At 38.4% G+C, this 57,671-nt stretch carries 51 protein-coding genes, 2 tRNA genes, 1 pseudogene and 1 riboswitch (1 of these 55 running past the window's edge); of the genes and pseudogenes, 31 read left to right on the top strand and 23 right to left on the bottom strand.

The genetic code is table 11. The annotated features are described in order from the left end of the window. The 8 genes from tatC to mdoH all read left to right on the top strand — a co-directional run. A protein-coding gene (gene tatC / locus I6F48_RS18035) for a twin-arginine translocase subunit TatC (protein WP_165729105.1) crosses the window boundary here: on the top strand, positions 1–731 show its 3' portion. The gene continues 10 nt to the left of window position 1, outside the view; 731 of the gene's 741 nt are visible here — the last part of the coding sequence; its start codon lies beyond the left edge, outside the window; the stop codon is at positions 729–731. Between the two features lies 1 nt (position 732). Continuing rightward, on the top strand, positions 733–1,248 hold the full coding sequence (locus tag I6F48_RS18030) for a hypothetical protein (protein WP_024593820.1): 516 nt from the start codon (positions 733–735) through the stop codon (positions 1,246–1,248). Next, the gene (locus I6F48_RS18025; RefSeq protein WP_197119991.1) at positions 1,248–2,033 is read left to right on the top strand and encodes a TatD family hydrolase; all 786 of its coding nucleotides are present in this window, start codon (positions 1,248–1,250) and stop codon (positions 2,031–2,033) included. Before I6F48_RS18030 ends, I6F48_RS18025 begins: the two co-directional genes overlap by 1 nt. Beyond that, positions 2,033–3,886, top strand: coding sequence for a sensor domain-containing diguanylate cyclase (locus I6F48_RS18020; RefSeq protein WP_165740309.1), 1,854 nt, complete (start codon positions 2,033–2,035; stop codon positions 3,884–3,886). The genes I6F48_RS18025 and I6F48_RS18020 overlap by 1 nt, the downstream gene beginning before the upstream one ends. A gap of 12 nt (positions 3,887–3,898) precedes the next feature. After that, a complete protein-coding gene (gene hemB, locus I6F48_RS18015; protein ID WP_024609387.1) occupies positions 3,899–4,909 on the top strand; it encodes a porphobilinogen synthase in 1,011 nt (336 codons plus the stop codon). Positions 4,910–5,037: 128 nt separating this feature from the next. Then, complete coding sequence (locus I6F48_RS18010) at positions 5,038–7,770, top strand: ExeM/NucH family extracellular endonuclease (RefSeq protein ID WP_197119990.1); 2,733 nt, start codon at positions 5,038–5,040, stop codon at positions 7,768–7,770. 329 nt (positions 7,771–8,099) lie between these two features. Then, positions 8,100–9,719, top strand: coding sequence for a glucan biosynthesis protein (locus tag I6F48_RS18005; protein WP_197119989.1), 1,620 nt, complete (start codon positions 8,100–8,102; stop codon positions 9,717–9,719). After that, a complete protein-coding gene (gene mdoH, locus I6F48_RS18000) occupies positions 9,691–11,652 on the top strand; it encodes a glucans biosynthesis glucosyltransferase MdoH (RefSeq protein ID WP_197119988.1) in 1,962 nt (653 codons plus the stop codon). The genes I6F48_RS18005 and mdoH overlap by 29 nt, the downstream gene beginning before the upstream one ends. An 854-nt stretch (positions 11,653–12,506) precedes the next feature. Here the strand turns inward: mdoH and fusA are convergent. Together fusA and I6F48_RS21405 are read right to left on the bottom strand one after the other, a co-directional pair. Beyond that, positions 12,507–14,591 carry an elongation factor G gene (fusA, locus tag I6F48_RS17995; RefSeq protein WP_024593825.1) on the bottom strand — a complete coding sequence of 695 codons (2,085 nt, stop codon included), beginning with the start codon at positions 14,589–14,591 and terminating at the stop codon, positions 12,507–12,509. A 206-nt stretch (positions 14,592–14,797) separates the two neighbouring features. Further along, positions 14,798–15,000, bottom strand: a pseudogene (locus I6F48_RS21405) (two-component system response regulator); the annotation flags it as partial. Between the two features lie 245 nt (positions 15,001–15,245). Between I6F48_RS21405 and I6F48_RS17990 the strand changes: the two are divergent. Beyond that, positions 15,246–18,221 carry a DUF3857 domain-containing transglutaminase family protein gene (locus I6F48_RS17990; RefSeq protein WP_197119987.1) on the top strand — a complete coding sequence of 992 codons (2,976 nt, stop codon included), beginning with the start codon at positions 15,246–15,248 and terminating at the stop codon, positions 18,219–18,221. A gap of 664 nt (positions 18,222–18,885) precedes the next feature. On the opposite strand, the gene ylqF is transcribed toward I6F48_RS17990, so the two are convergent. After that, positions 18,886–19,830, bottom strand: a complete 945-nt coding sequence (gene ylqF, locus I6F48_RS17985) for a ribosome biogenesis GTPase YlqF (protein ID WP_024589485.1) — start codon at positions 19,828–19,830, stop codon at positions 18,886–18,888. Between the two features lie 91 nt (positions 19,831–19,921). On the opposite strand from ylqF, the gene I6F48_RS17980 reads away from it, so the two are divergent. Together I6F48_RS17980 and I6F48_RS17975 are read left to right on the top strand one after the other, a co-directional pair. Continuing rightward, positions 19,922–20,458, top strand: a complete 537-nt coding sequence (locus tag I6F48_RS17980; protein ID WP_165729128.1) for a YaeQ family protein — start codon at positions 19,922–19,924, stop codon at positions 20,456–20,458. A 184-nt stretch (positions 20,459–20,642) separates the two neighbouring features. Beyond that, positions 20,643–21,248: an alpha/beta fold hydrolase gene (locus tag I6F48_RS17975; protein WP_004334986.1), complete on the top strand. Its 606-nt coding sequence runs from the start codon at positions 20,643–20,645 to the stop codon at positions 21,246–21,248. Here the strand turns inward: I6F48_RS17975 and I6F48_RS17970 are convergent. Then, a complete protein-coding gene (locus I6F48_RS17970; RefSeq protein WP_197119986.1) occupies positions 21,245–21,454 on the bottom strand; it encodes a hypothetical protein in 210 nt (69 codons plus the stop codon). The genes I6F48_RS17975 and I6F48_RS17970 overlap by 4 nt on opposite strands. 334 nt (positions 21,455–21,788) lie before the next feature. Between I6F48_RS17970 and I6F48_RS17965 the strand changes: the two genes are divergently transcribed. Continuing rightward, positions 21,789–22,271, top strand: a complete 483-nt coding sequence (locus I6F48_RS17965; RefSeq protein ID WP_197119985.1) for a Dps family protein — start codon at positions 21,789–21,791, stop codon at positions 22,269–22,271. A gap of 284 nt (positions 22,272–22,555) precedes the next feature. Here the strand turns inward: I6F48_RS17965 and I6F48_RS17960 are convergent, their stop codons facing one another. Continuing rightward, positions 22,556–25,498, bottom strand: coding sequence for a TonB-dependent receptor domain-containing protein (locus I6F48_RS17960; protein ID WP_007579812.1), 2,943 nt, complete (start codon positions 25,496–25,498; stop codon positions 22,556–22,558). 238 nt (positions 25,499–25,736) lie between these two features. Between I6F48_RS17960 and I6F48_RS17955 the strand changes: the two genes are divergently transcribed. Beyond that, the gene (locus tag I6F48_RS17955) at positions 25,737–26,489 is read left to right on the top strand and encodes a LytR/AlgR family response regulator transcription factor (RefSeq protein ID WP_165741075.1); all 753 of its coding nucleotides are present in this window, start codon (positions 25,737–25,739) and stop codon (positions 26,487–26,489) included. Between the two features lie 22 nt (positions 26,490–26,511). On the opposite strand, the gene I6F48_RS17950 is transcribed toward I6F48_RS17955, so the two are convergent. The 4 genes from I6F48_RS17950 to I6F48_RS17935 form a co-directional block, all read right to left on the bottom strand. Beyond that, positions 26,512–26,910 (bottom strand): hypothetical protein, encoded by a 399-nt coding sequence (locus I6F48_RS17950; protein ID WP_007579808.1) that lies wholly within the window; start codon positions 26,908–26,910, stop codon positions 26,512–26,514. Positions 26,911–26,970: 60 nt separating this feature from the next. Then, positions 26,971–29,046: a S9 family peptidase gene (locus I6F48_RS17945; RefSeq protein WP_197119984.1), complete on the bottom strand. Its 2,076-nt coding sequence runs from the start codon at positions 29,044–29,046 to the stop codon at positions 26,971–26,973. Positions 29,047–29,187: 141 nt separating this feature from the next. Next, a complete protein-coding gene (locus tag I6F48_RS17940) occupies positions 29,188–29,751 on the bottom strand; it encodes a chitin-binding protein (protein ID WP_197119983.1) in 564 nt (187 codons plus the stop codon). A gap of 96 nt (positions 29,752–29,847) precedes the next feature. Continuing rightward, a riboswitch (cyclic di-GMP riboswitch) is annotated at positions 29,848–29,936 on the bottom strand. A gap of 88 nt (positions 29,937–30,024) precedes the next feature. Continuing rightward, positions 30,025–30,681: a cytochrome b/b6 domain-containing protein gene (locus tag I6F48_RS17935; protein WP_197119982.1), complete on the bottom strand. Its 657-nt coding sequence runs from the start codon at positions 30,679–30,681 to the stop codon at positions 30,025–30,027. Between the two features lie 107 nt (positions 30,682–30,788). On the opposite strand from I6F48_RS17935, the gene I6F48_RS17930 reads away from it, so the two are divergent. The 3 genes from I6F48_RS17930 (at position 30,789) to I6F48_RS17920 (ending at position 32,359) form a co-directional block, all read left to right on the top strand. Beyond that, the gene (locus tag I6F48_RS17930; RefSeq protein ID WP_024589490.1) at positions 30,789–31,493 is read left to right on the top strand and encodes an AzlC family ABC transporter permease; all 705 of its coding nucleotides are present in this window, start codon (positions 30,789–30,791) and stop codon (positions 31,491–31,493) included. Continuing rightward, complete coding sequence (locus I6F48_RS17925) at positions 31,490–31,789, top strand: AzlD domain-containing protein (RefSeq protein ID WP_004335020.1); 300 nt, start codon at positions 31,490–31,492, stop codon at positions 31,787–31,789. Before I6F48_RS17930 ends, I6F48_RS17925 begins: the two co-directional genes overlap by 4 nt. Positions 31,790–31,861: 72 nt before the next feature. Next, the gene (locus I6F48_RS17920) at positions 31,862–32,359 is read left to right on the top strand and encodes a glutathione peroxidase (RefSeq protein ID WP_197119981.1); all 498 of its coding nucleotides are present in this window, start codon (positions 31,862–31,864) and stop codon (positions 32,357–32,359) included. 118 nt (positions 32,360–32,477) lie between these two features. Here the strand turns inward: I6F48_RS17920 and I6F48_RS17915 are convergent, their stop codons facing one another. Then, a complete protein-coding gene (locus I6F48_RS17915) occupies positions 32,478–32,663 on the bottom strand; it encodes a PA3496 family putative envelope integrity protein (protein ID WP_007579801.1) in 186 nt (61 codons plus the stop codon). Between the two features lie 388 nt (positions 32,664–33,051). Between I6F48_RS17915 and I6F48_RS17910 the strand changes: the two genes are divergently transcribed. After that, a complete protein-coding gene (locus tag I6F48_RS17910; protein ID WP_165729135.1) occupies positions 33,052–33,846 on the top strand; it encodes a YggN family protein in 795 nt (264 codons plus the stop codon). A 76-nt stretch (positions 33,847–33,922) separates the two neighbouring features. Here the strand turns inward: I6F48_RS17910 and I6F48_RS17905 are convergent, their stop codons facing one another. After that, positions 33,923–35,365 carry an aminotransferase-like domain-containing protein gene (locus I6F48_RS17905; RefSeq protein WP_197119980.1) on the bottom strand — a complete coding sequence of 481 codons (1,443 nt, stop codon included), beginning with the start codon at positions 35,363–35,365 and terminating at the stop codon, positions 33,923–33,925. A gap of 102 nt (positions 35,366–35,467) precedes the next feature. Here I6F48_RS17905 and I6F48_RS17900 point away from each other — a divergent pair, with 102 nt between their 5' ends. Further along, on the top strand, positions 35,468–36,397 hold the full coding sequence (locus I6F48_RS17900) for a DMT family transporter (protein ID WP_197119979.1): 930 nt from the start codon (positions 35,468–35,470) through the stop codon (positions 36,395–36,397). Positions 36,398–36,434: 37 nt separating this feature from the next. Here I6F48_RS17900 and I6F48_RS17895 read toward each other — a convergent pair whose 3' ends face one another. Further along, positions 36,435–37,304, bottom strand: coding sequence for a diacylglycerol/lipid kinase family protein (locus tag I6F48_RS17895; protein WP_197119978.1), 870 nt, complete (start codon positions 37,302–37,304; stop codon positions 36,435–36,437). Between the two features lie 327 nt (positions 37,305–37,631). Between I6F48_RS17895 and I6F48_RS17890 the strand changes: the two genes are divergently transcribed. The 4 genes from I6F48_RS17890 to I6F48_RS17875 all read left to right on the top strand — a co-directional run bounded on the left by I6F48_RS17890 (position 37,632) and on the right by I6F48_RS17875 (position 39,023). Then, positions 37,632–37,772: a hypothetical protein gene (locus I6F48_RS17890; protein WP_010554841.1), complete on the top strand. Its 141-nt coding sequence runs from the start codon at positions 37,632–37,634 to the stop codon at positions 37,770–37,772. A 219-nt stretch (positions 37,773–37,991) separates the two neighbouring features. Beyond that, positions 37,992–38,082, top strand: a tRNA-Ser gene (locus I6F48_RS17885). A 52-nt stretch (positions 38,083–38,134) separates the two neighbouring features. Next, positions 38,135–38,227: transfer RNA gene (locus I6F48_RS17880), tRNA-Ser, on the top strand. 307 nt (positions 38,228–38,534) lie between these two features. Beyond that, complete coding sequence (locus I6F48_RS17875; protein ID WP_165739696.1) at positions 38,535–39,023, top strand: DUF4124 domain-containing protein; 489 nt, start codon at positions 38,535–38,537, stop codon at positions 39,021–39,023. Here I6F48_RS17875 and I6F48_RS17870 read toward each other — a convergent pair. Together I6F48_RS17870 and I6F48_RS17865 are read right to left on the bottom strand one after the other, a co-directional pair. After that, positions 39,007–40,131: an aminotransferase class V-fold PLP-dependent enzyme gene (locus tag I6F48_RS17870; RefSeq protein WP_165739694.1), complete on the bottom strand. Its 1,125-nt coding sequence runs from the start codon at positions 40,129–40,131 to the stop codon at positions 39,007–39,009. The genes I6F48_RS17875 and I6F48_RS17870 overlap by 17 nt on opposite strands. Position 40,132: 1 nt before the next feature. Next, positions 40,133–41,302 (bottom strand): PrnB family protein, encoded by a 1,170-nt coding sequence (locus I6F48_RS17865; protein WP_165739692.1) that lies wholly within the window; start codon positions 41,300–41,302, stop codon positions 40,133–40,135. A gap of 136 nt (positions 41,303–41,438) precedes the next feature. Here I6F48_RS17865 and I6F48_RS17860 point away from each other — a divergent pair, with 136 nt between their 5' ends. From I6F48_RS17860 to I6F48_RS17845, 4 genes are all read left to right on the top strand, one after another. Then, positions 41,439–41,894 (top strand): Lrp/AsnC family transcriptional regulator, encoded by a 456-nt coding sequence (locus tag I6F48_RS17860; protein ID WP_165739690.1) that lies wholly within the window; start codon positions 41,439–41,441, stop codon positions 41,892–41,894. A 72-nt stretch (positions 41,895–41,966) separates the two neighbouring features. Next, positions 41,967–44,687 carry an ATP-binding protein gene (locus I6F48_RS17855; protein WP_197119977.1) on the top strand — a complete coding sequence of 907 codons (2,721 nt, stop codon included), beginning with the start codon at positions 41,967–41,969 and terminating at the stop codon, positions 44,685–44,687. Then, entirely contained in the window at positions 44,677–46,077 is a 1,401-nt protein-coding gene (locus I6F48_RS17850) for an alpha/beta hydrolase (RefSeq protein WP_197119976.1), read from the top strand. Before I6F48_RS17855 ends, I6F48_RS17850 begins: the two co-directional genes overlap by 11 nt. A gap of 6 nt (positions 46,078–46,083) precedes the next feature. Next, positions 46,084–47,223 (top strand): GNAT family N-acetyltransferase, encoded by a 1,140-nt coding sequence (locus I6F48_RS17845; RefSeq protein WP_165739684.1) that lies wholly within the window; start codon positions 46,084–46,086, stop codon positions 47,221–47,223. On the opposite strand, the gene I6F48_RS17840 is transcribed toward I6F48_RS17845, so the two are convergent. Continuing rightward, complete coding sequence (locus tag I6F48_RS17840) at positions 47,200–47,790, bottom strand: DUF938 domain-containing protein (RefSeq protein WP_197119975.1); 591 nt, start codon at positions 47,788–47,790, stop codon at positions 47,200–47,202. The genes I6F48_RS17845 and I6F48_RS17840 overlap by 24 nt on opposite strands. A 200-nt stretch (positions 47,791–47,990) precedes the next feature. On the opposite strand from I6F48_RS17840, the gene I6F48_RS17835 reads away from it, so the two are divergent. The 5 genes from I6F48_RS17835 (at position 47,991) to I6F48_RS17815 (ending at position 51,089) form a co-directional block, all read left to right on the top strand. Further along, positions 47,991–48,176 (top strand): hypothetical protein, encoded by a 186-nt coding sequence (locus tag I6F48_RS17835; protein WP_165739680.1) that lies wholly within the window; start codon positions 47,991–47,993, stop codon positions 48,174–48,176. 101 nt (positions 48,177–48,277) lie between these two features. Further along, positions 48,278–48,643, top strand: a complete 366-nt coding sequence (locus I6F48_RS17830) for a hypothetical protein (RefSeq protein WP_231613042.1) — start codon at positions 48,278–48,280, stop codon at positions 48,641–48,643. An 11-nt stretch (positions 48,644–48,654) separates the two neighbouring features. Next, positions 48,655–50,031: a class II fumarate hydratase gene (locus tag I6F48_RS17825; protein WP_197119974.1), complete on the top strand. Its 1,377-nt coding sequence runs from the start codon at positions 48,655–48,657 to the stop codon at positions 50,029–50,031. Between the two features lie 109 nt (positions 50,032–50,140). Next, a complete protein-coding gene (locus I6F48_RS17820; protein WP_165739677.1) occupies positions 50,141–50,674 on the top strand; it encodes a hypothetical protein in 534 nt (177 codons plus the stop codon). A gap of 10 nt (positions 50,675–50,684) precedes the next feature. Beyond that, positions 50,685–51,089, top strand: a complete 405-nt coding sequence (locus I6F48_RS17815; RefSeq protein WP_165739675.1) for a hypothetical protein — start codon at positions 50,685–50,687, stop codon at positions 51,087–51,089. Positions 51,090–51,108: 19 nt separating this feature from the next. On the opposite strand, the gene I6F48_RS17810 is transcribed toward I6F48_RS17815, so the two are convergent. The 8 genes from I6F48_RS17810 to I6F48_RS17775 form a co-directional block, all read right to left on the bottom strand. Continuing rightward, complete coding sequence (locus tag I6F48_RS17810; protein WP_010554829.1) at positions 51,109–51,294, bottom strand: hypothetical protein; 186 nt, start codon at positions 51,292–51,294, stop codon at positions 51,109–51,111. A 15-nt stretch (positions 51,295–51,309) separates the two neighbouring features. After that, positions 51,310–51,636: a hypothetical protein gene (locus tag I6F48_RS17805; protein WP_010554828.1), complete on the bottom strand. Its 327-nt coding sequence runs from the start codon at positions 51,634–51,636 to the stop codon at positions 51,310–51,312. Beyond that, a complete protein-coding gene (locus tag I6F48_RS17800; RefSeq protein WP_010554827.1) occupies positions 51,633–52,271 on the bottom strand; it encodes a DUF4178 domain-containing protein in 639 nt (212 codons plus the stop codon). Before I6F48_RS17800 ends, I6F48_RS17805 begins: the two co-directional genes overlap by 4 nt. 74 nt (positions 52,272–52,345) lie before the next feature. Next, complete coding sequence (locus I6F48_RS17795) at positions 52,346–53,038, bottom strand: PspA/IM30 family protein (protein ID WP_004335088.1); 693 nt, start codon at positions 53,036–53,038, stop codon at positions 52,346–52,348. A 24-nt stretch (positions 53,039–53,062) separates the two neighbouring features. After that, positions 53,063–53,476, bottom strand: coding sequence for a YjfI family protein (locus tag I6F48_RS17790; RefSeq protein ID WP_024592233.1), 414 nt, complete (start codon positions 53,474–53,476; stop codon positions 53,063–53,065). Between the two features lie 79 nt (positions 53,477–53,555). Continuing rightward, entirely contained in the window at positions 53,556–55,277 is a 1,722-nt protein-coding gene (locus I6F48_RS17785; protein ID WP_197119973.1) for a polyamine aminopropyltransferase, read from the bottom strand. Positions 55,278–55,280: 3 nt separating this feature from the next. Next, on the bottom strand, positions 55,281–56,180 hold the full coding sequence (locus I6F48_RS17780) for a DUF350 domain-containing protein (RefSeq protein WP_197119972.1): 900 nt from the start codon (positions 56,178–56,180) through the stop codon (positions 55,281–55,283). 26 nt (positions 56,181–56,206) lie between these two features. Next, positions 56,207–57,139, bottom strand: a complete 933-nt coding sequence (locus I6F48_RS17775) for a hypothetical protein (RefSeq protein WP_007579759.1) — start codon at positions 57,137–57,139, stop codon at positions 56,207–56,209. Positions 57,140–57,671 lie beyond the last annotated feature (532 nt).

Here is a 57,671-nt window from a genome sequence, read left to right as displayed (position 1 = left end):
AAGTAAAATCGGGGTTTGTATCTCATTTAATTGAGTTACGTGATCGACTAATAAAAGCACTATTGAGCATTTTATTATTTTTTATCGCACTGTTTTATTTTAAAGATGATATTTACGAACTTATAGCTGCACCATTAGTGGTTCATTTACCTAATGGCGCGACCATGATAGCTATAAATGTGAGTGACCCTTTTATAGTCCCTATGATGCTTACTTTTTTTGTTGCAGCTTTATTATCTACTCCATGGATACTTCATCAAATTTGGGGGTTTATAGCTCCTGGCTTGTACCAAAATGAAAAAAAAATGCTAATACCTATACTAATCTCAAGCGTTGTCTTGTTTTATGGTGGTATCGCTTTTTGTTATTTTGCAGTACTACCAATTATATTAGGTTTTTTTACAAGCACAGGTCCTGAGATGATGACTCTCGCACCCGATATCGCTAGCTATCTAGGGTTCGTATTAAAACTATTTTTTGCATTTGGTGTCGCTTTCGAAATTCCAGTAGCTATTATGCTGCTATGCTGGAGTGGCGCAACAACAACAAAAAGCTTAAAAGAAAAGCGCCCTTATATCGTGGTGGGTGTATTTGTAGTGGCAATGTTTTTAACACCGCCTGATGTTTTATCACAAACATTATTAGCATTTCCGATGCTTCTTTTGTTTGAACTAGGTTTAATTTTAGCAAAATTTTATACCGCCAAACCACAAAAAGAATCTGAGGAATAAAATGAAAAAACAACTACTCTCACTATTGGTTTTATTAAGTGCCCCAACTTTTGCTGCGCAAACTGAATTTAATACTCAGGCCCTGCAAGCATGTAGCTTTATTGAAAATGACTTTAACCGATTACTTTGCTATGACAATACAATTGCTGGTAAATCACTAACAAAGCCAACAATAACAAAAACACTCACTCCACCAACGGCTAACAATGTACCTCAAGCCGTAGCTGCTGCACCAATGCAAGCAAAGGCAAAAACTGACGATTTTGGCTTAGAGCACAAAGAATCACAGGTAGAAAAAGAGACTGAAATTAAAGCTATGGTTACTTCAGTGAAAGAAGCAGCTTATGGCGAGTTAATTATTTCGCTAGATAACGGCCAACAATGGCGTCAAATTGGCTCTGACAGCATGCGTTTAAAAGAAAACGATACAATTGTAATCAGCCGCGGTGCATTCAACTCCTTTTTACTGAAACAAGACGGTAAAAACCGCTCTATTCGCGTTAAACGTACTAAATAATGTCATATACGTTAATTGATGCTGGAGTTAACTTAACTAATCATCAATTTGATGACCAGCATTATGATGTAATTACCCGTGCAAGCGAAGCCGGTGTTACAAATATGCTTATTATAGGTTGTGATATTGCGAGTAGTCAGCAATCACTTGAACTTGCGATAAAATATCTCCAATATTCTACGGCGGGTGTCCACCCACATGATGCTAAATCGGCGACGAATGAATTAGAAGCACAATTAACTGCACTTGCAAACAATAAGCAAGTCATAGCGATTGGTGAATGCGGCCTTGATTATAACCGTGACTTTTCGCCTCGCGATGTACAGCGTAGTGTTTTTAGACGCCACCTAGCACTTGCCGAAAAATTAGATTTACCTGTTTACTTACATGAACGTGATGCAAGTGACGACATGCTAAGTATTTTAAAAGAGTTTAATATTCGCGGTGTACTCCACTGCTTTACGGGTAACTCAGCAGCTCTAAAGCAATATTTAGATTTAGGTCTGTATATTGGTATAACGGGTTGGGTATGTGATGAAAGGCGTGGTAAAGATTTACAACAACTAGTGCCTAGCATTCCTCTAGATCGATTATTAATAGAAACTGATGCACCATTTTTAATTCCACGAACAGTTAAGCCAAAACCTAAATCGCGTAAAAATGAACCCGCTCTGCTTCCTTATATCTGTCAAACGGTTGCACAACTTTATCAAATAGATGAAGAAGTTGTGGCCCACAAAACTACAGAAAACTTTTACAATGTTTTTGGTTTAAAGAGCTGCTAATGGCGTGCGCAAAAGCATTACTAAGTTTATTGATGCTTCTTTGCACTTTTTGCTCTTTCGCAAGCCCTGTAATAATAAAACATGATTTTAACTCCCAAGACATTAATAACCTGCATTACTCTTTTGAACCAACTTCGCTATTAGATGCACAACAAAGTAGCCATATACAGTGGCAAAAAAACACAGGTAAACCTCTTAACCTAGGTCTTGAGCAGCGTTCTGTATGGATGAAATTTAAAATAAAAAACACGCTTAGTTATGATACCGAACAACTGTTGTCACTAAACAACCCTCTGCTAAACGACGTTCAAGTATATCAGTTACATAACTCGCAATTAATTTCTCACACCCAAATTGGCGATGGATACCCCCTTAATAAACGTGCGATTAAGAGTGAATCTTTATTAGTTAAACTAATTAGCCCTGCAAATAGCGAAACCATTATTATTATGAGAGTGACGAATAGCTCCGGCTTGCGAGTCCCTTTAACGCTGTGGCAACCAGAAGCTTATTTGGCACATAAAGGTAAACTTAATTTACTCTATGGCTTATTGATTGGTTTTATATTTTCTTTAGGCGTGAGTTGCTTAGTTTTATATAGTTTTTCACGTAAACGTTATTTTGTTTATGCTGGTTTAATTACCCTCACATTAGGTAGCTTATTAGCCTACATTTGTGGCTTTGGCCTGAAATATATTCACCCTAATTTGCCAGTGTTACAGCAAGTTATGATCCCTATATTACTTATGCTTATTGCTTTAATGTTTTTGCCTTTACAAAAGCAAATTTGCCATCCAAAGCCCTCTTTTTTACTAACGGTTCAAAAAGTGATAGTTAATGCATTAGGTGTCTCGTTATTGTTTATTTGGCTATTTCCAACCCATATAGTGACACTATTTTGCTTAACTACTATCCCAATCGTTTTAGGCTTTTATATTGCAACTACACTTATGTGCATACGTTTATCACCTTCTAAACCTAATAAAGCGCTACTGCTCGTATTAGTTTTTTTCTTGGTGGTGATGCTTTATTTTATTGTTGCAGTAATAGGGTTATACGCCTTTGACAGAAGTACATTAGCATTTGTATTTACATGCTTTTTTAGCTGCACATTTTGTCTATGCTACAGTGTAATGAAGTTATTTATTTTGCAACGTGATGAAGAAGTAATTGCTCAGCAAACCTTGATTGCTGAAAATGCAGCTCAAGATACGCTACTTAAAGAGCGCTTAAAGTTACAAGAAAAAACACGCCAAGAACTCGAATCACAAGTCGACGAACGCACCTTTGAATTACAAGTTACACTCAGAGAACTTGAAGAAAAAAACCGCTCACTTGAGTTACTCAATACCGAAGACGCTTTAACCGGAATAAAAAACAGACGCTTTTTTGATAAAAAGCTAATAATGGAGATTCGTCGGTCTCGCCGAGAACAAACGCCGCTTAGTATTGTTATGCTTGATATAGACCGATTCAAAAGCATTAACGATACATACGGACACATAATTGGCGATCAAGTTATTAAAGCTGTATCTGACCTTATAAAAGATCATTTAAAGCGACCACTCGATGAAGTTGCTCGTTATGGCGGTGAAGAGTTTGTGGTGCTATTACCTAATACCCCCAGCGAAGGTGCACAAGACATAGCTGAAAAAATACGAGCAGCTATCTCAGCCAGTACAGTAACGGTTGCCAATAATGATATTCAATTTACAATTAGCGCTGGTGTATACACCAGCATTGCTGATGATGTTAGCAGCCCTCAAATTTTTACTGAGTGCGCCGACAAAGCACTTTATTACGCAAAGCAACATGGCCGTAATCAAGTAATCACTTTTCCATTACCACAGTAGGAGCATATTAATATGGCCCAATCAGGATTAGACCTTTTCCCGTATACTCGCATGCGCAGAATGCGCCGCAGCGACTTTTCTCGCCGCTTAATGGCCGAAAACCAACTTAGCGTAAACGATTTAATTTACCCTGTATTTGTACTAGAAGGTAAAAATCGTCGCGAAGCAATTGAATCAATGCCTGGTATTGAACGTCTATCGATAGATTTACTATTACTTGAGGCAAAAGAACTTGTTGATCTTGGCGTACCTGCCGTTGCTATTTTTCCGGTAACCCCTGCGGACAAAAAATCACTATTTGCCGAAGAAGCATATAATGACGATGGCTTAGTGCAACGCACTGTTCGCGCTTTAAAAGAAGCCTTTCCTGAGTTGGGTGTAATTACTGATGGTGCACTTGATCCATTCACGACGCACGGTCAAGACGGCATTATTGATGACACAGGCTATGTAATAAACGACGTAACCACCGAAATTTTAGTTAAACAAGCACTCTCGCATGCAGAAGCGGGCGCTGATGTAATTGCCCCTTCGGACATGATGGATGGCCGTATTGCTGCAATTCGTGAAGCACTTGAAGCTGATGGGTTTGTACATACCCGTATTATGGCCTACTCAGCTAAATATGCATCTAGCTACTATGGCCCATTTAGAGACGCAATAGGTTCTGCTGGGAACTTAAAAGGTGCCGATAAAAAAACCTACCAAATGGACCCAGCAAACTCTGATGAAGCAATACGTGAAGTCGCATTAGACTTACAAGAAGGCGCTGATATGGTCATGGTTAAGCCTGGCATGCCTTATTTAGATATTGTACGTCGTGTTAAAGACGAGTTTGGTGTACCTACTTTCGCATATCAGGTAAGTGGCGAGTATGCAATGCACAAAGCAGCTATTGATAACGGTTGGTTAAGTGAGGAAGCTACTATAATGGAGTCTTTACTTGCATTTAAGCGTGCAGGCGCTGATGGAATATTGACCTATTTTGCTAAGCAAGCCGCACAATACCTAGCTAAAAAGTAAGGTTTTTATAAAAAGGCGGCTAAACCGCCTTTTATTTACATCTGTTTACATTTTTGTATTATTTTCGTCATATTTATTCTCTAAACTGGTGTCCCATTTTGGGATTAATACACGGGAATAATAAAAAAATGTTTAAAACAAAAATAACACCACTCGCACTTGTTATAGCAAGTCTCAGTGCACCAGCATCCGCTGCTCTAATCATTTCTGAATATATTGAAGGAAGCAGTAATAATAAAGCAATTGAGCTTTATAATAACTCGTCATCTCCACTAACTCTTGATCAATACTCATTAAATTTATATGTAAATGGCAAAACTACAATTCAATCAACTCTTGATTTGTCTGGTACTTTAGCAGCTAACAGCACCTTTGTTATTGTTAATTCAAGTTCAAATGATGCACTAAAAGAAAAAGCAGATTTAGAACATGGTGTTGCTAATTTTAATGGTGATGATGCATTAGTCCTAATGCAAGGTAGTTCTGTAGTAGATAGCTTTGGACAACGCGGTGTAGATCCCGGTTCTTTTTGGTCTGAAGGCGCAGTACAAACACAAGATAAAACACTTCGTCGTAAAGACAGCATTACTGCAGGTAGAACAACACCAGATGCAGCATTTAACCCAAGTGAAGAATGGGTACAGTTTGAAAAAGATGATTTTGATGGCTTAGGTTCGCACGCAGGTAATGGTGGAACAACACCTGAACCAGAGCCTGAGCCAGAACCACTTGTTCCACTTGTTTGTGGCGCAGAAAAAGTACTAATTAACGCTATTCAAGGTGATGGCTCTGCAAGCCCGCTTGTTGATACTTTAGTAGAATTTGAGGGTATTGTAACCGCAGACTTCCAAGATGATGATCAATTAAAAGGCTTTTTTGTTAGCTCACTTGCTGCTGACATAGATGCCAACCCACTAACCTCTGAAGGTGTATTTGTTTATTTTGCAGATACTGATGTAAATGTTGGTGACCATGTGCGCGTACAAGGTACTGTTGAAGAGTATTTTGATGCAACACAAATTGGCAGCGTAAGCCAAGTAGCAGTTTGTAATACAGGTTTAGCTGTAGCAGCTACAAAAATCACTTTACCTTTAGCTGATGCAACTGATTTAGAAGCTTTTGAAGGTATGTTAGTTACATTAGAACAACCATTAGTAGTAACTAATAACTTTGGCCTTGGTCGATATGGTGAAGTTGAATTAGCAACAGAACGCTTGTATCAAGGTACCCAAGTTGCATTACCTGGAGATGCAGCTAATGCAGTTGAAACTGAAAATCTACTTAAAAAGATTTTACTAGATGATGGCTCTACAGTACAAAACTTAGACCCTACAGCCTACCCAACTCCAGGTTTATCAGCAGAAAATACATTACGTACTGGCGATACAGTTAATACGGTTACGGGGGCACTTGCTTATAGCTTTAGCCTTTACAGAATCCACCCAACTGTAGCACCTTCGTTTATTGCAACAAATGCACGTGAAAATGCGCCTGAACTTAATGCTGAAGCAGATTTACGTGTAGCTAGCTTTAACGTACTTAATTACTTTAATGGTGATGGCCAAGGCGGAGGGTTCCCTACAGCCCGAGGTGCAGATTCAGAAGCTGAATTTACTCGCCAAGAAGCTAAAATTGTAAGTGCCATTAGCGCTATCCAGGCCGATGTTGTTGGTTTAATGGAAATTGAAAATGATGGTTTTGGCGAATTTAGTGCAATTGCAAGCTTAGTAGATGCATTAAATGACGCTGATAGTGCTAACAACTATGCATTTGTTGATTTTAACGTAGATCAAATTGGTACCGATGCAATTACTACCGCACTTATCTATCGTGCTAACAAAGTAGAAGAAGTAGGTACTGCTGCTATTACGACTGAGGCTCCATTTGATTTTAGTAACCGTGCTCCAATTGCACAAAGCTTTAAATCATTAGAAACTGATGAAGTATTTACTGTTGCTGTGTCACACCTTAAATCTAAAAGCTGTGGTAGTGCTTCTGGAAACAATGCAGATTCAGGTGATGGACAAGGCTGTTGGAATGAAATACGCACAGAAGGTGCTAATGCATTCGCAAATTGGCTTGATAGCAAACCAACCGGTGTTGACGACGAAGATACTATTTTAGTCGGCGATATGAATGCTTACGCAATGGAAGATCCTATACGTGCATTTGCTGATAAAGGCTACAAAAATGTAGTTGCAGAAATTGATGGTGATACGCTTGGTTATTCTTACAGTTTTTCTGGTCGCGCAGGTAGTTTAGATCATGCAGTAGCTACCCAATCACTACTTAGCAAAATTGTCGCAGCAACAGATTGGCACATCAACGCAGATGAACCTATTTCTCTTGATTACAATGTAGAGTTTAAAAGCGAAGGTCAACAATCTAGTTTGTACTCTGAAAGTGCATACCGCGCATCAGATCACGACCCTGTAATTATTGATATTAAATCTGAAATCACTTTAACACCTGAAGAACAAACGCCAGTTATTAAAGCTGATCAAGTTTTTGCAGTCGATGAAAACAGCGCAATTGGAACAATTATCGGCACACTCGATTTTAGTGATCCAAATGCCGATGAATCACCAGTTGTTAAATTTATTACATCAGATAATGACAGCGTTTCTATTAACAATCAGGGGCAGCTAATTGTTGCTGGAGAGATTGATTACGAATTTGAAAATCGTATTACTTTAACAGTGCAAGCTCAGGATAGCGTGGGTAACTTATCTAACGTTGAAAAAGTAGCCGTGAAAGTAAATAACTTACGCTCAGATGATGATAATGATGCAGGTTCATTATTATGGTTATCACTTCTTTTAGCACCACTATCAATAGTGCGTCGATTTAAAAAGAAATAACTAAGTTAGATCTAAACATTTAAAAGCCGCTCTTGCGGCTTTTTTATTTTATACAAATGTAATTCAGACAAGCTTCATTAAACCCCCCGTAATATGTTTAGACGATCTGTGAATCTTCTAGTAATTAATCAGTAACAACTACATACATTTGAGTGAATTTTACACAACAAAACCTCAGTGAATTATGTATATAAATATTACCTATTGAAAAATATGAATTTTTATTAAGGTTTAAATTTTGCTCTAAGTTATTTAGAAGATACTTACAAAATAAAATCAATATTTACCCTGAACGTAAAAATAAGTCGTGTTTTTATAAAGGAATGAGAATGAAACAATTAACCCAAAACCTGCCTAAATGGCAAAAAAAGTCAGCACCACTACTGGGTCTACTTATTATTTTTTCGACTTGGGGCAATAGCAACCAAGCGATTGCTGCAACAGTTGATGTAGCAATCCCACAAAGTAGCTTATTTGACGTAATTAGCGCTCGCGCTAAAAAGTTAGCAAGTGAAGAATACGTGGCGCCTAAAAACATCGAGCTTGAAGCATTAAATAATATTGATTATCAAGATTACCGTTCAATTCGCTTTAAAAAGGACAAAGCGGTTTGGAAAGATGAAGGTCTTTACGAACTGCAATTATTCCATCCGGGGTTTTTATACAAAACACCTGTCACTATAAATACAGTTGATAGCGATTCTAAACGTAGTCGCTTGCCTTTTAGCACCGATTTTTATCAATACGATGGAACTGCAGCGCCACTTCAAGAAGAAATAGCTAAAAGTGTAGCGGGCACTCAATTAGGCCATGCAGGATTTCGTTTACATTACCCGTTAAATACTAATGAATATAAAGATGAAGTAATGGTATTTCAGGGGGCATCGTACTTTAGAGTAGTCGGTCCTAATCAAGTTTATGGTTTGTCTGCCCGTGGTTTAGCAATAGATACCGCTGAAAATTCAGGTGAAGAGTTCCCAGTGTTTAAAGAATTTTGGTTAGTTAAGCCAAAAGCTGAGCAAACAAGTATTACTATTTTTGCATTACTTGATAGCCCATCTATATCTGGTGCCTATAAGTTTAATGTTGATCCAACAACAAACATGCTTGTTGATGTAGATATGCAAATTTTTGCGCGTAAAGATATTAAAAAGCTCGGCGTAGCGCCACTAACAAGTATGTTTTATCACGGCGAAAACAGCACCAAATTTTTTGACGATTACCGCCCTGAAGTTCATGACTCAGATGGCTTACTAACGCAATCTGCCGATGATAAATGGGTATGGCGTCCGCTTAACAATCCTTCACAACTGAGTGTTACATCATTTTCATATAATAACCCTAAAGGTTTTGGTTTAGCACAGCGCGACCGAGATTTTAATAATTATCTAGATACCGAAGCACATTATCACAACCGCCCTAGCCTATGGATTGAACCACAAGGTGAATGGGGAAATGGCCGTGTAGAGCTTGTAGAAATACCTACTGATACAGAAACTAACGACAATATCGTAAGTTACTGGGTACCAGAAAAGCCAATGAAAGCCGGTGATTCGCTAAAGCTAAGCTACAAAATGACGACCTTTAATGCAGTTTTAACTCAGCACGAGAAAGCGAGAGTACTGCGCACAAGGATCGGTAGCGCCGCTTTACCAGGTGAAGACAACCCACCACCAAAAAGTCATCGTCAATTTACTGTTGATTTTACAGGTCCAGAAATAAATCAACTTTCTGATCAATTAAAACTCGATGCCGACATTCAACTTACAACGGGCGAAGTAACCGATGTAAACGTACAAAAACTACCTGATTCACGTGGATGGCGTGTCGCCTTTAAAATTGCACCACAGGACGATCAACCCGTTGATATGCGTTTATCGTTAAAACTACGTGATAAAGAAATTAGCGAGGTATGGAGTTATGTTTGGTACCCAAATGACATCAAGTAATAAAGGTAAGGGCACTCCAATGCCATTCAAAACACTAAGAGTATGGCTATTTGCTATTGCGGCACTTGGCACATCAGGTTACGGCATATCTATCATGTTTGAAATTTTAAACTCAAACGGTATGACATTGCTTGAGTATGCTTTACTTGTATTATTTTCAATCACCTTTGCGTGGATTGTAACGGCTTTTTGTAGTGGAACAATCGGCTTTGTATTACAGCTATTGCGAATTGACCCACTTACGCTAAAGCGTATTAAACCCATTGAGTTTAATAACGAGGCAATTAACGCCCAAAAAACCGCCGTTGTAATGCCTATTTATAACGAAGACACTCACCGTGTTATCGCGGGCTTTGAAGTAAGTCTGCAATCGTTAAAAGAAACAGGTCAACTTGCAAACTTTGATTTTTACTTATTAAGTGACACGCAAGACCCAGAAATAGCTAAAAATGAGCTAAGTGCATGGCATGCATTGTGTGAACGTTTAGGTGATACAGCAAAAAACGTTTTTTATCGTCGCCGAGAAGATAACAAACATCGTAAAGTTGGTAACCTAACCGACTTTTGTGAACGCTGGGGCAGCCAGTACGACCATATGATTGTGCTTGATGCAGACAGCGTAATGACGGGTAAATGTATGCTTGAGCTCACTACAAGTATGCTTAACAACCCACAAGCCGGTCTTATTCAAACAATTCCGATCCCTGTTCGTCAAGATACCTTTTTTGGCCGTTTTTTACAGTTTGCGTCAGTGCTATATAGCCCAATGCTCGCTACTGGCTCAGCTTTTTGGCAAACTGATAAAGCCAACTACTGGGGTCATAATGCAATCATTAGAGTTGAAGCATTTATAACGTGCTGTGGCTTGCCAACACTAAAAGGTAATGCACCTTTTGGCGGCGAAATTTTAAGTCATGACTTTGTAGAAGCTTCACTACTTCACAGTGCTGGTTGGGATGTATTGTTGCTATCAGATATTGAAGGTAGCTATGAAGAAGTACCAAGTAACATTCTAGACTACGCTGTACGCGATAGACGCTGGGTGCAAGGTAATATTCAGCACTTAGGTTTACTATCATCATCAAAATTAAAATTAATGAGTAAGCTACACTTTTTACTCGGTGCGACAGCCTATATTTCATCACTAATTTGGCTCTCAATGCTAGCGCTAAGTACTATTGATGCAGTAACGCGCGCATTAAATAGTGATGTGTACTTTAACCGTGTTTATCAATTATTCCCTACATGGCAAATAGCTAAAACCGATCTGATTGATTCACTCTTGTATTTAACTATTGTTATTTTATTAATGCCTAAACTAATGGGCATAATAGTAACCTTAATACATAGAAACAAACGCTTTGGTGGTTCATTTAAGCTCATACTAGGTTCAATCATTGAAACCGTATTCGCTATTATTGTTGCCCCATTAATGATGGTATTTCATGCTTACTTTGTACTTTGTGTGTTTTTAGGTAAAAAAGTGAAGTGGGATGCACAACCGCGCGAAGGTCGTATGGTTCCGTGGAAAGAGGCGTTTGGTTATACGTTATTCTCAACTATTGTGGCTATTGCATGGGGTTGTACGGCTTACTACTTCACGCCAGTATTCTTTTGGTGGTTATCACCTATATTGCTGGGCTTAGTATTAGGCGCTCCGATTATCCGTTATACCAGTAGCATTAAACTCGGTGTACAACTAAGAAAGTTAGGTATATTTATTTGCCCTAGTGAAGTTGATAACGACTCAACTCTAGAAGCACTTAAAATACATCTAAAAGAAATTTCGGTACCAAAGGAAGGTGCTTATCCACAAACAATACCGGCACTACCACAAGAGCAGTTGGTAACAATGCCTATCCAGTCTTTTAAGAAGCCACGCAGGCTAAAGATGAAAGCGCTAAAAGCTAAGGCTATAAAAAAGTTTAATTAGCGCGTTATAAAATACAAAAACAAAAAAGGAGCGATTAATCGCTCCTTTTTGCTATCTAAATTAAAGATCAAGCATTGCATTTATCGCTAATATTTTCAATTTTGTTAGCTAACTTATTGCAGTACATTTTAGAAATAGCTGATTGCGTTTCATCATCAAGTTGCCAGTTATAAAAATGGAACGTTTTACCATTATCTAACTCCACCTTAAAAATGGTGAAAAGAAAAAACGAACTAAATGATACGCAACTAATTTCCTCGCTATTGATATAACGCTTTGTGCATAAACGCGTATAACAAATGCCTGCTTTATAACAATGTAAAAAACGAAGATGAAGAATATTAAAAGTAGTAATAATCAGTAGAGCTGGCATTACAGTGAGAAAAACAATTTTTAGGTTCACAGAAAATATAATATGAATTAAAAATATTAAGCTGAATGCTAAAACGCATTTTGTAAATTGTAGCCACCAGTTTGGTGCTAATTTAATAGATTTCATGATTGTTACGTCTTATATAGAATTAATAGCAAACGTCTCTGCTGCGGAGACTTCCTTATCTGACTTTAGAGCTCTAGTCTAAAAGTGCTAGCATTCTACATTACGTATATAGATGCATCAATAGAAGTTCTTAAAATTCATACAGTTACATTTACTTTACAATTAACCTCTTATAAACCAACCAATTAAGTAATTGAGGTAAATAAATTGCTTTCTAGTACCTTTTTATTAATTAGTAACATAGGACTAATTAATAATAAAAAGTAGTTATAAACAACTAAAAAAATAAAACCAAATTATAGGCAATAAAAAACCCGCAACATGTGCGGGTTTTTTTAAAGAGTTAAAGAGCTAATTACTTAGCAGCTTTTTTCTCTTTTTCTGCAGCGATTACTGTATCAGCAACGTTTTGCGGACATGCAGCGTAGTGTGAGAACTCCATAGAGAACTGACCACGACCAGATGTCATTGTACGTAGTGTACCGATGTAACCGAACATTTCTGATAACGGTACGTCAGCTTTAATACGGCTGCCTGTTAAACCAGCTTCTTGGTCTTTCATCATACCACGACGACGGTTAAGGTCACCGATTACGTCACCAACGTGATCTTCTGGAGTGAACACGTCAACATTCATGATTGGCTCAAGAAGTTGTGCGCCCGCTTTAGGGATCGATTGACGGAAAGCGCCTTTAGCAGCGATTTCGAACGCGATTGCAGATGAATCCACGGCATGGAAACCACCGTCGAAAAGTTCAATTTCAACGTCAAGTACAGGGAAGCCAGCTAGAACACCAGTACCCATCATTGACTTGAAGCCTTTCTCAACTGCAGGCCAGAATTCTTTAGGTACGTTACCACCAACAACTGATGATTTAAACGTGAAACCTGAAGCAACTTCGCCTGGCTTGATGCGGTAGTCGATTTTACCGAACTGACCAGAACCACCAGATTGTTTCTTATGCGTGTAGCTATCTTCAATTTCTTTAGTGATAGTTTCACGGTAAGCAACTTGTGGTTGACCAACAATAAGGTCTACGCCGTAAGTACGCTTAAGAATATCTACTTTGATATCTAAGTGAAGCTCACCCATACCTTTAAGGATAGTCTCGCCTGAATCTTCATCAGTCTCAACTTGGAAAGATGGATCTTCTGCAACCATTTTACCGATAGCAACACCCATTTTCTCATTACCGCCTTTATCTTTAGGCTGTACAGCAATCGAGATTACTGGAGTTGGGAATACCATTGGCTCAAGTGTTACTGGGTGCTTAGGATCACATAATGTGTGACCAGTTTGCACGTTTTTCATGCCTACGATAGCAATGATGTCACCAGCTTGTGCGCTAGTTAATTCGTTACGATCATCTGCTTGCATCTCAACCATACGGCCAACACGCTCAGTTTTACCAGTAAACGAGTTAAGGATAGTGTCACCCTTGTTTAGTTTACCTGAGTAAATACGTACGAATGTTAATGCACCAAAACGGTCATCCATTATTTTGAATGCTAACGCTTTGAAAGGCTCGTCAGTAGATACTACTGCGAACTCGCCATTTTCGTTACCTTCTTCATCCATAAGAGGTTGAGGATCAACTTCTGTAGGACATGGTAAGTAATCAACAACAGCGTCAAGAATAAGCTGCATACCTTTGTTCTTAAACGCAGAACCACAGTATGTTGGGAAGAAAGCAAGGTCACGAGTACCTTTACGGATACAACGTTTGATGTCTTCTAAAGAAGGTGCTTCACCTTCCATGTAAGCTTCAAGTAGTGCATCGTCTTGCTCAAGGGCAGTTTCAACAAGCATTTCATAATACTCGTCAGTTTTATCTACCATGTCTGCAGGAACGTCTGTGATTTCGTAGTTTTCAGGAAGACCAGTGTCATCCCAAACGTATGCTTTTTTAGTTAAAACATCTACAACACCAACAAACTCATCTTCAATACCAATTGGTAAAGTCATGATTAGTGGAGTTGCGCCAAGTACTTTACGTACTTGCTCAGTTACACGGTAAAAATCAGCACCCATACGGTCTAATTTATTTACGAAGATAATACGTGCAACTTCTGAATCATTAGCATAACGCCAGTTAGTTTCTGATTGTGGTTCAACACCACCAGAACCACAGAACACACCGATGCCGCCATCTAGTACTTTAAGTGAACGGTAAACTTCAACTGTGAAGTCAACGTGTCCAGGAGTATCGATAACGTTAAAGCGGTGATCTTTCCAGAAACAGCTTACAGCCGCAGACTGAATAGTAATACCGCGCTCAGCTTCTTGTTCCATGAAGTCAGTAGTAGATTCACCATCATGAACCTCACCAGTTTTATGGATTTGACCAGTAAGCTTTAGGATACGCTCAGTAGTCGTGGTCTTACCCGCATCAACGTGCGCGAAAATACCAATGTTTCTGTACTTCGATAAATCTGCCATTAATTTTGCTCTTAATAAAGTCGATAAATTATTCCGCAGGAGTATAACATCACTTAAAGCGAACATCACCATACAAGCCGCTTAAAATGCAATCAATTCAACATATTTTTTTTATCGTCAGTATCTATTAAATATCAAACATAACAAAAAAAACGTAAGGCATTGAAATATATGGAATTTAACATTTAAGCCTTAGGTACAAAAAGTTACTTCGCTATTTTATAGCAACGTTCAGGGCGGCCAATACTGCCATAACTTTGATCCGCTGTTAACTTACTGATTCAAGCAAATACTCCGAGTAACGGCGTGCTGTAGAGCGACTAACACCGACCAAGTCACCCATTTGCTGAGCGGTAAATGCGGTGGTTGCGTGCTTTATAAAAGCATAGTGTATTTTGCAAAGTAAAATGTGTGCCGAGCAATAAGACAAATAGCAAAGCTATTTTTAGAGATAATTAAATACCTTTATGCTTTCATTGTATTTATAACCTATGCATATAAATAATAAGCTAAATTGAGCTGAACTTATTCATTATCATAATTATAGATATAAATATGTGGATGGATTCAATTAACATCTCATTGTCAAAAAAGCCTAAATTTGGTACATTATTCCTTCAATAGTATTTATAAAAACAACTATAAGACCCTACAATGAAATGGAACTTCCTTCGACTCAGCTCTTGGCTAATTGCACTTACCTTATTAATTTCCTCTCATAGTATTTTTGCGCAGCAATATAAAATAGATAAACCAGCTAATTGGGTTAATACACATATTATTGAGCAACCCAAGCATTCCGACATAACCAAGGTACGTGACGGCACACTTTATTTGTTACTCGATAACCAATCCTATATACCGAGCAGACAAAAACAGCAACGCTATACGCGTTTGGTTATGAAAGCTTTAAATCAAAGTGGTGTTGATTATATAAGCCAGCTTAATCTTGATTTTGATCCAAGTTATGAGTCGCTAACACTAAACAGCTTAACGATTATTAGAAATAATGAGCGTATTGATAAGCTTGGCAGCGCGAGAATGACGGTTATACAAGGTGAATCTGAGTTAGCTGATCGTATTTATAATGGTAGCTTATCACTCAACATTATTATTGATGATATGCGCAGTGGCGACATACTTGATTACAGCTACACAGTGGCAGGTAGCAACCCTATATATGCTAATAAATTTAGTACAAGACGCACGCTAAACTGGTCGGTACCCGTAGTGCAACAAAATATGCGTGTACTTTGGGGTAAACAAACGCCTTTACATATTAATACAATAAACGGCACAGCAGATATTCAAGAAACGCTTAACAAATATGGCAAAGATTATTCTATAACTCTTTTTGAAGAACCCTTACTCGAGCAGAATTCTCAAACCCCAACGTGGTACGACCCATATACACAAGTTTACTTTTCTGAGTTTGACGATTGGGGTCAGGTAGTTAACTGGGCATATCCACTTTATCAATCAGCCATAGAAACCCCAAACAGCATTTTGGATGTAGCTGAAGAAATAAAAGCAAAACACACAAAAACATCAGACAAAATTGCAGCAGCACTGCGCTTTAGCCAAGACGAAGTTCGATATTTAGGGCTTGAAATGGGCACTAACTCGCATCAACCAACGTCAGCTTCAGAAACGCTTTCGCTACGATATGGCGATTGCAAAGATAAAACAGTACTGCTTATCTCGTTATTAAAAGCGATGGATATAGAGGCCTTCCCTGCGCTAGTTGATACAGAGGAAACCAAACGTTTAAAAGAACTTCCACCTTCTGCAAGTGTATTTAATCACGTAATTGTTACGCTTAAACAAAACGGAAAACGCTACTGGCTCGATCCTACGGTTAGCTACCAACGAGGTACTCTCGAATATTTAGCACAGCCTAATTATGGCTATGCCCTAATTATTGATAAAGGTGAAACCACTTTAACTTCAATGGCGCAAAAACCTGTACATACAAATGTATCTGTAGAAGATAACTTTTTTATTGCTGAAAAAGTATCTGAGCCATCACGTTTTGAAACCCAGTACACTTATGCTGAATTTGAAGCTATTAACCGAAGAAGCAATATAGCCAGCAGTGGTCTAAATAGCGTTGCTAAATCTTACTTCGAGTATTACCAAGGCTTTTTAAAGGATCTATCAATCAATGAAGCAATGACTATTAGTGAACAAGAACAAAAGGGTAAACTAATAACCAAAGAATCGTATTTAATTAGTGAATTTTGGGAAAAAACAGACGAAGGCTACGAAGCTAGTTTTTACGCGAATGAAATACAAAATAGCGTTTACGAACCAAAGCAGGTAAATCGCACCGACCCACTCTACTTTGGCTACCCCAATATAATTAACACCACAATAAAACTACATTTTGCAGAAAAAGGTTGGGGATTTGATAGCGATCAACAAGAAATTGATAACGACTACTTCAACCTAAAAACAACTACTGAATTTAATGATAATGTTTTAACACTGAGTTATGACTATTACGCAAAACAAGATCATATTAAAGCCGCTCAAATAGATGATTATTTAGCACAGCGTAAAAAGTTAATATCAGCAACCCATTACCCTATTCTAAAATACGCGGAAACGACCGAAACGCCTCAAACAACAGCTGATGTGCTAGATAGCTTTGGTTATAGCTGGCTTAAGTATGTGTTGGCTGGCTATATTTTAGTACTCATATTCTTTTTCGCCGATTGGCGATTAGAGTCAGCAAAAAAAGTGAAATTTGAAGATAGTCCATTTTATGCAGTATCTGTAAGTAAGTTTATTATTTACAGTATTTTAAGTTTAGGCATATTTGTTAATTATTGGAGTTATCGTAACTTTAAAGCCATTAAAGAACGCGACAACTCAAGTATTATGCCTATTGCTCGAGGTATATTTGCGTTTTTATGGTATTACCCTTTGTATCTCGCACTTGCAGAGCACAGCCAACAACAGTTAAACAAAAATAGAGTAATGCCTAACTGGACTGCCTTAACACTCTGGCTAATGGTACTTGCCAGCGCCTTTGCTTATCGAATGGACGAATACGCAACCATAGTGATTTGTATAATGCCATTTTTATGGTTGCCTCTAGTTAGTTACATTGAACAAACCGATACAAGTAAAGCCCTACATTACAACTCGTACTGGCGAATTAGACAGTATTTAATCTCGCTTGCGTTTGCACCTCTATTATTTTTAGGCGTACTTCAAGAAGTAAATATTTTACCCAATGCCGCAATTATAAAAGGCGATAGTTTATGGTCTTACCAAGTACACTTTTTAAAACGTAATCGCCTAACACCTGAAAACGAAGAAATACTTTATTTTTATAGCGATGCAGTATTTGATTACCGAGAAGACGGTAACGGAATAACCGAGAACTATATTTTTAGTTACTACAAAAACGATGACGGCAGGCTTGAATCGGATCTTAGTCACTTTAAAGACATAGAAAAAATAGAAACCACCTACGGTAAAACCAAACTTGATAACACAAGCATTAAAGTAATAAAAACTGACGGTAGTGATTTCTTGCTCATTGTAGGGCGTCTAAACAAGCAGGATAAAGTACTAGTGGAGCAGATTAATTTACGTATAACAGCAAATAAAGTGCGTTAGTGGCTTAAAATATCCAATTAAGTACGAATATTTTTAGCTACTAATTAAAGGCTGTTGATCTTTGGGGGTTAAGATTTTATAAGAGACTATTTTATTTGATATCAAAGCAGTCGCTGTCTTGGAAGGCGATAAAATCATTCCTAGCTTGAATTTATTTTAACTTTGAAAGATCAATACTTTTATAATAAAAATTCATATCAAATTATTCAATAAGTATTAAACATCTATTTTTTATTCTTAATTGTTCAGCCAAGATAAGCATTTTTATGAAATGGCAGTGCTAACTAGCCGATTTATATATGAATAAAAAACAAGCGCCACAATAATAAGAATTATTTGCATTTAGGTGTTGACAGATAGTTAGATCTAACTGATAATCAATATCAACAAGACGGATTGCATACCACTTGTTAAGGAATGAATTGATTTGTTTCTCGACCCTGAAACAACGTGTGGCGCACGTAAACAGCTATGGTTACTTGTTATGAACCGCAACGCCCCTTGATGTTGATGATGAGTAACCGCCCTACTATTTTACTTGCTACATTGCTCATATCGGTGACGGTAGATATGAAACTAAAAAAGCCCTTACGGGCTTTTTTTATGTCTGTAATTTAATAAAACTAAATCACTTTAATTAAATAACCTGAACTCTGGTTAAATATTAACGACGGTTTTTACGAGCTCTTGCCCGGCGTTGAAGCTTCTCTTCTTCTTTAGCTGCTTTTTTAGCTTCTGCAGCGGCGCGTAAACCAGCAACCATTACTTCTTCTTCCTCACGCATCTGCGGAGTTTCCATAGTAATACGGCCAATAATACCGTCGCGTAATTCGTTGATTAGTATTTCAGACATTTTATACGTGTCTATTTGGTTACCACCACGAATACAGCCGCGTTTTTTACCCGCCATTTCAACAAATTCCCAATCACTTTCTGGTAATTCGTCTATTTTATAACGCGCTTTTAAAAGCTCAGGGTATGCACGCAATAAGTACTCAGCGGTGTAACTTGCTACTTCTTCATACTCAAGCGCCGTATCACGAATGGCACCGGTAGCGCCTAAGCGATAACCTGAGTTTTCGTTTTCTACTTTTGGCCACAACATACCTGGCGTATCGTAAAGCATAATACCGTCTTCAAGCTTAATGCGTTGTTGTGCTTTGGTTACCGCAGGTTCATTACCTGTTTTTGCAACTATACGTCCAGCCAGTACATTAATTAACGTAGATTTACCCACGTTAGGAATACCCATTATCATGGCTTTAATTTGCTTATCGGCACCCACTTTATGCGGCACTAACTTTTTACAAAGCTCATTTATACGACTTACTTCAGCTGCTTTATCATGTCCAAAAGAAATCGCTTTAACACCATTTTCTTGCTCAAAATAATCTTTCCAGATTTGAGTCATTTTAGGATCAGCTAAATCAGCTTTGTTCAAAATTTTGATGACCGGCTTACCTTCACGCAAGGTTGCCACCATCGGGTTTTCACTACTGTAGGGAATGCGCGCATCAAGCACTTCAATGATCACATCCATTTGTGGCATTATTTCTTTAATTTCATTGCGGGCTTTATTCATATGCCCAGGGAACCACTGGATAGCCATTTTTAACTCCTAACGTATAATTAACCGCTATTTTAACTGGCAATTCATTTAATTGCGCTATACTGACGCAAATTTTTTCAGATTAGTTGTTATGGCTCTTAAATCCACCATTATGAAAGTGCAGTTATCGCTTAGCGATATGGACCGCCACGTTTATCAAGATTTTAATTTAACCTTGGCTCAACACCCATCAGAAACCGATCAGCGGTTGATGATTCGCTTACTCGCTTTTGCGCTAAATAGCTGTGATGGTTTAGAATTTACTAAAGGATTAAGCGCTGATGATGAACCTGAACTTTGGCATGTAAGCTATAGTGAAGAGATAGAGCTGTGGGTTGAGCTTGGCTTACCAGATGAAAAACGCCTTAAAAAAGCCTGTAATAAATCTAAAAAAGTGGTGCTATATACTTACGGTGAAAACAATCAAGCAATTTGGTGGCAAAAACACCAACCTAAATTGTATGAATTTAAAAATCTAAGTATTTTTAGCCTTGATTATGCAGCAACACAAGCACTTGCTGCTTTAGTTGATCGTGGAATTAAGCTCGCCATTACCATTCAAGATGGTGAAGTATGGGTAAATACCGATACAACAAACATTGAAATAAAACCACAGCAATTAATGTAACTAAGATAGATTATACCAATTGCATTAAATTAGTTATCTATTATAGCGACAAGGAAATAAGTCGATAGCAAGGCGAAAATTATGACATATAGTTGTTCTATATAAATAATTTTTAACGCAGGTAGCGGGTTATTTAATACGCTAGAATGATCATGTTTTTAATAAAATTGGTATTAGGGAGCATATGAAAGTTAAACACGTTATTGTTTTACATGGCTTGTATATGTCTGGCTTTGTTATGCGCCCACTTTGTTCGCGCCTTGAAGAGTCGGGGATGACGGTATTAAACATTACCTATAATACGCTCGACCCTCATCGCGACACTATATTTGCACAAATTGATGAGTGTATTTCTAACGAACCTGCAGCGCTTGTATGTCATTCTATGGGAGGGCTTATTGCACGTGCTTACCTAGAGGCAAACTCTCCTGCTAGCCAGAATATTACGAAGGTAATTACACTGGGTACTCCACATAAAGGCAGCCATATTGCGCAAAAAATGAAGCAAAAAGGGTTTGAATCATTTTTAAAAAATAGCGTGGAATTTTTATTAACTAAAAATGGTAACTGGCCTTTTAAAGCTAAGCTTTACAGTATTGCGGGCGATTTACCTATTGGGCTTATGCCTTTAATAGTTAAGGGTAGTCAATCAGATGGCACTGTACTACTCGATGAAACCAAACTTAAAGGTATGGCCGAACACAAAGTGTTTCATTTAAGCCATACCAGTATGATTTACTCGCGCCAAGTACTCGATTACATTTTAAAGTGCTTAAACGAGAAAGATTAATCCTCAGCTTTGGCTGCTATTTTATAACTAATTAAAAATATCACAGCCAGTATCAGCGGAATGGGCGCCGCAATGTAACCAAAAAAATCTGAGTTCGCAAAGCTTGCTCCTGCTAAGTGCGCTACTAGCCCAAGCACAAATGCGATGACTGCAATTCCTACCACGATTAACTCTGCTTTATTTTGTTTCGCTGTTTTTGCATGCATGTTATCTCTCCTAATTATTTCGACAACATTATTATGCGCCGTTAGGGTGGATGATTTTTGACCTGCATCAATAAAAAAATAGCTAAGTTATTACCTTGAATAAAGTTTGTTTTAGATCATGATTTATATACTTCTGGGTTTTATTTATTTTTGAGGGGTAGTATTTTTATTAATCAGTCCCATTTCTATTAATAGTCTAAAGTGAATACAGGTATCAAAAACAGCTAATAGGTTAAAACTATTAACTAGATATATTTAAACGATTTTACTAATTTATCGAAATTAGTAATACTTATCACAAGTTCACAAACAAACGGTTATTCAGGAGCAAGTTATGTCACATGTAAACGCAATTGGTCTAAACAGCGCAAAAAGCGCAAAAAGCGAAGACATCATAAAGTCACTCAATACATTATTGAGTAGCTACCAGATTCAATACATGAACGCGCGTGGCTTTCACTGGAATATTAAAGGCCGTAACTTTTTTGAACTACACGTTAAGTTTGAAGAAATTTATAACTTACTACTTCTAAAAGTAGATGAAGTTGCAGAACGTATTTTAACGTTAGATGGCGCACCTCTACATGCATTTTCTGATTACCTTGAAGTAAGTAAAATTAAAGAAGCTAAAGGTATTAGTGATGGCGTTACAGCCGTAGAAAACCTACTTGCTGGTTACAGCACATTAATTCACATGCAGCGTGATATTTTAAGCCAAGCTGGTGATGCAGACGATGAAGGTACAGCCTCACTAATGAGCGATTACATCTCAGAGCAAGAAAAATTGGTTTGGATGCTAAAGGCTTACTTAGACTAAACCAGCAAAAAAAAAGCCCTCAATGAAGAGGGCCACAAATAGGGATAAATCGTTAAATAATCAAGCGATTCGGTTACTATATTAGTCTCCCCCCAATACTAAACAACGCCCCTGTTACCAGTGGCGTTGTTTTTGGTTTAAGTGGGCACAATGCTCATATATTGGGATAAACAATGTATAAGCATTACTGCTCTTATTATTTTTTCCAATAAAAAAGCCCCAGCGATACTGAGGCTTTGTGAACGTAACTAATTAAGTAACTATATTAGTGTCGTTATTGTTGGTTAGAATTTACTTCTAAAACCTATGTAGAATGATTGACCAATTGGGTCGTACGTACCAGCATCAGTTTCAGTACCAGTACTTGAACCGCTCACACCCGATAAAATGCGTGGTGGCTCTTTATCAAATAAGTTACTTGCACCAGCGTAAAGCTCTGTTGAATCGCTGATATGGTAACTTGCTTGAACATCATGATACGTTACTGAACCAATCCCTACTCCACCTGGAGCAATACCAAAACCACTTAAGAATTGATCATCAAAGTCTGCAGCGCCAATGTAAGTTAAGCTCCAGTTAAAATCAAAGTCGTTAAGTTTATAACCAAAGTTCCAGTTAGCTTTATGCTCTGATGCACCAATTTCTCCAGCAAACTCATCTTTATCAGCGCCTGGAAGTGGGATGCTATAACCATCGATTAGGTAAGTATAAGCAAGGCGAGTTCTAAACGCACCAGGACCAATATCAGCAGAGTACGTTAGTGTTAAATCAACACCTTCTGTACCTAAACCACCACTGTTAGATACACCACTGTCGATAAATTCTAGTGAACCAGCACTATTATTACCTGATGGCGCACTACGACGAGTTACAAAGTCACAAAAGCTTGTATCGCCGCCGCCATAACATTGGTCAAGAATAAACTGACGAGGTGTTGATACGATTGCATCTGTAATTTCGATATCAAAGTAATCAAGCGTAATATCTAGTCCTGATATTAGGTTTTCTGGTGTAAATACTAAACCTACTGTTACAGAGTCACCAACTTCTTCTTTTAAATCTTGGTTACCACGGTTAAAGCCACTAATGCCTTGTAAGTCAGACTGGTTAAGCGTGAACTCACCATTTGAAGCGATATTAGTTGTAACACCACCATCTGTTCGACAAGCATCACCAGCAGCACCACCGCCACTATTAGTAACACCTAAACATGGATCGTTTAAGCCACTTGGGAAAGTTTGTGAAGGCGGAGAAAATAGTTCATCGATATTTGGAGCCCGTGTTGAACGAGCACGAGTAGCACGTAAACGTAAGCTATCCATTACTTCCCAATCAACACCCACATTCCAACTTTCAGTGCTACCTACAGTTGAATAATCAGATAAACGAACTGCTGCATTCATCGTTACAGAATCAAGCACTGGGATATTTGCTTCTACATAATACTCAGTTACATCAAACGAGCCTTCTGTTGCTGGGATTGCATTACCCGCATTAAGACCTGCTTGCTGTAGTGCATCAAATTCACTGCGTGAAAATTCTTCGCGGTATTCAAAACCAGCTGCAATACCTACCGTACCTGCTGGTAAATCAAATAAATCACCTGAAATATTACCACCAATGATTTCTTGCTCAACCGACGTTGAAAGCGAACTAGGTGCACTTACAAAATCAATAGCACCTTGCGATAACGAATTAAAACCATAAATGTCTACTGGTGCACAATTAAAGCCACGTGCTGTCGCATCGATACAGATAGCCTCATCAGTAATACCATCACCATCTAAATCTTGGCTATCGATCACAGCTTCTAAACCTTGACGGAAGCTTTGTACATTAACTAGACCGCCTGAAACTTGTTGCTCTTTTGTTTTACCGTATACATAGTAAGTATCGTAAAACCAACCATCGGCTATTTCACCTTGAAAACCAAGTGCTAAACGGAATGTATCACGCTCTGCTCGTGCTCCACGATTACCGATATCACTTAAACGTTTTGCAAAGAAGATATCTCGTGCGCCATCACCGTCGGTATCGGTTGCTGCGTTATATATATCGTCTGGAACAAACGCGTTACGTAAAAGCTCACCGTTTACATTAAATTCAATTGGTACCTGGCCATTTGCATAAATGTCGTCAGAGGCAAAAGGAAATGGCTCTAATTCAGAAACGGTTGTTGTTGCAGCGTAAGTGCCTTCATAAAAAAAGCTATGCTTGTCGCTTAACTCGTAGCTACCATTTGAGGCAAATAAGTAACGTTCTGTAGGTATTGCTATTGTACGTACACCGCTTCGGTTAAAACCATTTGCAGCTACGCCATCGCCGCCATTAGTACTAAATGAGTTTTGTAGGTTGTTTGCATCATTAAACGTAAATGTTTCATCTCCAGCGCTAAAACGACCTTGTGGTGGAAATGAAGATAAAAACGGGCTTACTGCATCAAATACAGAACCTGGATTTGCTACTGGATCATCTTCGAAGAAAATACCTGAAAATTGGTCTACCGCTGAGCGATCACGGTCACGTGAGAAAACAGCGCCTTGATCAGAGTAACCAAGGTGAAACATTGCGTGTCCTTTACCATCTGAGCTTGATAAGCCTGAGGTAAAGTTAAATTGGCGTGACTCATCATCACCTTCACTCGATTCACCGTACTGACCATCAAACTCAACGCCTTCAAAGTCATCTTTTAAAACAAAGTTAACTACACCAGCAACAGCGTCAGAGCCATAAACAGATGAAGCACCACCTGTCATAATTTCAACACGTTCAATAAATTGGCTCGGAATAGTGTTTAAATCGACAGCAGAGCTACCTGGTACACCTGATACATAACGACGACCGTTAACTAATACCAATGTACGGTTAGAACCTAAATTACGTAAATCAACAGTAGCAACACCTGCACTAGCTGTACTAAAGTTTGAGTTAGTACGACTGATTGCCGGTGAACCAAATGCTGGATTATCTAGTAGTAAATCTTGAATATTTAATGAACCAGATGCGTCGATTGCTGTGCTATCTACAACTTGAATAGGCGCTGATGACATCGCCTCAGCTGAACGAATGCGAGAGCCTGTAACTTGTACACGTTCTATTTTAGTAATTTCGTCATCTTCTGCAGCCACACCTTGAAATGAAATGCTTGCAAGTATCGCGCTGCTTAGCGCAACTGTTAACGACGATTTTTTAAATAATCGCGCGCTACCTTTGTTAGTTAATGTCATATAATTCCCCTGAATTGTTATTTTTGTAACTAAATAGTTACTTCGCGGATTACAGTAAGGGGATTTATTTAAACACTCTACGTACGTTATTTATTAGGCGTAATCTTTGGTATGAATAGCTAGTTTGATGGGATGAATCAGTACGTCACAATTATTTTATAAATATATTGTACTTTTCATAACAGTTTTTCCGCTAAGCACGGTCTTTATTATTATATACAGCAAGAGATATAAAATAATGGTCGCTTCTTTTCATGCATTAACTTTTGTTAGTAACACTAAGTTTGCAACATTTTTAACAAAGCGCGTGCAAGAGCACCGACACTTTGAATCTCAATCTTTTATTCAGGCAAACAGGTTAGATCAGATAGATACAGATCAATACAACGTACTGTTTTACGAACTAACTAATCTGGCTGACCCTATGCAAATAGTGCATTTAACGGAGCTCGCTAAAAAGCTTAAGTTAGTCATTATTGCCCAGTCGGGTCATTTTGCGAGTTTTGCTTTTGAAGTTGGCGCTGTTGATTTTTTAATAGTAGATTCAACTGCACCACGTATTGATAAATGCTTTGATAAACTGATTCACCTTTGCCCGATTGCAAGCGCGGCCGAGCGTAAATATCAACAAAGCACACAAACCGAAAAACCATCATCACATATCGTAGTTAAAGATGTAGGTAAGGTAAGGCTAATTGATATAAAAGATATTATTTGGATTAATGGTGCTGGCAATTATGTAGAGCTACATTTTACACAAGGTAGTACACCGGTATTACACCGCGAAACCATGAAAAATATTGAACAGCAGCTAGAGCCAGAAGGGTTTATTCGTATTCATCGCTCAACGCTGGTAAGAAAACAAGCTATCTGCGAACTGATGCCTACTGACAGTGGCGATTATAAAGTCAGACTTAAAAACGATATGTGCTTAAACCTTTCAAGGCGCTATAAAGGGTGTTTAGAGAGTATTATAAGCCCTCTTCAGTAGCGGTTTATAATACTCATATTAATTACCAGTTCTGTTTTATATAACTATCACTTGGATGCACTAATAAATAGCTTTCAGTATCTTTGTAAAAATTAACTTCTACATCGCTATTTTTCCATACTTTTTCAAACATGTTTTTAGCTATGATATTAATGTTTATATAGTCAACTCGTTGATAGCCACGTTCTTTTACACCCGCAAAATAGGCCTCTAACGAATCAAGACTATCTAAAGTTAACAGTTCAAACTCTTTTAAGTTAACAATCACAAACTTAATTGTATTTTCAGGGTGAGTGCTCAATTCTTGAATAACACCATTAGTTAATGATGTTATACCTTCATTGTTAAAGCTCCCCTTCAATTTTAAATACATATGAGGGGGCTGTGAACAAATCTGAAATTCGCCATGTGCTCCAAACATAAATTACCTTATATATATCAACTTCTATATATAGAGTAATACAATTTTCCGATTTTGCAGTTAATTTAACAGCGCAATAAAAAAGGCCATTTCGAGGGCTTTTTCTTCTAAGCTTTTAAAACGACCTGATGCACCGCCATGACCTGCATCCATATCGGTTTTAAATACTAAAATATTACTGTCTGTTTTAAGTTCACGCATTTTTGCAACCCACTTCATAGGCTCCCAATACTGCACTTGTGAGTCATGAAGACCAGTAGTAACGAGTATGTTCGGGTAGTTTTGTGCGCTAATATTGTCATAAGGCGAGTAAGCTTCTATCACATCATAAAATTGAGGCTCATTTGGATTACCCCATTCATCGTATTCATTTGTTGTGAGTGGAATACTTTCATCAAGCATTGTGGTTAATACGTCTAAAAATGGTACATGACAGCCAACACCGCAATATAACTCTGGTGCCTGGTTTACAACCGCCCCCATTAATAGGCCACCGGCACTGCCGCCTGAGGCAAACACCTTATTGCTATCACAATAACCTTGATCAACAAGCGCTTTTGTCACATCAATAAAGTCACTAAAGCTATTTTGTTTATGCTCTTTTTTACCTTGCTCATACCATTCGCGACCTAGCATTTCAGAGCCCCGAACATGCGCAATAACATAAACAAAGCCACGATCGAGTAAGCTCAGTGACGAACTAGAAAAGCTAGGATCAATCGTATAACCATAGGCGCCATAGCCGTATTGAAATAACGGATTTGTGCTATCTTTTTTAAAGCTGTCTTTTCGATAAACAACAGATACAGGTACTTTAACTCCGTCGCGAGCAGTTACCATTAATCGCTCTGACTGATAGTCATCGGCATTAAAACTACCTAGTACTTTTTGCTGTTTAAGCAGTGTTTTTTCGCCAGTTGCTAAATCAACATCATATAAAGAGCCTGGTGTTGTTAAACTTGAGTAATAAATACGCGCAGTCCGTGTGTCTGGCTCTGGGTTCATTGCTATTGCAGCATAATAACAAGGATCGGCAAACTCAAGTGCCATACGATTCCCTTGCCTATTAACAACTACGAATCGAGCTTGCCCTTGCTCGCGTTCACTCAATACTAAAAAGTCATTAAATAACTCTACACCTTCAAGCAGTACATTTTCTCTGTGAGCTGTATGCTCAAACCATTGTGTTTTATCAGCAATCGTTTCGTTTGTTGCTGTCATTAATCTAAAGTTTTTAGCTTGCCAGTTAGTCACAATATAAAATGTGTCACCTAGCTTATCTACGTCAAACTCGTGGCCATCTTCACGCGGCATTAATGCTTTAAATTCGTCAGTGGGCTTATTAGCATCAAGCACCCATGTATCGTTGGTCTCTGTCGATGCTAAATCAATAATAATTAAGCCTTCGTCGCGGCTTTTACCAAGCCCCATAAAAAAGCTGCTGTCTTGCTCTTCGTAAACCATTACATCTTGGCTTTGCTCGCTACCAAGCTCATGCCTAAATACTTGGTATCCTAATAACGTTTTTAAATCTTTTTTTACATAAAAAACTGTTTTGTTATCGTTCGCCCAAACAACTTGTCCTTCTGTATTTTCAAGTACGTCGGGTAGCATTTCATCTGCCGCTAAGCTTTTAAAGCGAACATTATAAATACGACGGCCTTCAGTATCTTCAGAGTAAGCCATAAGCTGCTCGCATGGGCTTAGTGCGACTTCTCCTAGCTCAAAAAACTCAAATCCCTCAGCTAATATATTCACATCGAGTAAAAGCTCTTTATTATCAGCCTTTATGCTCGTGCTTCTATAATGGCGAGAGTACTCATCATCACCACGAACTTCTGAGTGATACCAGTATTTCCCGTCTTTAACGGGTACCGAGTTATCGTCTTTTACAATGCGTGCTTTTAACTCTTCAAAAAGTGTATTTTGGAGTGGCTTCATTGCAGCTAACTGTTCATCGCAATATGCATTTTCAGCATGTAAATGTGCAAGTACTTGCTCATCCTGACGATCGTCATCACGCATCCAATAGTAATTATCAGTGCGTATTTTATTATGAGTACTTAATGTATGGGCTTGCTGTTTAGCAATCGGGAAATTAGGTAATAAACTTAAAGAGTAGTCAGGACGAGACACAACAAAACCAATTAAAAAAATAATGTGATTTGCAGTTTATCATAAAAATAAAAAAGCCCATCCAATAGTTGGATGGGCTAAAACGGTAAACGCTTCATTACTAAAACAGCTATACCTTTGGGAAGATAATTCACTTAAGCCTTATATTTGCTGCCAAGCCATAGCCCAACTTTGTCCAACACCGGGCTCGAACATAAACTTTTTATCGTCACTCGCGCGGCAAAACTCATTAAATGGCCAAGGCTTACATTGATAAACATGCCCTGTTTTTGGCTGCAATACCTTTGTACCCGCATTATAGTTTTCACAATTTTCAGGGTACACGTAATCATAAGTATCAAGGTTATTAACAACACGCTCATCGCATTTTGCAATACAATGAAAATCGACATGCGCTTTACATATCCCACTGCTTTGCAAAGCAAAAATTTCATTGTTTCTATAGGCAACAATTAAACCTTGTTCGGTCATTTTACCTGCGCTAACAAGGGGTACATGCACGTTAATATGCTCGGCAACTAAACGTGGCCATGCGTGAGGTTCACCTTGTTCAAGCGAGGTGATTTTGTAATCAAATGATAAACTAACTAGCTCTCCTTGCATGTCATAAAAGGTTACACTCACCACATCGCCAATAAACAATTGGGTATGATGATTTAAGCAACCTATTGTTGACCACTTTCCACAGGCCAACGACGTATGCATAAACACGGCAACACCTTAAGAGTTACAAAATCTTATCCATACACTATGGATACACAAAAAATACACTGAGGGCAAGTGATACATAACAACACGTTATGCAGTAGTCCCGCTACCATAGCTTTATAAAAAGCCTTAGACCGGAAACTTTGCGCCCTAATCTTTCGATTAGTTTGCCAGCAATACGGCGATTATAATTCGGCTCCGCATAACAATCAAACAAAAGGATGTAACCAAAAATAAAAACCAACCCTTTAAGATTGGTTTAATGTGTTTTTAACTAAATAAATAAGTTAAAGGTTCTTTTGCCCACGTAAATATCAGCAACACCAATAAAGATATAAATATTAGCCACGCAGGCCAAGACGCTTTTGTTACTTTAGCCTCAGAGTCATCCGCTTTTAACTCTTTTGAGCCTGTGATCATCGCCTTAACTAGCGGCTTACCTTTTATTCTATAAACAATAATAGCTAATACATGTAAACCAATAGCATAAAGTAAAATGTCAAAATTCAGCTCATGTAGCCAATTTGCAAAATCAATCGTATCGCTAGACACATATTGAGCAAGCGGGCCGTCAGTTAAAATGCCATCACTACTCATTAACCCGGTAATAAGCTGCGTAATTATAATTATAAAAAATACCATTACCATACAACTGCCAGGTACTGAATGACCTAGCGAGTCGCTTGGTGTCTTTAGTGCCTTTAAAATAGCACGAGGAGAGTGCAGCAACCCACTTAATCTCGCGGTTTTACTTCCGATAATACCCCATATTAAACGCGTTACGATGAGTGCTAAAGTAAAGAACCCAGCAACAAAATGAAGCTCAATCATGCCCTCTTCAATACTAAAATAAAGCACCGCAATACTTACAACCAAAAACCAATGAAAGCATCTAATAAACCCATCCCACACTTTTAACGTCGTCATTGCGCCTATCCTTAAAAAAACAGTATTATCTAATTCGTTAACTACTTTAACATCATAATATTAAGGTATCCTTATGAGCCATTCTACAAGCCGTGCGAGTAAATATCATGCAACCAGTTAAAAAAGCTATTTTAAAAGGCTTTTTAGATATGCTACCACTGTGTTTAGCTGTTGTTCCTTGGGGCATTTTATGTGGTTCTTTAGCGATTCAAAATGGCTTTAGTGCACTAGAAACCCAAGCAATGTCGTTATTAGTCTTTGCAGGCTCTGCACAGCTTGTTGCGATTGAACTTATGGCGGGCAACACACCATTGCTCACAATTTTATTCACAACATTTATTATTAGCTCTCGGCACTTTTTATACGGTTTAGCTGTGCGTCATAAGGTAATTGACCAACCTATGCGTTGGCGCTTACCAGTAAGTTTTGTATTAACCGATGAGCTATTTGCATTTTCTCACCATAGAAAAGCGTACAGAACAAAAACACGTTTAATATACGCATTGAGCGCTGGTTTTAGCTTTTATATTGCATGGAATATTTGGACGTTAATTGGCATTGTAGCAGGCACAATGCTGCCCGACTTAACTAATTTAGGGCTCGACTTTGCCATTGCTGCCACGTTTATAGCTTTGGTTATTCCGGGCATTAAAAACCTAGCCTCACTCGTTACGGTAATTGTAGCAGGCATTAGCGCAACGCTTTTAAAAAGCACAGGATTTGAGTTATGGCTTGTTTGCTCAGCGCTGCTGGCAATGGCCGCAGGTTACAGCACAGCAAGACTAACCACTAAAAAGGAAGTAACGCCATGATGACGACTATTTTACTCATGGCGTGCATTACATTTTTTACGCGTTATTTGTTTTTACACCGTGCTTTACCGTTTAAAGTAGGCCCTAAAATGCAGCAATTTTTAAGCTTTAGCGCACCTGCAGTGCTTACAGCAATTTGGGTGCCTATCGTGTTTTTGAATGAAGATGGCATTAACTTAAACTGGCAAAACCCTTATTTAAGCGCAGCAATAGTCGCCATTATTGTTGCCTACAAAACACATAATATTTATTACACTACGCTTGCCGGTATGGGGCTATTTCTAATTTTAAATTAGTGCGATCTTTATACTTTATGAAATACTGCACTCAGGTTAAAATGCGGCTAACAAAAATAAAAAGACGCCAATATGCACGAATTTCATCAGCTAAGCGCAACAAGCTTACAGGGTCAGCCTATCAACTTTAATGATTTTGAAGGGAAGGTTGTGCTTATTGTTAATACCGCAAGTAAATGTGGATTTACCTACCAATACGAGTCACTGCAAGCTTTGCACAATAAGTATGCCAGCCAAGGTTTAGTTATTCTGGGATTTCCGTGCAATCAATTTGGTCAGCAAGAACCCGGCGACGCAACACAAATAGAGCAAGGGTGCTTAATTAATTTTGGTGTGAGCTTTTTAATGGCGGCCAAAGTAGATGTAAACGGTGAGCATGCACATCCTGTATTTCGTCACTTGAAATCGGCTTTACCTGGTTTTTTAACACGTAAAATAAAGTGGAATTTTACTAAATTTTTAATTGCCGCAGATGGTACACCAATTAAACGTTATGCACCTTTTATTAAACCCGAAAAGCTAGAACTTACAATTCAAAAAGCATTAGCACAGGCTAAAAGTACGCTTTAAAAAGTAATAAAGAGGCGCAAGGCCTCTTTATTGCCAATACTATTGAAACTTAAACATACGCATAACTGCACATTTAAACTCTCAATATTAATTGGTATTTTATTTATACTAGTGAAATTTAATCGGTGTAATCGCTTAAATCGTCTTCGCCTAGATTTTTACGCAAGCGTTTTTGCTCAAGGTAGTCTTCCAACTTCTTTTTAACCTTTTGCTTGTTCTTATCGTGTTGATTACGTCCGAGCATTTCGTACTCGTCTTCAACAAAATCGTCATCTAGCGCATCGTAACTAAATGTCTTACCCACAACCCACTCCATAAAGTGTTTGAGACCAACCAAGGATTTTATTATCGCAATAGCCGGTAAAATTAAAAATGTTTAATGCCAAAATGCACTGCAAATTAACATCAAAATAAAGCCACGCGACTACTGTAAATAGTCTTCATGTCAGTAATGTGAATAAATAGCGCTAAATTTGAATTGAGGAAAGTGAGAGTTTTTTATCGTATCGATAAATAAAATTTATTAATTTTTATTAGTTAGCCAATTTGACTAAAAAATAGTTATTTATTAATTATTTTGACTTGCTAAAAAACAAAGAAAAACACTTAATCAATTGTTTTTTATAGAAAAATAAAACTGGCATCAAACTTGTTATTAATTAATCGTCATCAACAAAAAGTAGAGAACAAACATGAAAAAATTACTATTAGTTAGCGCATTAATTTGTACGCCAGCCGCTATGGCTCATAACGACAACGATTCTGCAATTTCATTTAGTAATGATGAATGTAACGTCGAATTTAAAAATGATGTACGTATTAAACCAAACGAATTGGAAATTTTTACTGCCAATAATAAAACTATGCAATTTAATACCCATGGTGACTTAACCGTAAATGGCGAGCTTGTAGCGCTTAATAGCTCACAACGCGAAGCACTGAATAAGTACTCTGACAGCTTACGCACTCAATTACCTGAAGTAGCTAATATAGCGTTAGAGGGTGTTAAAATTGCCGGTGTGGCATTAGAAGAAGTAGGCAATGCATTTAATATTGACGGTCTTGATAATATGTCTGAGCTTATGGACGACATTAAAATTGAGGTAGAAAATACATTTTACCAGCAAGGTACATTTGTAATGGGCCAACAAAGTTTTAATCAATTTGGCGAAAACTTTGAACAACAATTTGAGCAGCAGATAGAAACAGCGGTTGAATCAGCAGTAATGCAATCAATGGGCAGTATTTTAGTGGCTTTAGGTTCTGAGTTACTTGGTTCAGGCGGCGATATGGATGCCTTTGAACAACGCATGGAAAATATGGGTGCACAAATAGAAGAAAAAGTAGAGCTACATGCAAGCGCACTTGAAGAGAGAGCTAACTCTTTATGTGAAAACTTTGCTGATATTGCAAAACAAGAAGAGCAATTAGTAATGCAAGTGCCAGAACTTAAAGGTTACCAGTTATTTAGCTTTAAACTCAATTAATACAGCAAACGTTATTTAACATCCCTTTGGCAGCACTTAAGTTTACTTAAATGCTGCTTTTTTGTGTTTCACGAACTTACTTTTTAGCTAATAAAGTAAGCTTACCCAGAGTAATAATTGCTTGCTCTATCTGCTCGCTCCACTGCACACCATAACTTAATCTTACACAGCTTTTATATTTATTAGAGGCTGAAAAAATAAGCCCCGGGGTTATGCTAATACCCACTTCAAGCGCAAGTAAAAATAACTTTTGGCTATCGTATTCGCCTCCTAAATCAAGCCACATTACGCAGCCTCCCTTAGGGTCGCTTATACGTGTATTTTTTGGCATAGCTTGTTGTAAACACCATCGCATACGCTCTTTGTTATCGCGCAGGCGCTGCCTGAGTACCTTTAAGTTACGGTCGTACTCGCCGCTGGCAATAAATTCTGATAACGCCCATTGGTTTATTAACGAAGCGGAGCAACTTAGTGCTCGTTTATATCGCCGCGCTTGTGTTGCAAATTTACCGGCAACTAACCAACCTACACGATAGCTCGGCGCTGCCGTTTTAGAAAAAGATGAGCAACTGATCACTAATCCTTTTTTAGAATACGCTAAAGCAGGAGTGCCTCGTTTTGCCGTAAAGTATAAATCGCCGTATACGTCATCTTCAATAAGCACTACGTCGTGGCTTTCAAGTAGTTCCACCAGCTGCTGTCTGTTTGTATCAGGCATAAAACTGCCCACGGGGTTACTAATAGCAGTTGAGAATAAACAGGCTTTTATATCATGCTCGTTTAAAGCACGTTCTAAATCGTTTAGCCAAATGCCGTTATCTGGACACAGTGGTATTTCGAGCGCTTTGAGGCCTAAGCTCTCTATTAGCTCTATAATACCGTGATAACAGGGCGTTTCTATGGCCACTATATCGCCTGGCTTTGTTACACATTTAAGCGCAATAGCCATGGCTTCCTGTGCACCATTGGTGATCACAAGCTCGTCCATATCAATACCAATGCCAAAATCTAGATAGCGATGCACTAGTTGCTTTTTTAGCGGTACAAATCCATCTGTTGGCCCATAGTTAATGGCTTTACTGCCGGCAATTGTCATTACGCGGCGCATATTTCTGGCGAGTGCTTTATCGGTAGGTGCAGCGGCTATCGGGTTAGCGATACCAAAAGGGACTACGTTAGCTTGATGAATGGCGCTGTATACCTGCTCTATTAAGGCTTGTTTATTTACCACAACAGGCTCTCGACTTAACTTAACTCGCTTAGGTAAGTTATGCGCGGCGTTAACCGCTTTTAAAAAGTAGCCTGATTTTTCGCGTGCCTCTACTAGCCCTTGATCCTCAAGTGCTTGATACGCTTGTTTTACAGTGGGAATACTTATATTTAAGTTATCTGCCATTTTACGCAGTGATGGAAGTTTTTCGCCGGGGAGTAAAACTTGTTGAGCACTCATATCTCTAATTAACTGAATAACTTGTTGATATAAAAACTCATGCCCTTGGCTATTTTTTTGTCTTATCATCACACACCGAATCTGTATAGGTTACATTTTTACTTTTCTGTATATGGTAAGTATACAGATAGGTCTTAAAATAGCCATTCAATCGGGCTTTGAGGACTAACCATGAAAAGTGCAGCGTTATACATTACAACCGTTTTAATTTGGGGTTCTACTTGGTTAGCCATAGAATTTCAGTTAGGCGATATTGCAGTCGAGTTATCGTTATTTTATCGCTTTGCTATTGCAGCACTTTTAATGTGGTTGTATGTAGCGTACAAAAAACCCGACATGCGTTTCTCATTAGTCGATCATGGCTTTTTTGCTTTATTAGCTCTGTTTAACTTTGGTTTAAATTACTTAATGCTTTACTGGGCACAAAATCACCTCACCTCAGCCATGAGCTCTATTGCCTTTTCAATGCTGCTGGTTATGAACATAGTTAACACCCGATTATTTTTTGGTAAGCCAATCTCAAAGCGAATTTATACAGGTGCAGTACTCGCTGTATTAGGTATTACGTGTCTGTTTTGGCCACAGTTACAGCAGTTCGACTTGAGTAATGGTGCATTGGTCGGGTTACTACTTGCCCTTGGTGGCACCTTTGTGGCTTCATTAGGAAATATGGTAAGCGTTCGTAATTCTCGTAAACAAATTGGTGTATTGCAAGGCAATGCATGGGGCATGTTATACAGCGCTATAGGCTTGGCTTTATATGTATTAATGAACGATGTGCAATTTAGTTTAAACGCTCCACCAAGTTACTGGCTATCACTACTTTATCTATCAATATTTGGCACTGTAATCGCTTTTGGTTGCTACTTTGCTCTACTTAGAAATATAGGCCCTGAAAAAGCCAGCTACGTTATTGTTTTATTCCCACTAGTGGCAGTAACACTGAGTAGCTTTTTTGAAGGCTTTGAATGGCACGCAAATACCTTTGCAGGATTTAGCCTAGTGCTATTAGGTAACGCCATTGTGCTTACCCCAACAAAACGAATTAACGCCTTTTCAGCTAATAGAGCAATGGCTAAAAGTGGCTCCGTCCCCAGTTAGACGCGTTATTAACGCAACTAACGTAAAAGCGCCTACCCTACTGTAGGCGCTTTTTTATTGGCATATGAAAAAGTAAAGCCTGCCCATGTACACTAATAACGGCAGGAGTTTTATCTACCAGTTCACCATCTGCTTCAATCAATAACCCTTCAGTTTTTATGGAAGCTGTATTTAAGCGACTGTAGTTAAGGTTTTTTATATGCTGATGGCGCTTAAAAAACAACTTCATAAAGCTTATTACGTTATAAAAAAGCCCACCCGATCGCATTTGATAACACTCAAGCTTTCCATCTGTTAAATCAGCATTTGGCGCTATTTCTAAACCACCACCAAAAAATTTATGATTAGCAAATACGGTAATTAAATTTTGATACTGCCTAGCATTGTTATTAAATGTGCCGTGTAACTGCTGAGCTTGATAGTAAAATAACTCTTTTACGCTCACCCAACTGTAATCAAAAGATGAAAAACTAGCTTTAGCCTCAATTGCTTTAACTACATGGGCATCAAACCCTACCCCTGCAATATTAATAAAATAGCGGCTATTAATTTTTCCTATATCAATTGCTGTCGGTGTATTAAATAATGCCTTTCGCCAATCATCTTCTTTGCAGCCAAATCCCCTAGAGAAATCGTTACCTGTGCCGCAGGGCAACAACGCTAGCGAACAATTGCTCCCTATTAATGCATTAACCGCTAAGTTTAATGTGCCGTCTCCACCTAGTACGACTGCTTTGGTAAATTTACTCAGTAATAAGCTTATTTGAGCACAGTCATTCTCAAAGTTTCCTGTTGTAGTAAATATACAATAAGAGAAACTACGTTTTTTACAGATGCTTTTAAGCCACATTAGTGATTTTTCATTCTGTTTTTTTGTACTTGGTTTAATAATTATTAGTAGTGACAAGCTTTTGTTTCCAACAATGTATTTGAGAACGAATAAAAAAGAGTTTAATTGAGTTTTTTTAATCTGAATAACTAGTCAAAAAAGGTTGTGTAAAATGCATATAAATAAATAAAAACACACACAAATACCAGTATTGGTGAGAGTAACGCCGATTTTATTTTAACTATTTATGCAAAAACCATAATAAAAAACACTGAACCGCACGTTAATAAAATAAATAAGGATTAGTTTAACTAATCCGTCAGGCTCAATTTTTATCGTTGTCTTTTTAATCAAACAACGTGCAAAATGCACGCGATTTCAACATATACAACCCGGAGCAAAATAATGAAACCAATTAACACATTAAATCAAACAGCAGCAGCTCAAGTAGCAGTTAAACCAACTAACCGTAAAGCAAGAATGTTAGCTAGACTTAACACTATTGGTAAAAGACTAGCACTTAGCGGCGCAGCTCAATATAAATAATCACCCAACCATGATTATTTTTCGGTGCAGCGAACACTCAACCACTAAATGAAGTCACTTATTTAGCTCCCCCTTGTTTGCTGCAACCTATTTATTTTATTAAAAATTGCCTTAATTTCCCCTTATTTACAAAAAAAACCTCATTTACGTACGTTTTTTAGGCAAACAGTCATTTTGCTATTTACACAGCGGTATCACCTAAGTATTATTCTGCGTCACGGAGAGATGGCAGAGTGGTCGAATGCACCGGTCTTGAAAACCGGCATGGGTTTATAGCCCATCTAGGGTTCAAATCCCTATCTCTCCACCATATTTTAATTGGTGGCTTTTTTTACTTCCATCAATACAAACGGTTATGCGTTGGAGAGGTGTCCGAGTGGCCGAAGGAGCTCCCCTGCTAAGGGAGTATAGAGTTTGTAGCTCTATCGAGGGTTCGAATCCCTCCCTCTCCACCATACTTAATTTAAACCACTTGATTGTGGTTTTTTTGTGCCTAAAATTTAACACCAATACTAAATTGGGAGGGTGAGAACCCTCGACAGGGTTCGACAAAATGTCTGGAACATTTTGGGCCGCTGCAAGCGTCGCGCAGCGATTGATTACATGCAAGCAAGCAAGTCTATCCCTCCCTCTGGACCATACTTAATTTAAACCACTTAATTGTGGTTTTTTTGTGCCTAAAATTTATAAAAACTAAACAAATTGTGCCTAGTAATAACTTAGGGCATTATTAACACAACTTTAGCCACTTTAGGTTTAGCTATGATCCGGTTCATATTGCTATCAGTTTGCGCGGCAGCACCATTTTTTACCTTGGCACAAAGTACAACAGTGTATAAGTGTGTCATTAAGGGCGTTCCTACCTTTAGCCAAACGCCTTGCGCTAAAGATGCACAAGTTATTACTCTCAAAGATATAAACGTAATTGAAGCGTACAAAAGCTCTACGCCCGGTAAAGGTATTACCGACTCCTCTGTGGATGATTACTTAGAGGTTCAACAAATAGATCGTGAAATAAAACGCCTTGAGCTATCTATTGCACAAAGCCAAAAAGAATACGCTGCTAAAAAACAGCAGATAGATTACATGACTCAAGATAAAGCCAATCGTTTAGGCGCTTCGTCTATTGCTGATGCTATCGCAACTAAAACAAATGCGTTAAAGCAAACTTACGACGCATCAATCAATCAAACGCAGCAAAAAATAGAGTCATTAAAACAAAGAAAGCAGCAGCTTAGCCAAAATCCTTAAGCGCTTGTTTTACTATCGATATAAACCGCTCAACGTCTTCTCGGGTATTATAAATATGTGGCGATACTCGTATTCCAAATTTACGAAAATCTACACTGACTTTCGCTTTATCAAGCTCTGTAAGTACATATTCTTGCAGCCCGGCAAAAAACAAAATAACAGTCCCGCTGCATTTATCACTACTCATAGGTGATACAACATATTCGCTTAGCTGCTCATGAATAAGCGTAAGCATCGCTAAGTTATGCTCCCTTACCTTGTGAGCAGTTAGCTCTGCAAAGTAAGCAATGCTATTGGCGGCAATAATATAAGGCGCTACAGAAGGAGTGCCCCCCCAAAATTTGAGCGCACTGGCGTTATATTCAAAATGGTTAATATCGAACTCAAATGGATTTTGATGCGAAAACCAACCCACATCTTTAGGTTCACAATATGCTATTTGGTGTTTGTTAACCCACAAATATGCTGCACCTGGCCCCCCACATAGCCACTTAACGCTCGAGCCAATCATAAAGTCAGCATCGAGTATGCTTAAATCAAGCGGTATAACACCCGCAGACTGAGCAACGTCAACTATTGATAAACTCTTGGTTAATTTACTTATAGCTACAATATCGTATACAGGTGCCTGCACACCTGTATTTGAATATACGTGGCTTATAAAAACTAAATCGATATCGGCGGTTATATAACGCTGCCAAACACTAATATCACTTAGATTTTCGTGCTCAGGTATAAACATGACTTGCGCGCACTCTGGTAATGCTTTTTGCATTGCAAAACCCATACTCGGAAAATCACTTTGCGCCATAAGCACTTTACAATTTTTTTGCTGTAACCGTGGATGCGACATAAGCAGCTTTGTTAAGCCGCTTGATAAGTTAACCTGCGGGCAAAACTGCGAACCAGGCGTATTAAATAACTTACCAAGTGCGGTAGTAAACTGCTCAACTGCCGGCAGCCATTGCTGCCAAGGCTCTTTATTTGAGCTCTCCCACGGTAAAAAGTAGTGCTGGGCTAAATATTGCTGTGTATTTTTAAGAGGACGGCCAACTGAGTGATTTAATAAATAACAGCCATCGGCCATACAAAAATCATTTTTAAGCATACTATTTAACCCATTTTTTAAGTGTATTTAGATCGTCAAAACGTGTTTTTATATCGTCGCGTTTTGCACTGGCTCGCCTATCTCTTAATTTTTCGAGCGAATCAAGTAACACATGAAGCGGCGGACCGCTTGCTGTTACCTTGCTCATATGCTGCTGTTGCATATTCTTTGAGGGCTGAGCAATAAATTTTTCAACTAGTTGATTATGATGACCGACTGCGGTGTCGCCATGTAATTTGCACACTTGGATAAATAGCTTTGCGTGACTTTTAAACCAATTTGTATTTTTATATTGCTTCGCTTGTAAAAAGTCATCCATAAAGCTTTGCATACGCATGGCTTCTCGTAGTATTTGTTGATCCTCTGGCATCATATATAAAAACTTATCCACCAGCATTTGCGAGTAACTAGGCTCATTTGCACTACAAAGCCCTAGTAACATATCAATCACGTTAATACCTGCAAAGTCACCGGCATTAGCGCCTCTGTAAACCTCTTTACCTACACGATACGGTTTATAGTAAGGGCGAACACAGTTAAAAAAGCGATCTGTATCGAGCTCAGTATAAAGTGCATTATTTGAATCAATAACATCTATAAGCGCCTGTTTAGCTACTTTTAGTAACTCACCGCATAAAGGGTGTGAAATACCTAACGGCAATATTTTTAGTAAAGCATCACTTGCGCGTTTATAGGCCAAAATACCTTGGGTGTTGTAATCTATAAATAGCTTTTCATCGGGTAAATTAGTAAATCGTTTATAAATACCGTTAAGTGCTTTGTTATGAGTAGTTAAGTGGGCGGTAGCAAAACGAGGGGTTACGCCAATAGATGCGCCTATATGCATAGCAAGCGCTGAGGCTTCTATTAGTGGAGACGTGGTTTCTCTGCTTGGTTCGGTAATTTCATGGCGACGGCATGCAGCCATAAATAATCCGACGTTGCCAAGTAGGTCAAAAGCACTATCAAAGCCTTGATCTGTGTTTCCCTCGGCTAATAAATTACTAATTAATGCGTTGCCTTCTTTTTCTAATTGTTGCTTTAAGGCCTCGCCTATTCCTTCTACATTTGCTTTATCGGTTTGCTGCCAATAAAGCTGCTCTAATTCACTGTTTAAAGTGACAAACTCAGTTCGAATCCAGTGATCAAAAATAGCGGTATGTGTGTTCATTGTTGTGCTCTATTATTTTTATAGTTAAATGCTAACAGAGTTCAATGAGGGTAAAACGCCAAAAAAATTAGTAAAAACTGTAATACTTAGCAATAATCACTACAAATATAAAAATAATTAATAAAAGCCGACAACTATGTTAGATAAAAAAGATCAGCAATTACTTATCGCACTACAAAGCCAAGCTCGTATGTCGGTTTCAGATTTAGCCAGCAGCATTAACCTGTCAGATACACCTTGCCTAAGACGTATAAAAAAGTTAGAGCAAGAAAACATTATTACCGGCTACCACGCCGCCATAAACCCAAAAGCACTTAACCTTAATGTGTTGGTGTATGCGTTTGTACGATTAAGCCAAAACTCGGTAAGTGCTGCAGAGCAATTTGAGCAACATGTAGAAAAATTACCACATGTATTAGAGTGTTGTGTAATATCAGGAAGCTATGATTATTTATTAAAAATAATTGCACATGATCTTGAGAGCTACGAAACGTTTGTAAAACATCAACTAGGTGGTTTAAGTTGTATTGCAAATATAGAATCAACCGTTGTGTTAAAGCAGTCATTTAGCAAAAATCAGTTACCATTATAAAAATACCCTAAATAACTTACTGTTAGCTATACTGATATTTCAAAACGATAATAATAATTGCTTGGACCTTATGTGAAAAATTTTAACTCTAAAAATCACTCCATTATTTTTTACATCATGTTTGCTTTAGCATATTTTTTAGTGGGTATAGCACTCACTAAACTTGCTTTTAATTCGCAAATAATTCCAATTTGGTTACCTGCTGGTATTGCTCTGGTCGGTTGTTATATTTGGTGGTGGCGCTTTATCCCGCCTTTATTTGTAGCTGCAATTGCATTTAATTTAAATATTTTTGATAGTTCAGCTCATGAGCTAGTCCTGGTCGGTAACTCATTTAACGAAGCAATGTATATCGCCTTTGGTGTGGTTATACAGGCAATGGTGGGCGCTGCTTTACTAAAATTTTGGCTTGGTCACCCACTACGCTTTAAAAAGCGTAAAAACATAATTTACTTTATTCTCGTCATAGCCATATTAGTCAGTTTAATTTCGGCTAACTTTGGCGTGTTCGCTCTTAGTCAATTTAACTCGGTTTATAGCATTGATAATCATTGGAAAAATGTTGTTTATTGGTGGCTTGGCGATACATTAGGGGTATTAATTGCAACTCCGTTTTTACTTTCTTTACTACCACAAAAATCTAATCAACATAATATATCGGCGTTTCCAACAATTGCAGTATGCTCTATTTTATTTGTGTCTGTTGCGGTTACAACACAGCTATACGATCAAGAAAACCGTATAAGCACAATTAAAATCGCCGAACGTGAAGTTCACGTTATAGAAAATAGCCTTTATAGATATACAAATCGCAGTATTATTGCAGTACAAAGCCTAGCAAACCAGGTTCAATCATCATCAACATTAAGCCAGCAAGATTTTTATTCTTATGCTAGCCAATTACTAACCCAGCACGCATTTATTAATGCTTTATCGTGGAATGCAAAAATACCTCAAGATCAACGTGAGACCTTTGCCCAAGAAATATCAAATATTTACCATTTAGATGTTGATGTAGTAGGTGAGCCTCTTGAAAAAAATGATCCCCTCGTTATCATAAAATATATAGCCCCTTTCAATGGTAATCAAAAAGCAATTGGCTTTAATGTATTTTCAAATTCTGATAGGAAAAACTCCCTGCTTAACCCTGCTATAAAATATATGCCCGTAGGGACTAAGATAATTCAGCTAGTACAAACCAAACAACCTAAACCCGCTTATTTGTTATTTGCCCCTGTGTATTCTCAAAGTGACGATAAAGAAGTAATTAAAGGCTACGTCACGGGTATATTTTTAGTACGCAGTATTATTGAACAAGCAATTACTAAACAGCAGTCTGATATGTTTTCGATTGGTATATACGAAGATACAAACGCACCGCCGTTTTATAGTAATTACTCTCAAGATGTTCATCAGGCTAAAGGAAGTCGTTTGATGTCGTTTGATGTGAGCTTTGCAGGGCAAAAATGGATTGTAAAACTAGCACTTAAAGAAGGGTTTTTAGCACAACATAATAATCAACTAACGTTATTATTGCTCATACTTCAAGTTGCCGTATGTTCTTTAATTTTAATGGTTTTACTGCTGTTTAATCAGCAACAAATTGCACTTACACGTCAAGTTGCCGAGCGTACACACTCGCTTGCACAAGCAAAGCAGCAGTCAGATTTAGCTAACCAAGCTAAAAGCCAATTTTTAGCTAATATGAGCCACGAAATCCGTACACCTTTGAATGCTGTTATTGGGTTTTCTTCGCTTGCTCGCGAAACCGATAGCGCAAGTACGCTAATTGGTTACTTAGATAAAATAAACTCATCATCTAAAAGCTTATTAAACCTAATTAATGACATTCTTGATATATCAAAAATAGAATCTCAAAAGTTAGTTATTGAGTCTATTGCATTCGACCTAGGTGCTTTAATAGCACGTATAAACAATATGTTTGAACACAGCGCAACTAACAAAGGTATTAAGTGGCAAGTTAGCTCAAAACTACCTTTAGATATCTGGTTTATTGGCGATCCAATGCGAATTGAGCAGATATTGCTTAACTTGTGTAGTAACGCGATTAAATTTACAAACCAAGGCAGTGTTACTCTAAACATAGAAACAGAGTTTACCACTGCCAATAAAGTACAGCTTGTTATAACCGTTAGCGATACCGGCATAGGTATAGAACCGAGCCAACATAAAAAGTTATTTAACGCATTTACCCAAGCTGATAGCTCTACATCAAGACAATTTGGCGGTACAGGACTTGGCTTAACCATAGCAAAAGAGCTAAGCCAGCTAATGGGGGGAGAAATAACACTTAAAAGTGAAATAGATAAAGGCTCTACTTTTACATTTTCCATGCGATTAGAAACAACAGAGCCTAAAAAAGAGCATATTATTACATTTGATAATACTAATATTACTTCGCTCAGCATTTTAGTGGCAGAGGACAACCCGGTAAATCAAATGGTGATTAAAGCGATGCTTGGATCGTTAGGAATTGTGCCGTATATAGTAGAAAATGGCGAGCTGGCCGTTGATATAGTCAAAAAACAACATTTTGATTTAGTGCTTATGGATTGCCAAATGCCTGTAATGGATGGCTATAGAGCCACAGCATTGATCCGCCAGTTTAAAACCGAACAAGAACTTCCGATTATTGCTTTAACTGCCGACGTAATGCCAGAGGATAAAGCACATGCAAAAGCAGTTGGATTTAACCAACATCTTGCAAAACCGCTTGAACTCATTAAGCTAACCGAGTGTCTTGCTCAATATGCAGTAGTTAATGAACAATAATGGTTTAACTTTAAAAGTAGCTTTAAGAGTATTTTTAAGAGTATTTTTTGGTTTTGTTTTAAGTGTTTTTTCGCATATTGCAGTAGCTCAAAACTGTATATCGCAGGCGAGCGACTTTAGATTTATAACAAAAAGTAAGCAACAAGGCCTATTACGCTTTGAAAATGAGCACAACCACCAGCGCTTCAATTATCAAGGCCTTTTACCATTTAGCGATTACTTAGATTACGCATATAAACATATAAATAAAGCTAATCCCCGTGCAAATATGCCATGCCCCGTTATTACACAAACGTATCAGCAGTTAGTAATACAGGATACGCGAAAACCTGACCCTACTATTGCAGATATTATTGCCCCTTTTGAGCTCACGCACCCAAACAGCAACAAAGTTGCGTTATTAATCCACGGGCTTACTGACTCCCCCTTTACCTATCACGATTTAGCACAAGTGTATTATCAGCAAGGCTATACCGTGCGTACTATTTTATTACCAGGACATGGTAGCGCCGCAAGTGCTTTGCTCAATGTAGACGTTAGCCAATGGCAACAAGCAATAAAATACGGTATTGAACGCTCGGTGCAAGACTTTGATGAGGTGATACTCGCAGGTTACTCTACCGGTGCAGCGTTACTTATTGATTACGCAACCAGGCAAACTGTTTCAACTAAAATTAAAGCGCTTATGCTTTATTCGCCAGGCTCCGAGCCACATAATAAATACGGCTGGATAGCAAAATGGATTGACGCTATACCGTTTGTTAATTGGATAGATAAAGACGCCGATGTAGACTTTGCTAAGTATGAGTCTTTCCCTTTAAATGCGGCTGCGGCATCATACGGTGCAATGTCACTTGCAAGCATAAGTAACTTAAGCAAACGCCCTGCACTTAAATTACCTATTTTTAGTGTACTTAGTGATATTGATACGACAATAGATACGCGTGCCACACTAAAATTATTAAGTGCATTACACCAAGGTAATTCAGTCAAATATAAACCGCTCGATACTTTAGTACTTTATGGCAACACTGATATTTTACCGCCAGACTTTGCTAGTGACTACATAGTAAGTAATCCGCAATGCACAACACTGCAGTGTAAAAAAATTCACGGTATATCGCATATTGCGGTTGTTAACTCACCGCAAAATCCACATTATGGAATTAACGCAACTTATCGCAATTGTGGCAGCTTTATTAACGACGACTTACTGTATAAAACATGTAAAACAACTAAAAACCCACAACTAGGAGAGCGTACAAGCGCCAACTTAAAACACTATCCGGCTTTACAGCGCTTAACTTATAATCCTCATTTTGCCGAGCTTAAGATGCAAATTAGTACGTTTATTAAAAACGTAGAACAGCTTAGAACAACTACAAGGTAAGTAGTCATGGGAACGTTTTCGCACCAATGGTTTAGCAGTATTAATGAGATTGACCAGCCGCAGTGGCAACGTTTATTTGGTGATGAACCATTTACTCAACATGCTTTTTTATATGCCCTTGAACAAAGCCAATGCGTAACACAAAAAAGCGGTTGGCAGCCCCATCACCTCGCTATTTTTGAAGGTGATACACTCGTTGCACTTGCACCCGGGTATTTAAAAAGTCATTCATACGGCGAGTACGTATTTGACTGGGCATGGGCTGAGGCATACGAAAAACACGGTTTAGAATATTATCCCAAGTGGCTATCTGGTATTCCCTTTAGCCCTATTGAGGGTAAGCGCATTGCTATCGATCACATCAATCAAAATGCGGTGTATCAATACATTACAGAGCAACTGAGTATACACAGTGCTCAGCAAGGTTGGTCGGGATGGCATGTTAATTTTTGCGACCAAGCTCAAGCCACATCATTAACTGAGCAACACGCCATGTTAAGAGTGGGTGTGCAATTTCAGTGGTTTAATAAAGGTTATGAATCCTTTGACGACTTTTTGCAGATGCTTAGCTCGCGTAAACGCAGGTCACTTAAAAAAGAGCGAGCTAAAATAGCGCAGCAAAATATTGATATTGAATGGCTGCAAGGCACACAAATTACGCCCGAGATAATGCAATTGTTTTGTGAGTTTTATCAGCGTACGTATTTAAAACGATCTGGTCATTTAGGCTATTTAAATATGGAGTTTTTTACGCTTTTACATGCATTAATGGCCAATAACCTCGTTATTATGCTAGCCAAAAAAGACGATAACGTGATTGCTGCAACCCTTAGTTTAATTGGTGAAAATACGCTTTATGGGCGCTACTGGGGAGCAAGTGAAGAAGTAGACTCGCTACACTTTGAGCTGTGTTATTACCAAGGTATTGAGTTTGCAATAAAACATAAACTCAGCTGTTTTCATTCAGGTGCACAAGGTGAGCACAAAATAGCACGCGGATTCGAACCCGTACTTACCTATTCTGCTCACCATATTGTTGATGGCGACTTTAGTCATGCAATAAGCGACTACTTAAAGCGTGAACGCGGCCATATGGATATATATAAAGAGCAATGTAGCTCATTACTGCCGTTTAAAAACGAGTAGCTGATTATTTGCAGGCATGGCTGTATCGCTAATGAGCGTAAGCCCTGCTTGCTTAGCTAGTTGTTCAACTGCTTCAAAATCTCTTATTCCACTTAACGGATCGCGCTCTGTTAAAAAAGCACTAAAGTCATCATTACTTGGGCTGGTAAATTCACCTTGGTATTTGAATGGCCCATAAATACATAACATACCTTCGTTATTTAAATGACGTTTAACACCGTCAAAAAAACGTTCAACTAATTGCCAACTAACAATATGAAATGTATTTGCCGTATAAATAGCGTCAACCTTATCTACTGGCCACTCATTATTTAAATCAAGCTCAAGCGGCGCATGCAAATTAGTTAAATTAGCTTCGCGGTGCCATAAGTTAATCCCTTCGTGGTTTATAGCGCGATCACTTGTATGCCACTGCAAATGAGGCAATTGCTCTGCAAAAAACACACTATGTTGGCCGGTTCCTGAGCCAACTTCGAGCACTGTTTTAGTGTTTTTTAATACGGTTTTTAATTGCTTTAAAATAGGAGCTTTATTGTTTTCACACGCTTGTGAAAATGGCTTTGTCATTTCTGTGCACCAAAATTGTCGGTTAATGCACAACAGTAAAGCAAATTTGACTTATTTTGTCGTGTTCAAAAAATGATAATTTTTAAATTCTATAACTATCATGAGGTTGAATTTATTATTATGATTGGTATGTAATATGCTTTTATATAACTAACCCACTAAAGGGTTTAACTTATATTAAATTTTTAAAGGATAAAATTATGCATATACCCTCTTATACAGCTGTAGACGCAGCTGTTGCTATAACCGAAAAAACCACCGACGATCATAGTTACGCTGTTGATATGAGAGCTACAGTAATCGATTTACTTTCGCACCCTAAACATAATCAACAGGCGATGACCAAACATGAAACAGATCAGATATTTATTCTTGGCTACAATTAATACTCAAATTAGTATCGCAAATAATTTTTATAATAACTGTTTACACTGAAACCGATTAAATGTAATGATAACTATTATCGTTAACTTGAGTCGGTTTTTTTATGTCTTCAAATCATGCCCAGCATCGTTATCATCAAGAACTCTCTTGTCATTGCTTAAGACCTGGTCTGCATGCCCCCATGCTCGTTGCCGATTACATAGAAACCGCCCTTAACGTCGCAAAAAAATTTGAGCTGCAACGTAACCCTTTGCTTCAAGAGTTTTATCTTAGGCGCACACACCATGAAATTATGAACAAAATGTGCGACCCTCTTATACATAATGCTATTCGTAAACAATGTTTAGAGCAGTTATACAAACCATTATTAGCATTAAAACGATTTTATAAAGTGCACAATAATACTGCACAATTTTTAATACTTGAGCGCGAAGCGCGTATTCTTAGCCACGAATTCAACCCTTTTTAAGGAGCACACTTATGAGCAACTTTAGAACAGAATCAGACAGTATGGGCGAGCTACAAGTACCTAATGATGCGCTCTATCAGGCGCAAACACAGCGAGCGGTTAATAACTTTGCCATTAGTGGCTTACCTATGCCAAAGCAATTTATAACTGCACTGGCTTATATAAAACAAGCCGCAGCACAAAGTAACTTTGATCTTGGGCATTTAAGCAAAGCTAAAGCCAATGCTATTGAGCAAGCTTGCCAAAGTATTATTGATGGCGAACACATTGAGCACTTCCCCGTTGATATTTTTCAAACAGGCTCGGGCACAAGCTCAAATATGAATGCCAACGAAGTTATTGCAACGCTTGCTAGTCGATTAGGTAATGAGAGTATTCATCCTAATGATGATGTAAACATGGGGCAAAGCTCTAACGATGTAGTCCCTACTGCTATCGCACTCAGTAGTGCAATAAATGTAGTGTATGAATTACTTCCTTCGCTTGAAAACTTATCGCAAAACCTAGAGAAGAAAAAAGCTGAAGTTGGCCATATAGTTAAAACAGGCCGTACACATTTAATGGATGCAATGCCTGTTACGTTTGATCAAACACTCAGTGCATGGCAGTCACAAGTCAATCATGCAGCAGCAGGAATTAGACATAGCTTAGAGCGTGTATGCGAGCTTGCACAAGGCGGCACTGCCGTAGGAACAGGTATTAATGCAGACCCTAAATTTGCAGCAAAATTTGCAGAAAACCTGAGTGCTAATGTAGGTATTAGATTTACGCCTAGTAGTAACTTTTTTTACAATATAGGTTCACAAGACGCCATCGTCGCACTTTCTGGGCAATTAAAAGTACTCGCTGTTGCACAAATGAAAATAGCCAACGACCTACGCTGGATGAACTCAGGACCACTTGCAGGCTTAGGTGAAATAGAGCTTGAAGCGCTTCAACCAGGCTCATCTATTATGCCTGGCAAAGTAAACCCGGTTATACCAGAAGCCGCCGCAATGGTAAGTGCACAAGTAATAGGTAACGACGCCACTATAACGGTAGCCGGCCAGGCGGGTAATTTTGAGCTGAATGTAATGCTGCCAGTCATTGCGTATAATATATTGCAAAGCATAGAATTACTTGCAAATAGCGCGCAAGCACTGGGCGATAAAGCGATTGCCAGTTTTAAGGTGAATCAGCCAAATATAGATAAAGCACTCGCTAAAAATCCAATTTTGGTAACTGCGCTTAATCCGGTGATCGGTTATGAAAAAGCAGCAAAAATAGCAAAGCAGGCTTATAAAGAAGCTCGCCCAATTATTGATGTAGCTGAGCAGGAAACTGATTTACCGCGCGAAGAACTCGAAAAATTACTTAATCCAACCAAGCTAACGCAGGGTGGACTTTAATAAACAATATTTTTCACGTCTTTAATTACTTGATAATATAGTTTTTATTGCCGTAAAAAATGCACCGTGTATGATAGTGATGAATATTTCATCACTATCAAGGTTTTTTATGCGTACCCCATTATTAGCCATACTTTTACCACTTTGTTTAACTGCATGCTTAGATAAAGCACCCACTGAAACACAGCAAGCAACAATCGCCTCAGAGGCTGAAGCACCTAAGCAAGAGCTACAAAAGCTAAAAGAGAACACTCAATTACAAGAAAATACTAAAAAGAACGTAGTTGCTGAAAAAATACCAAAAGCTGATTTAAAAAACGTTTCAATAGACGATATAAAAGCAGCCAAAACTGAATTAAATACACTAATTACAGATAAGCAATGTGATACCAGCACTCAATGTAGAGTAAATGCAGTAGGTAGTCGCGCATGTGGCGGGCCAAGCAGCTTTGTCGTGTATTCAACAAACACTGCGTCTGAGGAGCAAGTAACAGCCCTTAGCGACAAAATCACAAAGCTTGAAAGTAGCTATAATTCACAAAAAGGGATTATGAGTATTTGTCAGCATTTAACAACGCCAAGCACGCAGTGTGTTGAAAATAAATGTGTTAAACTTGAAGGCTCAGCGGTAAGTGCATTTTAAGGATAACGTTATGAGTTGTTTACCATCAACAGTTAAACTGTCAATTATAAGCATTGCTAGCAGCATTTTGTTACTAAGTGGCTGTGCTAGCACTGTGACGTCAGGTAATGAACAAAGTAAAAACTTGTCTGACTTGAACTATGATCTGAATAACATGGTGAGTAATAATAGCTGCACCGCTAGCTTTCAGTGCAAAGTCCTTGAAGTTGGCGCCCGCGCATGCGGTGGACCGAGTAAATACGCGGTTTATTCAACGCTAAACACCTCTCAAGAAGAAGCGGAACAGCTTGCTCAACAAATAACAAAACAAGAAAACATACAAAATAAAGCACAAGGCTTAACTGATTGTTCTCCAGTACTTGAAGTGCAATCGCTGTGTATTAATCAGCAGTGCCAGTCGTTTGATATAAAATAAATCAAACTTAACCTCAGCGTTAACTTAGATACGGAATTAACGCTGAAATTACTACCACCAGTACCACGCAAACACCCGCTTTAATAATGTATTTCATGGGCATTGTTTTAAGCACCCAATACGCATAAATAAAGCGTACAAAATAACTCGCCGCAGTACCAAACAACGCAAAAATAATTAAGTAAGCAATTAAAATAATATTCATAAAAACCTAATTAAATTATTTCACTTTTTTATTTTTAGTGTGAGCTATTAATAAATCAGCTACTTGTTGCTTTACGGCTCGCTTATCATCGCTTTGTACATCAAAGCGACTGGCTAGTTGCGCTATTTCATCATCATTTAAGTTAAACGATAAACGTTGACGCGTTTTTTTAGACTTTACGTCTAAACCAAGTATTTTTCGGATCATATCTGACGGCGTTAGCTCTTGATCAATTGCCTGCTTTTTTATCAGCTTTTGAACTTCGCTGCTTAGATCAAATGCCATTTGTGTGGCACGTACAGCTTGTTCCTGACGTAACCACTTGTCTTTAGCATCACTCACTTAGCATCTCCGGGAAACAAGTCTACAATATCTGACATTGGACGCATAAGCGTTAGCGATACTTCGGTTTCGCCGCCATCCCAAATTTCGATATTTAAACCAAAGCCTTCATTATCTGACGCTAAGCAAATCATTTCACATGGCTCGCCACCTTCTTGCTCATAGCGAGGTAATGCTTGGTTGCGGTAGTCTTTATTATGGAAATAACACACATAAGGCGACTCGCTTTGTTGATAGCTTTTAGCTAAAAACTGCATAAAGCGCTCTGGTGTATTTTGCACTGTAATGTGGGTTAACGACTCTTCATCAAAAATACGCGCAAACTCATCAAGGCTAAATATCTCTTCAACTTCGTTTCGCTGAATTTTAATAGAAAAGTTAGCCCACTCTTCGCCATCATCTTGCTCAATTTGTAAAAATACAACTTGGCCGCTATTTGTCTCAAGTACAAATTCAGTATCGCTACTGTGCTGATATTGGTAAGTCTGAATATCAGTAACACGTAACGTTTCACCCTTTAACCATGCAGGATAGGCAAATGAATCAATAACGCTAAACATGTCGCCTTTTTTAAGATCGCTCGGATGATTAAGTTGACGTTCTGGCTCTTTTTTAGATTTGAAAAAATTAAACATAGGAAGGCTGCCTTCTAAGCAAAAAAGGTAACTGAGAAAAACTCGGTTACCTTTTTAAAGTATAAACGTAATAGTTAGCTATTTTGCTTCGCTTTGATGCGAGCTAAAATATCAGCGCTTTTTGGACTTGTGTCGCCAATGCCTGCTTCAGCCATTTTTGCTTTTAAGTCATCGCCATTTACGTCTGACTCAAGTTGCTTTGCAGCACCAAGCTGGTCACTTCGATCTTGTTGGCGCTGTTTAATGCGTTCAAGCGATTGACGAGCCGATGTCATAGACGAGCTGTTTGTATTAAGTGTGCTGTTAACAGCCATTGTTGCTTGCTGTACGCTTTCAGTGGTTTTAACCATTGTAAGCTGACGCTGATTCTCTTTGATCGATTTTTCAGCATCTTTAACTTGCTGCTTAAGCGCAACAATGTGATTGCTAAAGCCAGACAACACTTGCTCGTTTTCAGCTTTTTCAGCTTCAAAGTCACCAATTTTTTCTGCAATTTCTAATGCTAATGCTTCGTTGCCCTTTTCAAGAGCTTGGCCTGCATACGCTTCATGTTCAGCGATTGATGCATCTACAGCGCTAATTTTACGCTTAGTTTGCATTTCTTTGGCCATTACTTCAGTAAGGCTTTTTTTAGCTCGGTGAAGTGCATTTTGCGCGTCTGCAATTTCTTGCTCAAAAATACGGATGCCATTTTTGTCTACAATTGCTTCGCCTGCTTCACGGGCGCCGCCACGTACTGCTGTAAATAATTTTTTTAAAATACTCATAATCTTAACTCCACTAACTAGCTATTAATCGTTTAAATACAAGGTCACGGCTTCTAGTGCATCGATAGCGTTATCGGCTAATGTCACTAGTTCGTGGGTAACGTCATCTAATGATGAATTTACCGACAGTGCACCAAAAATCGCGTATTTGTTATCGATTTTAGCAAATGCACTCAGTGGAATTGGCACGTTTAAACGTAATAATGTTTCGTTTAATTCGTCGCGTAATTCACTTTTAACTTCATCTTCGTCAAACAAGTAGCTAATACATAATAACTGCTCTTGCGTTTGCGTAACAAAAATTGGAAGTTCATCATTTCCATCAACAATGACTTGTAAAACATCTTGCTCGCCAGGGTTGGCAATCAAGAAAGACTCAAAGTTAGCGCCTTCGGTTTCACAAGAAGCTAATTTTATTGAAAGTTCATTTAATTCCATGTCTCTGCCTTTTGTCGTTTGACATATTATGTCTGAGTTAAGATTCTCATGGCTGACATATTATGTCAACCATGTTTTATTAGTTTTTATACAATTCGCTTTCTATTTGCCATGCAGTTCGATAGTAATCATACAACTGACCAGATCCTAACCTATTGACCTCAATACTTTTAACTTGTTCAAAGTAGTGGTTAGGAAATACAAAACTTGCCAATAAATATTCTTTACTAATCCACCTTGATGGCACAGGCATAGCCGTCGTATCATTAATACGACCACTGGCCGACTGCCCCATTTTAGTCGCTATAGTCCAGCCCCACTGCCCAAACGAAGGTATGTTTTGCTGATACTGCTCAACATACTCAAACCCAGCCGCTTTAACTGTTTTTGCAATGCTTAAAAACGCTTTTTTAGCGTGATAAGGTGAGGTTGATTGAACCGCCATTGCGCCATCCGGTGCTAATAACTGCCGTACATGATTATAAAAGTAGTCACTGTACATTTTATTTAGATCAGGATGATTAGGGTCAGGTAAATCAATTAAAATAGTGTCGAACTGCTTAGATTGGTCAAGTAGCTTTTCAACTTCTAAAAATGCATCACCCACAATTATGTCGGCTCGCGAGTCATGCATCGATTTATTGTTTAGTTGTAGTAATCGCTTATTGATGTGCTCTGGCGGCGTAAAGTCACCGTCTTTATGACCAAATAAATTGAGTAGTTGCGCGTCTAAATCTATTAGCGTTACTTCACTTACAGGCCACTTTAAAACATCTCTAAGTGCAAGCCCGTCACCACCACCAATTATTAATACACGGTCGTGTCTGTTAGAGGCAAGCATTGCAGGGTAAACCAGCATTGAATGATATATTTGCTCATCAATACTTGAGAACTGTAAACGCCCATTTAAATATAAATCAGTAATTGGCTGAGGTTGGTTTTTGCTTAATCTTTCGGTTAAAACTACGTGTTGGTATTTGGTTGCTTGCGAATAAATTACTTTATCTTTGTATAAAACATTACTTAAATTGTTCATCCAGCTACTGCCAAATACTAAAATAAAGCCAAACAATGCCAGTAATACTATATGGCAAACTAAAAGTGCCTTAGCAAAGCGCACATGGGTATGGTAGCGCCATAAAAACGCGAGCCCCGCAATGATATTAAATAACGCCGTCCACGCTGCAGCTTGCATTATAGGCATTGAGAGCATGATACTTACCCAAATGGCGGCACCAATACCAGCACCAATATAATCGGCACCATAAATAGTCCCTGCGTTGTTTTCTAAAAAACGGCCATAAACATGCTGACGAATGCGCGCTATAAGCGGTATTTCCATACCAATAAATAAGCCCAGTATTAAACCAAAAACATAAGGTAGAAAACGTGACCACTCTTGTAGCTTTTGAAATACGTAACCATTAAGCACAACATCAGGGGGTAAATTAAAAATGCTCGAAAATAAATGAGGAAGAGAATAACTAACTGCTATTACACCCGCTATCGCTAAAATGCAGCCCATGCCAACCAAAGCAATAATGCTTTCTAGCCAAGCAAAAGCGGTAAATGCATCTTTAAACCAACGCGCTAAAAAAGCGCCTAAGCCCATTGCTACAATCATAGTGCCGATCATGGCGTAAATAGCGCTCTCTACTGAGCCAAGTACACGGCCCGCATAATGAGACAGTAAGTATTCATAAATAAGGCCGCACCCAGCAAGCACGGCCATAACAGTAATAAGTAGTATATCGTGCCCAAGTAAGCGAGACTTACTTGGGCTAGTTGTGGTTGATGACACTGATTATGCGCCTAGTAATGTTGCCATAGTGATACCTACAGCAAATGATACTGCTGCAGAAATAGTAGCTACACCTACATTTTTTTGACGATTAACTTCATCGGAAATATCGCAACCAGATAAAATTATTTTAATTGTCACTAAGTGCAAAATAATAAATGCAACAAGGCTCACTACTGCGCTAATAGCCCAGTATAGTAAACTCGCATTAATATTATCAGCCGCGTAAGGTGCAACACCCGTTGCTGCTGTAATAGCTAATGCACTACCGACTAAAAATCCAGCGTAACGAATACCCACAGCTAAGTTACCATCAACAATTGCTTGTTGTAGGCAGTCGCCACTTTTATTTGTACGTTTAAATAACTGCACTCGGTACTGGCTAACAAGTAGTAATACAATACTACCTATAATAAAGGCGGCAATTACAATTGGAAGACCATGCCAGCCGTCAGTAGCCACCCATAAAAGAGCTGAGCGAATAACGATAGCAACACTGACAACATGGCCAAAATCAATTATTGAAGCTGTAACGTTACCTTTAACGATTTCGTCGTGCAGGCTTACTTTACGAAGAGCTACTTTATCTTGAAAAAAGTGACCCAACTTAATAAGTACAATTGCTAATGCGCCATAAGCTAACATTTGTAGTGCTTCTTGTTGCAGTGTTGCAGCAAAAGCTCCGCTACTTACACCCGTTAATACAATCGCCAGTGCCACTAAGCCAGCGGCAAAGCTAATACCAAAAGCAAAGTTATCACGCTCTGTTATTTCATCATTTGCATGTAAGTTTGAAACCCAGCCTTTTATATATTTAAGGCTTACAAATAATAAAACAATAATTGCAAAATCAATCGCCAGCGCTTGCAGTGACCACATAGTTATTCCATTAAATTCATACATATTATTCTAACTCCAACTTTATTCTTTTACTTACCACGGCTCACGCCACGAGAGGTTCTGCTACCGCTATCACGCACCGATCCTGAGCTATTGCTATAACTGCTCGAACGAGAATAACTACTGCGGCTTTTTGCTGGCGTATAACTACTACGGCTTAAACCTGATGCACCTGTTTTTTTACTCGCATAAGGGCTTGTAAACTGCTTACCTTGGCGTTGGTATGTTTGGCGCGTGCGTGTTTCTAAAGCGCTTTGGGTTTTAATTTGTTTAGGGCTTGAATAACGCGAGCGGCCATAGTCATTGTAATAGCTATACTTTCGGCGCTTACTCCAGCTTCCATATTCAACACGATCAAATACATCACCTAAAATACGGTACATTCCGTACCATTGCCAAAAGCTAATACCGTTACTATTTGATTGCCAGTTACCATAGTTAGGGTTACCTACCATTTGGTTACCAACACCCTCACCTTCAGCTTGCTTACTAATTGCGCCTACACGCGCTAAAGTGCCTTTCGACATATCTGCTAGCATATTGATAGGATCGGTTAACGCATCAGAAAATAGCGTAGGTTTAGATGCATCACGCAACAAATCAATGCTATGTAACGTATCTTCGTAAGGAGGAATTAAGTAAGTTCCTTTAATATCTTTAAGTCGCTGTGTTAAGCCACTATAAAGTGCGCCTTGGCGCGTTGCATCAAGGGTAATTACATCAACAACTTTTGTAAGCTCTGGTTGTTGTTTTTTAAGAAGCTCGCCATATTCTTTAAGTAACACAGCATTGCGTACACTTCCATTATCGAGTGCAGTACCAAGCTGAGACAGCTCCGTATCTACCTTTTTAATAGACTCTTGAATTGTTTGTTGCAGCTGCTCTTCTTTCGATTGACAACCCATAAGCACTGCGAACAAACAAAACAGGCTTATAAGTTTCCAAGCTTTAATATTCGACATTCATGTCACCTGATTTACTAAATTAACGCAGGTAGTTTTACACAGGTCACTTATTAAACCAAGAATGAAATTGCAACAAAGTGAGAAGAAGCAGCTAGTTTTTAAATCAGACTGTGATTTAGTGAAGATATTGAGTCGTATCGTGAGGTTAGAATTGAAGTAGAAGCTTTATAATATCAATCTGCTTATATATGGGGTCTATTTAACGTTAAGAAAATTACGCTAGAACTAGGCAAAAGTTTTTGTATCTAGTTGTTCTAAATAAAAATTTTTAACGACGTTATAGTGCAATTTAATTCGTTAAATTGATTAAAGATTTATGCAGGTTGGTATAAGGGTACTTTCGATGCTTTCAGCGTCGGGAGTCGCTTCGCTCGCCCGACCTACGTGATGGGTATTGGATGAGAGTGCATTAATTGCACGTATTTTACTTTTCTGCAGACGTAAAAAAGCCCGAATCGTTAGATTCGGGCTTTCTACAATTTGAAGCCTGGTAATGTCCTACTTTCACATAGCAAATGCTACACTATCA

The sequence above is a fragment of the Pseudoalteromonas sp. SWYJ118 genome (assembly GCF_015864505.1).
Taxonomy (GTDB): Bacteria; Pseudomonadota; Gammaproteobacteria; order Enterobacterales; family Alteromonadaceae; genus Pseudoalteromonas; species Pseudoalteromonas arctica.
Note: the sequence above shows the minus strand (reverse complement) of the source record. Positions and strands in the feature narration are given on the sequence as shown.

Excerpts from the sequence above, each read along its gene's own strand:
- I6F48_RS18030 (WP_024593820.1), top strand. The coding sequence starts at position 733 with ATGAAAAAACAACTACTCTCACTATTGGTTTTATTAAGTGCCCCAACT.
- I6F48_RS18025 (WP_197119991.1), top strand. The coding sequence starts at position 1,248 with ATGTCATATACGTTAATTGATGCTGGAGTTAACTTAACTAATCATCAA.
- I6F48_RS18020 (WP_165740309.1), top strand. The coding sequence starts at position 2,033 with ATGGCGTGCGCAAAAGCATTACTAAGTTTATTGATGCTTCTTTGCACT.
- hemB (WP_024609387.1), top strand. The coding sequence starts at position 3,899 with ATGGCCCAATCAGGATTAGACCTTTTCCCGTATACTCGCATGCGCAGA.
- I6F48_RS18010 (WP_197119990.1), top strand. The coding sequence starts at position 5,038 with ATGTTTAAAACAAAAATAACACCACTCGCACTTGTTATAGCAAGTCTC.
- I6F48_RS18005 (WP_197119989.1), top strand. The coding sequence starts at position 8,100 with ATGAAACAATTAACCCAAAACCTGCCTAAATGGCAAAAAAAGTCAGCA.
- mdoH (WP_197119988.1), top strand. The coding sequence starts at position 9,691 with ATGTTTGGTACCCAAATGACATCAAGTAATAAAGGTAAGGGCACTCCA.
- fusA (WP_024593825.1), bottom strand. The coding sequence starts at position 14,591 with ATGGCAGATTTATCGAAGTACAGAAACATTGGTATTTTCGCGCACGTT.
- I6F48_RS17990 (WP_197119987.1), top strand. The coding sequence starts at position 15,246 with ATGAAATGGAACTTCCTTCGACTCAGCTCTTGGCTAATTGCACTTACC.
- ylqF (WP_024589485.1), bottom strand. The coding sequence starts at position 19,830 with ATGGCTATCCAGTGGTTCCCTGGGCATATGAATAAAGCCCGCAATGAA.
- I6F48_RS17980 (WP_165729128.1), top strand. The coding sequence starts at position 19,922 with ATGGCTCTTAAATCCACCATTATGAAAGTGCAGTTATCGCTTAGCGAT.
- I6F48_RS17975 (WP_004334986.1), top strand. The coding sequence starts at position 20,643 with ATGAAAGTTAAACACGTTATTGTTTTACATGGCTTGTATATGTCTGGC.
- I6F48_RS17970 (WP_197119986.1), bottom strand. The coding sequence starts at position 21,454 with ATGCATGCAAAAACAGCGAAACAAAATAAAGCAGAGTTAATCGTGGTA.
- I6F48_RS17965 (WP_197119985.1), top strand. The coding sequence starts at position 21,789 with ATGTCACATGTAAACGCAATTGGTCTAAACAGCGCAAAAAGCGCAAAA.
- I6F48_RS17960 (WP_007579812.1), bottom strand. The coding sequence starts at position 25,498 with ATGACATTAACTAACAAAGGTAGCGCGCGATTATTTAAAAAATCGTCG.
- I6F48_RS17955 (WP_165741075.1), top strand. The coding sequence starts at position 25,737 with ATGGTCGCTTCTTTTCATGCATTAACTTTTGTTAGTAACACTAAGTTT.
- I6F48_RS17950 (WP_007579808.1), bottom strand. The coding sequence starts at position 26,910 with ATGTTTGGAGCACATGGCGAATTTCAGATTTGTTCACAGCCCCCTCAT.
- I6F48_RS17940 (WP_197119983.1), bottom strand. The coding sequence starts at position 29,751 with ATGCATACGTCGTTGGCCTGTGGAAAGTGGTCAACAATAGGTTGCTTA.
- I6F48_RS17935 (WP_197119982.1), bottom strand. The coding sequence starts at position 30,681 with ATGACGACGTTAAAAGTGTGGGATGGGTTTATTAGATGCTTTCATTGG.
- I6F48_RS17930 (WP_024589490.1), top strand. The coding sequence starts at position 30,789 with ATGCAACCAGTTAAAAAAGCTATTTTAAAAGGCTTTTTAGATATGCTA.
- I6F48_RS17925 (WP_004335020.1), top strand. The coding sequence starts at position 31,490 with ATGATGACGACTATTTTACTCATGGCGTGCATTACATTTTTTACGCGT.
- I6F48_RS17920 (WP_197119981.1), top strand. The coding sequence starts at position 31,862 with ATGCACGAATTTCATCAGCTAAGCGCAACAAGCTTACAGGGTCAGCCT.
- I6F48_RS17910 (WP_165729135.1), top strand. The coding sequence starts at position 33,052 with ATGAAAAAATTACTATTAGTTAGCGCATTAATTTGTACGCCAGCCGCT.
- I6F48_RS17905 (WP_197119980.1), bottom strand. The coding sequence starts at position 35,365 with ATGATAAGACAAAAAAATAGCCAAGGGCATGAGTTTTTATATCAACAA.
- I6F48_RS17900 (WP_197119979.1), top strand. The coding sequence starts at position 35,468 with ATGAAAAGTGCAGCGTTATACATTACAACCGTTTTAATTTGGGGTTCT.
- I6F48_RS17890 (WP_010554841.1), top strand. The coding sequence starts at position 37,632 with ATGAAACCAATTAACACATTAAATCAAACAGCAGCAGCTCAAGTAGCA.
- I6F48_RS17875 (WP_165739696.1), top strand. The coding sequence starts at position 38,535 with ATGATCCGGTTCATATTGCTATCAGTTTGCGCGGCAGCACCATTTTTT.
- I6F48_RS17870 (WP_165739694.1), bottom strand. The coding sequence starts at position 40,131 with ATGCTTAAAAATGATTTTTGTATGGCCGATGGCTGTTATTTATTAAAT.
- I6F48_RS17865 (WP_165739692.1), bottom strand. The coding sequence starts at position 41,302 with ATGAACACACATACCGCTATTTTTGATCACTGGATTCGAACTGAGTTT.
- I6F48_RS17860 (WP_165739690.1), top strand. The coding sequence starts at position 41,439 with ATGTTAGATAAAAAAGATCAGCAATTACTTATCGCACTACAAAGCCAA.
- I6F48_RS17850 (WP_197119976.1), top strand. The coding sequence starts at position 44,677 with ATGAACAATAATGGTTTAACTTTAAAAGTAGCTTTAAGAGTATTTTTA.
- I6F48_RS17845 (WP_165739684.1), top strand. The coding sequence starts at position 46,084 with ATGGGAACGTTTTCGCACCAATGGTTTAGCAGTATTAATGAGATTGAC.
- I6F48_RS17840 (WP_197119975.1), bottom strand. The coding sequence starts at position 47,790 with ATGACAAAGCCATTTTCACAAGCGTGTGAAAACAATAAAGCTCCTATT.
- I6F48_RS17835 (WP_165739680.1), top strand. The coding sequence starts at position 47,991 with ATGCATATACCCTCTTATACAGCTGTAGACGCAGCTGTTGCTATAACC.
- I6F48_RS17830 (WP_231613042.1), top strand. The coding sequence starts at position 48,278 with ATGTCTTCAAATCATGCCCAGCATCGTTATCATCAAGAACTCTCTTGT.
- I6F48_RS17825 (WP_197119974.1), top strand. The coding sequence starts at position 48,655 with ATGAGCAACTTTAGAACAGAATCAGACAGTATGGGCGAGCTACAAGTA.
- I6F48_RS17820 (WP_165739677.1), top strand. The coding sequence starts at position 50,141 with ATGCGTACCCCATTATTAGCCATACTTTTACCACTTTGTTTAACTGCA.
- I6F48_RS17815 (WP_165739675.1), top strand. The coding sequence starts at position 50,685 with ATGAGTTGTTTACCATCAACAGTTAAACTGTCAATTATAAGCATTGCT.
- I6F48_RS17810 (WP_010554829.1), bottom strand. The coding sequence starts at position 51,294 with ATGAATATTATTTTAATTGCTTACTTAATTATTTTTGCGTTGTTTGGT.
- I6F48_RS17800 (WP_010554827.1), bottom strand. The coding sequence starts at position 52,271 with ATGTTTAATTTTTTCAAATCTAAAAAAGAGCCAGAACGTCAACTTAAT.
- I6F48_RS17795 (WP_004335088.1), bottom strand. The coding sequence starts at position 53,038 with ATGAGTATTTTAAAAAAATTATTTACAGCAGTACGTGGCGGCGCCCGT.
- I6F48_RS17790 (WP_024592233.1), bottom strand. The coding sequence starts at position 53,476 with ATGGAATTAAATGAACTTTCAATAAAATTAGCTTCTTGTGAAACCGAA.
- I6F48_RS17780 (WP_197119972.1), bottom strand. The coding sequence starts at position 56,180 with ATGTATGAATTTAATGGAATAACTATGTGGTCACTGCAAGCGCTGGCG.
- I6F48_RS17775 (WP_007579759.1), bottom strand. The coding sequence starts at position 57,139 with ATGTCGAATATTAAAGCTTGGAAACTTATAAGCCTGTTTTGTTTGTTC.